47 protein-coding genes and 1 pseudogene (1 of these 48 running past the window's edge) are annotated in these 57,671 nt (G+C 59.3%); 12 read left to right on the forward strand and 36 right to left on the reverse strand.

Annotated elements, in window-relative coordinates; translation table 11 throughout:
- Both PUT78_RS18030 and PUT78_RS18035 read right to left on the reverse strand, forming a co-directional pair.
- Positions 1–199 (reverse strand): annotated as a pseudogene (locus PUT78_RS18030) (IS6 family transposase); the annotation flags it as partial.
- 140 nt (positions 200–339) lie between these two features.
- On the reverse strand, positions 340–1,965 hold the full coding sequence (locus tag PUT78_RS18035; protein WP_274353664.1) for an alpha-amylase family glycosyl hydrolase: 1,626 nt from the start codon (positions 1,963–1,965) through the stop codon (positions 340–342).
- Between the two features lie 103 nt (positions 1,966–2,068).
- Here PUT78_RS18035 and PUT78_RS18040 point away from each other — a divergent pair, with 103 nt between their 5' ends.
- The gene (locus PUT78_RS18040) at positions 2,069–3,100 is read left to right on the forward strand and encodes a LacI family DNA-binding transcriptional regulator (RefSeq protein WP_274353665.1); all 1,032 of its coding nucleotides are present in this window, start codon (positions 2,069–2,071) and stop codon (positions 3,098–3,100) included.
- Between the two features lie 112 nt (positions 3,101–3,212).
- Positions 3,213–4,580 carry an ABC transporter substrate-binding protein gene (locus PUT78_RS18045; protein WP_420793523.1) on the forward strand — a complete coding sequence of 456 codons (1,368 nt, stop codon included), beginning with the start codon at positions 3,213–3,215 and terminating at the stop codon, positions 4,578–4,580.
- 183 nt (positions 4,581–4,763) lie between these two features.
- On the opposite strand, the gene PUT78_RS18050 is transcribed toward PUT78_RS18045, so the two are convergent.
- Complete coding sequence (locus tag PUT78_RS18050; protein WP_274353667.1) at positions 4,764–5,171, reverse strand: hypothetical protein; 408 nt, start codon at positions 5,169–5,171, stop codon at positions 4,764–4,766.
- Between the two features lie 127 nt (positions 5,172–5,298).
- Here PUT78_RS18050 and PUT78_RS18055 point away from each other — a divergent pair, with 127 nt between their 5' ends.
- Positions 5,299–6,252: a LysR family transcriptional regulator gene (locus PUT78_RS18055; protein ID WP_274353668.1), complete on the forward strand. Its 954-nt coding sequence runs from the start codon at positions 5,299–5,301 to the stop codon at positions 6,250–6,252.
- A gap of 109 nt (positions 6,253–6,361) precedes the next feature.
- Here PUT78_RS18055 and PUT78_RS18060 read toward each other — a convergent pair whose 3' ends face one another.
- The 4 genes from PUT78_RS18060 to PUT78_RS18075 all read right to left on the reverse strand — a co-directional run bounded on the left by PUT78_RS18060 (position 6,362) and on the right by PUT78_RS18075 (position 10,552).
- On the reverse strand, positions 6,362–6,586 hold the full coding sequence (locus tag PUT78_RS18060; RefSeq protein ID WP_274353669.1) for a hypothetical protein: 225 nt from the start codon (positions 6,584–6,586) through the stop codon (positions 6,362–6,364).
- 38 nt (positions 6,587–6,624) lie between these two features.
- Positions 6,625–8,061, reverse strand: coding sequence for an NAD-dependent succinate-semialdehyde dehydrogenase (locus PUT78_RS18065; RefSeq protein WP_274353670.1), 1,437 nt, complete (start codon positions 8,059–8,061; stop codon positions 6,625–6,627).
- Positions 8,058–9,113, reverse strand: coding sequence for a tartrate dehydrogenase (locus PUT78_RS18070; protein WP_420793521.1), 1,056 nt, complete (start codon positions 9,111–9,113; stop codon positions 8,058–8,060). The genes PUT78_RS18065 and PUT78_RS18070 overlap by 4 nt, the downstream gene beginning before the upstream one ends.
- Before the next feature lie 113 nt (positions 9,114–9,226).
- A complete protein-coding gene (locus PUT78_RS18075; protein ID WP_274353672.1) occupies positions 9,227–10,552 on the reverse strand; it encodes an NAD(P)/FAD-dependent oxidoreductase in 1,326 nt (441 codons plus the stop codon).
- 168 nt (positions 10,553–10,720) lie between these two features.
- On the opposite strand from PUT78_RS18075, the gene PUT78_RS18080 reads away from it, so the two are divergent.
- Entirely contained in the window at positions 10,721–11,215 is a 495-nt protein-coding gene (locus PUT78_RS18080) for an Lrp/AsnC family transcriptional regulator (RefSeq protein ID WP_274353673.1), read from the forward strand.
- 15 nt (positions 11,216–11,230) lie between these two features.
- On the opposite strand, the gene PUT78_RS18085 is transcribed toward PUT78_RS18080, so the two are convergent.
- The 4 genes from PUT78_RS18085 to argE all read right to left on the reverse strand — a co-directional run bounded on the left by PUT78_RS18085 (position 11,231) and on the right by argE (position 15,621).
- Positions 11,231–12,139: a 2-hydroxyacid dehydrogenase gene (locus PUT78_RS18085; RefSeq protein ID WP_274353674.1), complete on the reverse strand. Its 909-nt coding sequence runs from the start codon at positions 12,137–12,139 to the stop codon at positions 11,231–11,233.
- Positions 12,139–13,527, reverse strand: coding sequence for an aminotransferase class III-fold pyridoxal phosphate-dependent enzyme (locus tag PUT78_RS18090; protein WP_274353675.1), 1,389 nt, complete (start codon positions 13,525–13,527; stop codon positions 12,139–12,141). Before PUT78_RS18090 ends, PUT78_RS18085 begins: the two co-directional genes overlap by 1 nt.
- Positions 13,528–13,543: 16 nt before the next feature.
- On the reverse strand, positions 13,544–14,374 hold the full coding sequence (locus PUT78_RS18095) for a GNAT family N-acetyltransferase (RefSeq protein WP_274353676.1): 831 nt from the start codon (positions 14,372–14,374) through the stop codon (positions 13,544–13,546).
- Between the two features lie 122 nt (positions 14,375–14,496).
- Positions 14,497–15,621, reverse strand: coding sequence for an acetylornithine deacetylase (gene argE / locus PUT78_RS18100; protein WP_274353677.1), 1,125 nt, complete (start codon positions 15,619–15,621; stop codon positions 14,497–14,499).
- A 203-nt stretch (positions 15,622–15,824) separates the two neighbouring features.
- Here argE and PUT78_RS18105 point away from each other — a divergent pair, with 203 nt between their 5' ends.
- Positions 15,825–16,490: a haloacid dehalogenase type II gene (locus PUT78_RS18105; RefSeq protein WP_274353678.1), complete on the forward strand. Its 666-nt coding sequence runs from the start codon at positions 15,825–15,827 to the stop codon at positions 16,488–16,490.
- A gap of 3 nt (positions 16,491–16,493) precedes the next feature.
- Complete coding sequence (locus tag PUT78_RS18110; protein WP_274353679.1) at positions 16,494–17,783, forward strand: NAD(P)/FAD-dependent oxidoreductase; 1,290 nt, start codon at positions 16,494–16,496, stop codon at positions 17,781–17,783.
- Between the two features lie 200 nt (positions 17,784–17,983).
- Here the strand turns inward: PUT78_RS18110 and PUT78_RS18115 are convergent, their stop codons facing one another.
- The 17 genes from PUT78_RS18115 to PUT78_RS18195 all read right to left on the reverse strand — a co-directional run bounded on the left by PUT78_RS18115 (position 17,984) and on the right by PUT78_RS18195 (position 44,313).
- Positions 17,984–18,931, reverse strand: coding sequence for a GNAT family N-acetyltransferase (locus tag PUT78_RS18115; RefSeq protein WP_274353680.1), 948 nt, complete (start codon positions 18,929–18,931; stop codon positions 17,984–17,986).
- A gap of 327 nt (positions 18,932–19,258) precedes the next feature.
- A protein-coding gene (locus tag PUT78_RS18120; protein ID WP_274353681.1) for an IS630 family transposase occupies positions 19,259–20,202 on the reverse strand; the annotation gives its coding sequence in 2 pieces (ribosomal slippage) (positions 19,259–19,864 and positions 19,867–20,202; 942 coding nt in all).
- A gap of 91 nt (positions 20,203–20,293) precedes the next feature.
- Entirely contained in the window at positions 20,294–21,607 is a 1,314-nt protein-coding gene (locus tag PUT78_RS18125) for an NAD(P)/FAD-dependent oxidoreductase (protein ID WP_274353682.1), read from the reverse strand.
- Between the two features lie 9 nt (positions 21,608–21,616).
- On the reverse strand, positions 21,617–22,498 hold the full coding sequence (locus PUT78_RS18130) for an ABC transporter permease (protein ID WP_274353683.1): 882 nt from the start codon (positions 22,496–22,498) through the stop codon (positions 21,617–21,619).
- 28 nt (positions 22,499–22,526) lie between these two features.
- Positions 22,527–23,477, reverse strand: a complete 951-nt coding sequence (locus PUT78_RS18135; protein ID WP_274353684.1) for an ABC transporter permease — start codon at positions 23,475–23,477, stop codon at positions 22,527–22,529.
- Between the two features lie 81 nt (positions 23,478–23,558).
- A complete protein-coding gene (locus tag PUT78_RS18140; protein ID WP_274353685.1) occupies positions 23,559–25,223 on the reverse strand; it encodes a peptide ABC transporter substrate-binding protein in 1,665 nt (554 codons plus the stop codon).
- Positions 25,224–25,262: 39 nt separating this feature from the next.
- On the reverse strand, positions 25,263–26,927 hold the full coding sequence (locus PUT78_RS18145) for an ABC transporter ATP-binding protein (RefSeq protein ID WP_274353686.1): 1,665 nt from the start codon (positions 26,925–26,927) through the stop codon (positions 25,263–25,265).
- A 261-nt stretch (positions 26,928–27,188) separates the two neighbouring features.
- Positions 27,189–27,545 (reverse strand): cupin domain-containing protein, encoded by a 357-nt coding sequence (locus PUT78_RS18150; protein ID WP_274353687.1) that lies wholly within the window; start codon positions 27,543–27,545, stop codon positions 27,189–27,191.
- A gap of 149 nt (positions 27,546–27,694) precedes the next feature.
- Positions 27,695–29,158 carry an aldehyde dehydrogenase family protein gene (locus PUT78_RS18155; RefSeq protein ID WP_274353688.1) on the reverse strand — a complete coding sequence of 488 codons (1,464 nt, stop codon included), beginning with the start codon at positions 29,156–29,158 and terminating at the stop codon, positions 27,695–27,697.
- Between the two features lie 88 nt (positions 29,159–29,246).
- Entirely contained in the window at positions 29,247–31,469 is a 2,223-nt protein-coding gene (locus PUT78_RS18160) for an FAD-dependent oxidoreductase (RefSeq protein ID WP_274353689.1), read from the reverse strand.
- Between the two features lie 331 nt (positions 31,470–31,800).
- The gene (locus PUT78_RS18165) at positions 31,801–33,138 is read right to left on the reverse strand and encodes a UDP-N-acetylmuramoyl-tripeptide--D-alanyl-D-alanine ligase (protein WP_337994703.1); all 1,338 of its coding nucleotides are present in this window, start codon (positions 33,136–33,138) and stop codon (positions 31,801–31,803) included.
- Between the two features lie 65 nt (positions 33,139–33,203).
- The gene (locus PUT78_RS18170; protein WP_274353690.1) at positions 33,204–34,871 is read right to left on the reverse strand and encodes a glycoside hydrolase family protein; all 1,668 of its coding nucleotides are present in this window, start codon (positions 34,869–34,871) and stop codon (positions 33,204–33,206) included.
- A 36-nt stretch (positions 34,872–34,907) separates the two neighbouring features.
- Positions 34,908–36,089 carry a beta-barrel domain-containing protein gene (locus PUT78_RS18175; RefSeq protein ID WP_274353691.1) on the reverse strand — a complete coding sequence of 394 codons (1,182 nt, stop codon included), beginning with the start codon at positions 36,087–36,089 and terminating at the stop codon, positions 34,908–34,910.
- Positions 36,086–38,245, reverse strand: a complete 2,160-nt coding sequence (locus PUT78_RS18180; RefSeq protein ID WP_274353692.1) for a type I secretion system permease/ATPase — start codon at positions 38,243–38,245, stop codon at positions 36,086–36,088. The genes PUT78_RS18175 and PUT78_RS18180 overlap by 4 nt, the downstream gene beginning before the upstream one ends.
- A complete protein-coding gene (locus PUT78_RS24005) occupies positions 38,242–39,063 on the reverse strand; it encodes a TolC family protein (RefSeq protein ID WP_476453970.1) in 822 nt (273 codons plus the stop codon). The genes PUT78_RS18180 and PUT78_RS24005 overlap by 4 nt, the downstream gene beginning before the upstream one ends.
- 569 nt (positions 39,064–39,632) lie before the next feature.
- Positions 39,633–42,302: a BapA/Bap/LapF family prefix-like domain-containing protein gene (locus PUT78_RS18190; RefSeq protein ID WP_274353694.1), complete on the reverse strand. Its 2,670-nt coding sequence runs from the start codon at positions 42,300–42,302 to the stop codon at positions 39,633–39,635.
- Positions 42,303–42,765: 463 nt separating this feature from the next.
- Entirely contained in the window at positions 42,766–44,313 is a 1,548-nt protein-coding gene (locus PUT78_RS18195) for a bifunctional helix-turn-helix transcriptional regulator/alpha/beta hydrolase (protein WP_274353695.1), read from the reverse strand.
- A gap of 75 nt (positions 44,314–44,388) precedes the next feature.
- On the opposite strand from PUT78_RS18195, the gene PUT78_RS18200 reads away from it, so the two are divergent.
- Positions 44,389–47,265: a PAN domain-containing protein gene (locus PUT78_RS18200; protein WP_274353696.1), complete on the forward strand. Its 2,877-nt coding sequence runs from the start codon at positions 44,389–44,391 to the stop codon at positions 47,263–47,265.
- 2 nt (positions 47,266–47,267) lie between these two features.
- Positions 47,268–47,690 carry a hypothetical protein gene (locus PUT78_RS18205; protein ID WP_274353697.1) on the forward strand — a complete coding sequence of 141 codons (423 nt, stop codon included), beginning with the start codon at positions 47,268–47,270 and terminating at the stop codon, positions 47,688–47,690.
- A 321-nt stretch (positions 47,691–48,011) separates the two neighbouring features.
- Here PUT78_RS18205 and PUT78_RS18210 read toward each other — a convergent pair whose 3' ends face one another.
- On the reverse strand, positions 48,012–48,719 hold the full coding sequence (locus tag PUT78_RS18210) for a helix-turn-helix transcriptional regulator (protein WP_337994702.1): 708 nt from the start codon (positions 48,717–48,719) through the stop codon (positions 48,012–48,014).
- A gap of 89 nt (positions 48,720–48,808) precedes the next feature.
- Here PUT78_RS18210 and PUT78_RS18215 point away from each other — a divergent pair, with 89 nt between their 5' ends.
- Positions 48,809–49,375, forward strand: a complete 567-nt coding sequence (locus PUT78_RS18215; protein ID WP_274353699.1) for a glutathione S-transferase family protein — start codon at positions 48,809–48,811, stop codon at positions 49,373–49,375.
- 213 nt (positions 49,376–49,588) lie between these two features.
- Here the strand turns inward: PUT78_RS18215 and PUT78_RS23860 are convergent, their stop codons facing one another.
- From PUT78_RS23860 to dctP, 6 genes are all read right to left on the reverse strand, one after another.
- Complete coding sequence (locus PUT78_RS23860; RefSeq protein WP_420793522.1) at positions 49,589–49,888, reverse strand: ATP-binding protein; 300 nt, start codon at positions 49,886–49,888, stop codon at positions 49,589–49,591.
- Between the two features lie 101 nt (positions 49,889–49,989).
- The gene (locus PUT78_RS18230; protein WP_274353700.1) at positions 49,990–51,504 is read right to left on the reverse strand and encodes a malonate--CoA ligase; all 1,515 of its coding nucleotides are present in this window, start codon (positions 51,502–51,504) and stop codon (positions 49,990–49,992) included.
- Between the two features lie 44 nt (positions 51,505–51,548).
- The gene (locus tag PUT78_RS18235; protein WP_274353701.1) at positions 51,549–52,832 is read right to left on the reverse strand and encodes a malonyl-CoA decarboxylase; all 1,284 of its coding nucleotides are present in this window, start codon (positions 52,830–52,832) and stop codon (positions 51,549–51,551) included.
- A gap of 14 nt (positions 52,833–52,846) precedes the next feature.
- Complete coding sequence (locus tag PUT78_RS18240) at positions 52,847–54,163, reverse strand: TRAP transporter large permease (RefSeq protein ID WP_274353702.1); 1,317 nt, start codon at positions 54,161–54,163, stop codon at positions 52,847–52,849.
- Positions 54,163–54,711, reverse strand: coding sequence for a TRAP transporter small permease subunit (locus PUT78_RS18245; protein WP_274353703.1), 549 nt, complete (start codon positions 54,709–54,711; stop codon positions 54,163–54,165). The genes PUT78_RS18240 and PUT78_RS18245 overlap by 1 nt, the downstream gene beginning before the upstream one ends.
- Before the next feature lie 74 nt (positions 54,712–54,785).
- Positions 54,786–55,778, reverse strand: a complete 993-nt coding sequence (gene dctP / locus PUT78_RS18250) for a TRAP transporter substrate-binding protein DctP (protein WP_274353704.1) — start codon at positions 55,776–55,778, stop codon at positions 54,786–54,788.
- A 186-nt stretch (positions 55,779–55,964) separates the two neighbouring features.
- Between dctP and PUT78_RS18255 the strand changes: the two genes are divergently transcribed.
- Entirely contained in the window at positions 55,965–56,633 is a 669-nt protein-coding gene (locus PUT78_RS18255; protein ID WP_274353705.1) for a GntR family transcriptional regulator, read from the forward strand.
- 134 nt (positions 56,634–56,767) lie between these two features.
- On the opposite strand, the gene PUT78_RS18260 is transcribed toward PUT78_RS18255, so the two are convergent.
- Entirely contained in the window at positions 56,768–57,151 is a 384-nt protein-coding gene (locus PUT78_RS18260) for a winged helix-turn-helix transcriptional regulator (RefSeq protein WP_274353706.1), read from the reverse strand.
- 110 nt (positions 57,152–57,261) lie between these two features.
- Here PUT78_RS18260 and PUT78_RS18265 point away from each other — a divergent pair, with 110 nt between their 5' ends.
- On the forward strand, positions 57,262–57,588 hold the full coding sequence (locus PUT78_RS18265; RefSeq protein ID WP_274353707.1) for an antibiotic biosynthesis monooxygenase family protein: 327 nt from the start codon (positions 57,262–57,264) through the stop codon (positions 57,586–57,588).
- Positions 57,585–57,671 carry the 5' portion of a DsbA family oxidoreductase gene (locus PUT78_RS18270; protein WP_274353708.1) on the forward strand. 540 nt of this gene lie beyond the right edge of the window, so only the first 87 of its 627 coding nucleotides appear in the window; it begins with the start codon at positions 57,585–57,587; its stop codon lies beyond the right edge, outside the window. The genes PUT78_RS18265 and PUT78_RS18270 overlap by 4 nt, the downstream gene beginning before the upstream one ends.

The raw sequence follows: 57,671 nt of genomic DNA on the forward strand, positions 1-57,671 counted from the left end.
ACGCGGCGAAATACACACCAAAGCGATTAACCCGGAGGCGGACGGTTTCGCGGCTGACGATGACGCCCCGCTCCGCCAGAAGATCCTCAACATCTGCCGTGCTGAGGGCAAACCTGTGGTGGGCCCAAACAGCGTAGGCGACAATCTTACGTGGGAAACGAAAGCCTTTCAGGCGCGGCATGGACGGTGGTACCTTCATGCCTCAACATCTACCCAAATCAGCCGTCCCAAACAACTTGGCAATGCCCATATGCCATACATAGCCGAGCTATCGAAGGACTTGCCAGTTATAAGGTGGGCCGGCAAGGCAACTGGCCAGTAGTCGCAATACCCGGACCATCAGACGCTGTCTGGCAATTGCTCGAACAAAATGAACCCATTCCCTTGCAGTTCAATTCCACCTTCCGGGGTTGTTCTGGCCGATTGTGCCAGAACCATTCTCCGGCGGGACATGTCCTCGAACATCGCGCCACTAAGGATCTGAGGCCTAGTATCGAAGTTAAACAGGCAGATCAGGCCATTGCCACGGCACATTGCAAGAACAGAGGGCGAAATCTGCAGAAATTTGGTCTCTGCCGTGTTCAGATGCGGTGTTTCACGCCGGAGACCAACCATCCGGCGATAGAAATTCAGGACGGAATCCTGATCGCGTTCCTGCAGGTCGCGTGCAAGGGTCAGATGTACGGGTTTCACGGGCAGCCATGTCTGCGCGGATGTTGAAAAACCGCCATGTGGGGTAGAAGCGGTCCACGGCATGGGGGTCCGGCAGCCATCGCGGCCCGGATTGTCAGGCCAGAAGGTCAGCCCTTCCGGGTCGGCAAGTTCGCTATAGTCCAGTTCGGCCTGTGGCAAGCCGAGTTCCTCGCCCTGATAAATGCAAACGGAACCGGGCAGGCACAATAACAGGGCCGCAGTCATGCGCGCAAAATCTGCTTCCTGCGCGGCGTGTTCAGACCAGCGTGACACATGGCGCATGAAATCATGGCTGTTGAACGCCCAGCACGGCCAGCCGCCACGGGGGTCATCCATGATCGCGCGTATCTCGCGCTCAAACAGGTCGGGGCTGAATGCCCGCGTCATCAGCGCTGTGTTATAGGCCATGTGCAAACGCTTGCCAGATGTGTACTGAATAAGCACCTCCGCCGGATGATGGGCCTCGCCGATTTCGCCGATAAAGGCGCGATTGTCATATTCATCCAGCACGCTGCGCAGCCGTTCCAAGAAGATCAGTGCTTCGGGCTGGTTCTTGCTGTGGATAGGGTATTGCATATCATAGGTTCGGAAATCCGGCCCGGTCTTATGGCGGATGTCAACGGGGTTGTCGCGCAGCGCCGGATCGTGAAATGCATGGTTGATCGCGTCCAGCCGGAACCCGTCAACCCCGCGATCCAGCCAGAAGCGCAGAACCGAAATGATCCAGTCCTGCACCTGCGTATTGTACAGGTTCAGGTCCGGCTGTTCCTTCAGGAAGTTATGAAAATAATACTGCTTGCGGCGCACATCCCATTCCCAGGCGAGGCCACCGAAGATGGCTTGCCAGTTATTGGGGGGCATGCCATCCGGTCTGGGATCGGCCCAGACATACCAATCGGCTTTGGAGTTGTCGCGCGACGACCGGCTTTCAACGAAGAACGGATGCTGGTCTGAACTGTGCGAATAGACCTGATCAAGGATGACCTTCAGCCCCAGTTCATGCGCCCGCGCCACCAGCGCGTCGAAATCCGCAAGCGTGCCAAAACGCGGGTCGATGTCGCAGTAGTCGGCCACATCATACCCCATATCCGCCATGGGCGACGTGAAGATGGGCGATATCCAGATTGCATCCACGCCAAGCGCGGCCACGTGACCCAGCCTGCGCGTGATTCCGCGCAGATCGCCAATTCCGTCGCCATTGTCGTCCTGAAACGAACGCGGGTAGATCTGATAGATTACAGCGTGTCGCCACCAATCTTCTGAGAGTGTCATTGATGCGCCTCCGAAAGCATTACCGAAACGTTTCGGGCTGTGATAACAGATTGGAAATCCGCTGTCCAATCCTATATGGCTGACGAATGGAAAAGGGACAGACATGGCAACCCTGCGCGATCTGAGCAAACATCTGGGTATCTCGGTCACACAGGTGAGCCGCGCGCTGAATGGGCATGATGATGTCAGCGCGGCCACGAAGCAGCGTGTCGCAGAAGCTGCACGCGAACTTGGCTATAGCGCCAACCGCTCTGCGCGGATGCTGAAATCCGGGCGTTCGGGCATTGTGGCGATGGTTATCGATACTGCGGCTGAACGCGATGTGCCGGATGTGTTGATGGCGGGTGTTATCGGCCTTTCCACTGTTTTCGCGCGCCGTGATACCCAGTTGATCGTGCATGCAATGCCCGAAGGGGCTGACCCTGTGGACACCTATGCCAAGCTCGCGCGCAGCGGATTGATAGAGGGGTTTATTGTCGTCAATCCGCAATCCGCGGCGGATCCGCGGATCGCGTTTCTGACGGATGAAGGCGTACCTTTTGCCGTTCATGGGCGCGACCGGACAGCGCCGGATTATCCTTTTGTGGACATCGACAATCATGCGGTTGGTAATATGCTGACAACCCATCTGATGACGCTCGGGCACCGCCGGATCGCACTTGTGGACGGGCCAGCCGAAGCCGCCTTCAGCGCAGCAAGGTTGCGCGGCTACAGGGCCGCGCTGGAAACCGGCGGACTGCCATTCGATCCGCAACTTGTGCATCAGGTTCCGATGACAGAACTTGTCGGCAGTCAGATTATGGCCGCCTTGCTTGATACCTCGGTCCGGCCCACCGCCGTCATCGCGGGCAACACAATGCTGGCTGCCGGGATCTACGCCACGATTTCCGCGCACGGCCTGCACGTTGGCACCGATATCTCTGTTATCGCCCATGACGATGGTCTGCCGCGTCATCCCTCAGCGGATTTCGTGCCTGCCCTGACTGTTACGGAATCTGCGATTGCCGATGCGTTTGAGCCCCTTGCAGATGTTCTGCTTGCGCGAATTTCTGACCGGCGTGCCCCTACCCAATCCAGAATGCTGGCCGTCCGGCTGGTGCAGCGCAATTCGGTGCAGCCCCCCTCTCAGCGTTAGTTTCAGTTGAATTGGTTTGACCGAATCGCTCATTTATGGCATTAGCCGAAACGTTTCGGTTGTTGTGACAGGATATCTTGGCTGCATGAGGAGGATGAACACCATGACCCAGATGACACCGCCTGCCCGCAGGTTCCGTACACCCGCGCTATGCCTGATCGCGCTGTTGCCGTGCAGCGCGGGCAATGCATCAGATATTTTGTTCACGCAGGGCGAAGGGCCGTTCACCTGGGATAGTTACACCGCCTTCAGCGAAGCGCATGACTATTCCGGCCAGACCCTGCGCATCGCCGGATCCTCGACAGGCGAAGACAAAACCAAGCTCGACAACATGATCGCCTATTTCAACGCGGCGACCGGGGCGAATGTCGCATTGTCGGGGTCTGACAGTTTCGAGCAGGATATCGTAATCGGGTTCCAGGCCAATTCCGCACCCGACATCGCCATGTTCCCCCAGCCCGGCCTTGCACGCGACATGGCCGCAGCGGGCAATCTGCAGGCATTGCCCGACGAAACGGCGGATTGGTATCGTGAAACTTTTGCGGCGGGTGAAAGCTGGGCCGATCTTGCAACCTTCACCGGCCCGGATGGTGAAGCGGCGGTCTATGGCATCTTTTTCGGTACTGATGTGAAATCGCTGGTCTGGTATGTGCCCGAAAATTTCGAAGAGAACGGCTATGATATTCCTCAGAGCATGGAAGAGTTGCGCGACCTTACGCAACAGATTGCCGACGACGGTCTGACGCCATGGTGCATCGGGTTGGGCTCCGGTGCGGCAACAGGCTGGCCCGGCACAGACTGGATCGAAGATTTTATGCTGCGGCTGCACCCGGTAGAGGTTTATGACAACTGGGTCAGCAATGACATGCCCTTCGATGATCCGCGCGTGATTGAAGCGTTCGCGGAATTCGGCTGGTTTGTTCTCAATAACGCTTTTGTGGATGGCGGTCCGTCTGGCGTGGCCTCCGTCGATTTCCGCGACAGCCCGGACGGGTTATTCAGTTTCCCGCCCGATTGCCTGATGCACAAACAGGCATCCTTCATTCCCAGTTTCTTTCCTGCCGGGGTGCAGGTGGGAGAAGATGTTGATTTCTTCTATTTCCCTGCATATGAAAGCCGCGATCTGGGCAAGCCGATCATGGGGTCAGGCGGTCTGGTATCTGCGACCAACAACCGCGACGTGACGCTGGGCTTTCTGGAATTCCTGAAAACGCCCTTCGCGCATGAAGTGGCCATCGCGCAGGAACAATTCCTGACAGCGCATATGGGTGCCAATCCGGACGCCTATGCCTCGGCCACGCAGCGCGCGCTGGGGGAAATCCTGATCAGCGCCACGACATTCCGCTTCGACGGTTCTGACCTGATGCCCGGCGAAATCGGCACATCGGCTTTCTGGACCGGCATGGTTGATTTCGTAACCGGCACCCCTGCGGAAACTGTCACCAGCACTATTGAGGCACGCTGGAACCAGATCCGCTAACCCCGGAAACACCACTGGCTGGCGCTGAGGATGCAGCGCCAGCGGAAGACACAGAACGACCGTCAGGCCAGTTGCCTGATCCCGCAAATGATTTTCTGCCCGGGCCGCGCGACAAACCTTTCATCGTCCGGTAAACGCATCAGACCGCAGGATACAGACGACCCGAAATCGGTTAAACATGCGTTAATGCGCGGCAAGCACATGGGCATCGGCAAAGTAGAGGTGAATCTGGTAAAGGGGTTCCTGAAACGGCCCTACGCCATCAGCTTTGTATTCCATGTCAATCCGGGTAACCGCCGGGGTCTCCATCCCGGGAGAGATGTCAGTCCAATCCGTACCGGCTGCCAGATCGCTGGCCAGAAACATGTATTCAACACAAACCACCCGGTCATCGATCACGCAATAAATCGGTCCCAGTGGCAGGTTTGCAGGTTCTGCCCAATGCGCGCCCATATGTGGCACATGCGGGCTGATTGCGACCGCATTCGGCGCGACATCGGACAGAAGTGGCAGATGCGACAGGTCATCAGCTACGGCAGGCGCAGCAAGAGCAACGCAGGCGGCAGACAGCAAAACAATGCGCGGTTTCATCGGGGTGTCCTCCTTTCAGGTTGGTGACGTGAACTTGCAGTCCGGGCACACACAAGAGGTGCTGCGAATAAGTGTGCCCCAAGACAGATGATTTGTTAAATCGATTGATCGAATATAGAATATCCATATGACAAATATCTCGGGTTTCGATCTGAACCTGCTGCGTGTTCTTGACGCCTTGCTGCGCGAAGGTTCGACTGTGGGCGCGGGGCGCAAACTTGGCCTTTCCCAACCGGCGGTTTCAGCGGCGCTGGGACGGTTGCGCCATGCATTGGGAGATCCGCTTTTCGTCCGGCAGGGACAGGGGCTTGTTCCAACCAGTTATGCGACCGCGCTTGAAGGGCCACTGAAAGAGGTTCTTCAAGATCTTGAAAGGGTTCTTGCAGGCGCGCACCGCTTCGATCCGGCCCGGGCGAAACTTGATTTCCGCATATCCGGGACAGATTTTTTCGCCACCATGCTGATGCCGGAACTTGGCGCGCGCTTACAAAGCGAAGCACCCGGGGTGCGGTTGCAGCTTGTCGATCTGGTTCCCGACCATTACGCCGAAGCCCTCGAACGCCAGAATGTCGCCCTCGCCTTGCTGCCGGAACATCCTTTTCCCGCCTGGATTGCGCATGAACCGCTGTTCCGGGCGGAGTTTACCGTGATCGCGCGCCATGACCATCCTGCACTGGCGACAGCAGGTATAGCGCCGGGCGACAGCATCCCGATTGATCTGTTCTGCGCGCTTGGTCATGTGCTCTGCTCGCCCGATGGCAGGTTTCAGGGCCTTGGCGACGCCGCGCTTGAACGCGAAGGGCGCGCGCGTCGGGTGGTGATGTCAGTGCCGGTGTTCGAGGGGGTATTGCAGGTTGTCGCGACGAGCGATTTCATCGCCCTCTTTCCGCGCGACCTTGCTGAACATCGCGCGCAAAGCGCAGGAATCAGCCTCTATTCCCCGCCGGTAACGATAATTCCGCCACAGATCTGCATGATCTGGCACCTGCGCCATACAGCTGATCCGGCACATGTCTGGCTGCGCGGCATCGTGCGTGACATCCTTGCACCACTTGGCAGATACAGCACCCGCGCGCCCTGAACAAAACAGGTCGCGCAAAACGGGGAACCGGTATACGCGACCCTTCGGTGCCAGCCGTTGGCCCGGCAGCAATATACCGAACCAATCCCCGGATTTCAGGCAGCGTGAGTCACGGATTTTCCCGTTGGTGAAGGCGAAGTTGCGTGATGACCGGGCCAAGGCGGTCGGCCCGAACAATGTCTGGGCCTGTCGCCGCGGCGTCACCCGCGACTTCGCGCGCCCTGCCAAACTGACAGACAAGCAATTCATCGAAGGGTTCAATGCGGAAGGTCAGAACGCGCGCCGCCATTGTCGCCGCAATCAATGGCGCGACAATGACGAGTTCCTGCCACATGTGTTGGCCACGCTTCAGCAACTGGTGATCCGCGTGCGTCACAGCCCGCCGAAATGTAGCGCCTTGGTTTCAAGGTATTCCTCTATCCCCTCCTGCGCGCCCTCGCGCCCCAGCCCCGAGGCCTTGACCCCGCCGAAGGGCGCAACCTCATTGCTCAGAACCCCGGTGTTAAGCCCGACCATGCCGAATTCCAGCGCCTCGCCGAAACGAAATGCACGCACCATGTTGGTTGTGTAGAAATAGGCGGCGAGGCCAAAGGGCGTGCCATTGGCCAGCGCCAGCGCCTCGGCTTCCGTTTCAAACCGGAAGATCGGCGCAACCGGGCCGAAGGTTTCCTCTGATGCAAGGCACATCGCGGTCGTCGCGCCCGCCAGCACCACCGGATCGGCGTATTGTTCCGGCAAATTGCGTGCGCGGGTCACGCGGGTTGCGCCTAGCGCCTGCGCATCCGTGACATGCGCAGTGATCTTCTCGATGGCGGCGGCATTGATCATAGGGCCTATATCGACATCAGGTTCCGTTCCCGCGCCCACCTTCAGCGCATCGACTCGCGCCGCAAGTGCTGCCACGAAAGCGTCATGGATGCCTGATTGCACCATGATGCGGTTGGCGCAAACGCAGGTCTGCCCGCCATTGCGGAATTTCGACTGCATGGCCCCCTCTACCGCTGCGTCCAGATCGGCATCGTCGAAAACCACGAAAGGTGCATTGCCACCCAGCTCAAGGCTCAGCCGCTTCAGCGTAGGCGCGCATTGTTGCGCCAGCAGCGCGCCGACACGGGTCGAACCGGTGAAGGACAGCTTGCGCACCACCGGGCTTTCGGTCAGCGCGGCGCCGATCGCTTCGGGCTTGCCGGTCAGAACGTTCAGAACACCGGCCGGAATGCCCGCACGCTCCGCTAGGACGGCCAGCGCAAGCGCGGAATAGGGCGTGAAATCCGACGGTTTTATAACCATGGTACACCCTGCCGCCAGCCCCGGCGCCACCTTGCGCGTGATCATCGCGATGGGAAAGTTCCACGGCGTAATGATCGCGCAGACACCCACCGGTTCCTTCATCGCGAAGATCTTTTTGCCTGCCACGGGTGAGGGGATAATCTTGCCATTGATGCGGCGGGCCTCTTCGGCGAACCAGCGCACGAAACTTGCACCATAGGTCACTTCAGTCCGCGCTTCCGACAGGGGTTTGCCCTGCTCGGCAGTCATGATCTGCGCCAGATCCTCTGCATGCTCCAGCATCAGGTGATACCAGCGCATCAGCAGATCAGCACGTTCGGCATGGGTGCGCGCACGCCAGTCACGCATCGCGCACTCTGCGGCATCGATGGCATCGCGGGTCTCTGTCGCTGTGCAGTCGGGCAGTTTGCCCAGAATTTCACCTGTGGCCGGGTTGGTTACGGCCATATCAGGGCGCGCCAGCCAGACACCATCGATCAGGGCGGCGTTGCGGAAAAGATCGGGGTCTTGCAGGTTCATGCGTGGTCCTCCAATGCGGCGAGGATCGCCGCTGTGATCGTGTCAGTGGAATCGCGGCCCGGTACAGTGCCGATGTGCTGCGCTGTAGCGACCGAGATTGCGGCAAGGATTTCGTTTGCGGCGCGGGCCTGCCCCAGATGCTCAAGCATCAGCGCAGCGGACCAGATCGCGGCAATCGGATTGGCAATGCGCTTGCCCGCAATATCGGGGGCGGAACCATGCACCGGTTCAAACATCGACGGACCGCTGCCATCAGGGCAGATATTGGCCGATGCCGCAAAGCCCAGCCCGCCTTGAATAGCCGCGCCCAGATCGGTCAGGATATCGCCGAAAAGGTTCGAGGCCACCACCACATCGAGGCTTTCGGGCGCCATCACCATCTTTGCGGCCATGGCGTCAACATGCATCATGCTTACTGACACATCCGGGTAGTCGGCGGCCACCTCGCGCGTCAATTCGTCCCAGAAGACCATCGAGTATTTCTGCGCATTCGATTTCGTCACCGAAGTCACATGTCCACGTCGCGCCCGCGCCTGATCGAAGGCAAACCGCAGGATGCGCTCAACCCCCGCACGGGTGAAGATCGCGGTTTCCACGGCCACTTCATTGTCCCTGCCCTGATGCACACGACCCCCTGCGCCGGAATACTCGCCCTCGGTATTCTCGCGGATGCACAGGATATCGAACCCGGTTGACCGCAGCGGCCCCTCCACCCCGGGCAACAGACGATGGGGGCGGATATTGGCATACTGGTTGAACGCCTTGCGGATCGGCAGCAGCAAACCGTGCAGCGACACTGAATCCGGCACTGTCTCGGGCCAGCCGACCGCACCAAGATAGATCGCGTCGAACCCGCGCAGTGTCTCGATCCCGTCAGCGGGCATCATCTCGCCGGTGCGCAGGTAATGCGCGCAGGACCAGTCCAGGCGAGTCGCCTGAACATCGAAGCTGTGTTTGCGCGCGGCTGCCTGTACGACAGCCATTGCCGCGTCGCTTACATCTACCCCGATCCCGTCGCCCGGGATCAGGGCCAGTCTGTACGTGGTCATCATTCTCTCCGTTCTGGTCTGGAATCGGCGGCATTTCCGTTGCATCGGCTTGCCGCCCCCCTGGTTTGATCTTGCGCGATTTCCCGGTCCTTGCACTGCTCAGACCGGGCTGCGCGTTAGAAGTCGGCCACCTTGCCCCACTGGCTGCGTCCGAAACGCGACAGCCTGTATTGTGCGGTCTCGGTAATGGGTGCGCGGCCCAGCACCATATCGGCCACCAGATGGCCCACACCTGGCCCGATGCCAAAGCCATGCCCCGAAAGCCCCGCCGCCAGTACAAGGCCCGGAATCCCGATTTCAGCATCGATCACCGGCACGCCGTCCGGGGTGCTGTCAATATAGCCCGCCCATGTGTCCTGCACCGGGACGTCGCGCAGTGCGGGCAGCAGGGCGCGGGCACGCGCCAGCGTCTGCGCGATCACTTGTGCCGAGGGGCGGGGATCAAGGATGCGCGTCCGTTCCATCGGGGTGGGACGGTCCAGCGCCCAACGGCGGCGCGTCTCAAAACCGGCGGCCCAGCCTTGTGCCCCACCCGGTCGAAGAAGGCGCCAGCGCCGCGCAAACATCGGCAGAAAGTCCCGTATTCCCGTCAGCGCGCCGGGCGTCAGGTCCAGGCTGGCCTTACCGGATATCGCCAGCATATAGCCCCCGTCGCCGCGGCGGGTGACAGATACAGGCGCAGTGTGCAGCGCGTCCGGCAGACCCGTTGCACCCGGTGCCAGTGACAGGACAGAGCTGCGCGCCGATGCCTGCGGAAACCGGATGCCCAGCTGATACACAAAGCTGCTCGCCCAGGCCCCGCCAGCCATCACGACGACGGGCGTTCGGATAACCCCGGCCTCGGTCACAACGCCACAGACGCGACCGGCGGCCAGTTCAACACCACGCGCCGCGCAGTTCTGCACCACATGGCTACCATGTTTCATTACCGCTTTTGCGATCAGGGGCGCGGCGCGCACCGGATCGGCCATGCCGTCCGTGGGCGACCAGACGCCGCCCTTCCAGCGCTGCCCCGTCGCAGCGCCGCGCTGATTGGCCTCTGCCGCGCTTAGCATGCGGGTATCCACACCAGCGCCCCGCGCGAAACGCCCCCATTTCGCCCAGCCTTCGATCTCTGCCTCGTCATTCGAAAGATAAAGCAGCCCGCAGCGTGAAAACCCCAGCGTATCGCCAATATCCGCGCCCATCTCTTCCCATAGTGCAAGGCTTCGTGTGGAAAGCGGCAATTCGCGCGCGTCGCGGTTTTGCTGTCGGCACCAGCCCCAGTTCCGGCTGGATTGCTCTGCGCCCACGGCACCCTTTTCGACCAGCACCACCTTCTGCCCGGCGCGCGCCAGCCAATAAGCCACAGAAACCCCGACGATACCTGCGCCGATCACAACGCAATCGGCTTCAGCGGGCAATGTATCCGGGGTGGCGATTGCAAGACACGGCGCAGTCATGGGGTTACCTTTATTCGTTTCGCCGATGCTATATGCACCAACGCGGCGGAATGTTCCGCAATAGAGGATGGAAACAGCATTTCCTGTTGAAACTCGATGCTAAATGAAATGGTGTGAAGCTGCCGCCATTGCGGCCTGAAACGCCCAGCATCGGCGCGAGGAAAGACCATGACGCCTGGATATAAACTTGACCGGATCGACATAAGGATCCTCGCGGTTCTTCAGCGCAATGGCCGCATTACCAATGTGGAACTGGCTGAAGAAGTCAATCTTTCCCCCTCGCCGTGTCTGATGCGGGTGAAGAAGCTTCAGCAGGCGGGCTATATAACGGGCTATTCCGCCCAGATTGACCTTGCGCGCCTTGGCCCCACACTGACAGTATTTACCGAATTCACGCTGAAGAACCACCGCCAGATCGATTTCGCCCGGTTCCAGGAAGCGCTGGCGCAGATTGACAGCTGTGTGGAATGCCACCTTGTTTCCGGTGGATATGATTATCTGGTCAAATTCGTCACCGCCGGGATCGATGACTATCAGTCGATCATGGAAGGGCTGGTCGACCGGAATCTGGGCATCGACAAGTATTTCAGCTTCGTGGTGCTGAAATCGCCCTTCACCAAGCAGCATATCCCGTTGTCACGGCTATTTGAGGATCACGACTGAGGGCACGGTACGCCCTCAGTACCCTTTCGCCTGATCTACCAGCCCCGGCAGGGGCGCGCCGCTGCGCAACGCCTGCACTACCGCCAGCGCATGGCGCGCGCCCTCGGTCGCGTCGGTCTGGGCCGCGACATGAGGCGTGATGATGACGCGCGGGTCGCGCCAGAGCCAGTGATCCCGGGGCAGTGGTTCGGGGTCGGTCACATCAAGCATCGCAGCGGAAAGCTGCCCCCCCTCCAGTGCCGCGCGCAAAGCCTGCATATCAAGATGCGCGCCACGCCCTGCATGGATCAGCCCTGCGCCCCGGGGCAGCGCGGCGAAAGTGCGCGCGCCCAGGATTCCGCGTGTTGCATCAGTAAGCGGTAGCAGGCAGATCAGCAGATCACTGCGCGCAAAAAACGCACCGGTCTGTTCGGCGGTGAAAAGCGGCACCGCCCCCCCCTGACCCGAGCGGGACAGTCCCGCCACGTCGAAGCCAAGCGCCGACAGACTGTCCGCGACCAGCCCGCCGATCCGCCCCATGCCCAGAATGCCCACGCGCCGCGCGGAAGCCAGCCGCACCGGATGTCCCTGCCACAGGCCCCCGCGCCCCTGATCCAGATATTTCGGCATGTCGCGATGCAGCATCAGCGTGGCCATCACGACCCAGTCGCGCACCATCGCCTCGATCCCCGGTGCCAGTGTCCGGGCCAGCGCCACGCCCTGTGGCATCGGAGGCAGATGGTCCACCCCCGCACCCACCGAAAGGACCACGCGCAAATTCGGATAGCGGGTCAGGTCCGCAGGCGGTGTCCAGCAGGCAATCGCCGTTACCTCCAGCGGGTCGTTGACCGCGTCTTCGCCCGCAATAAGCGTCACGCCAGCCTCGTTGAATATCGTCTTCCAGACAGGCAGGCGCGCAGATGTGGACAGATACAACAGGGCCATCAGCGCAGCACCTCGCGGATTTCGGGATCCTCCAACGTCAGATCCAGCACCTTGCGGGTGCGCTCCACAATCGCGTCGATTTCCGGGGCCGTGCAGCAAAGCGGTGGGGCATAGCCGAATACCCCTTGCGCAAAGGCCCGGACCACCAGCCCCTGATCCCAGGCGCGGTCAAAAAGCCGTGTCGCCGCGTTCAGTTCCGCAGGCAGCGGGGTTTTCTCGGCCTTATCGGTGACCAGTTCGACCGCAGCCAGCATACCGCGGCCGCGCACGTCACCGACCAACGGATGATCGCAAAGCGTGGCGAGTCCGGCCTGAAGCCGCGCACCCATAGCGCGCCCATTCTCCAGAAGACCACTCTCGTAAAGCGACAAAACCTCCAGTGCCACTGCCGCGCAGACCGGATGCGCCGAATAGGTAAAGCCATGCCCGACCGCCTTCGCGCCCGCGCCCTCGGCGATCACCTCATATACGTGATCGGACATCAGCACTGCGCCCATCGGCAGGTAGCCAGAGGTCAACCCCTTGGCCACCGTCATCAGGTCGGGCACGATGCCGTCATCCTCGCAGGCGAAAAGCGGGCCGGTGCGGCCAAAGCCGGTGATCACCTCATCCGCCACAAACAGGATGCTCAGATCGCGGCATGCCTCGCGCATTGCCTTGATCCAGCCCGGTGGTGGCACCAGCACCCCTCCAGAGCCCTGAATCGGCTCCACATAGAAGGCCGCGACCCGCTCTGCGCCGATTTCGGCCACCTTGGCGCGCAGCTCTGCAACCGATGTGGAAATAACCGATTGCGGATCATCGGCATGCGGGTTGCGGTAAAGATCATGCGAGGCGATCTTGTGCTGCCAGCTATAGGGCACGCCGAAGCCGTCATGAAAAAGCGGCAGCGCCGTCAACCCCGCGCCCATGCTGGTCGACCCATGATAGCCCGACGCAACGGAGATGAACTGGTCGCGCTGCGGTTGGCCACGAGCATGCCAGTAATAGCGGATAAAACGGATTGTACTGTCCACCGCATCCGAGCCACCCAAGGTGAAATAAACATGGTTCAGATCACCCGGCGCACGTTCGGCAAGGGCTGCGGCCAGACGAACCGGTGCTTCAGCGCCAAGGTCGAAATAGCCCGTGGCATAGGGCAGCGCGCGCATCTGACGTGCCGCCGCCTCAATCACGCTTTCATGCCCATAGCCTGCATTCACGCACCATAGCCCGGCAAACCCGTCAATCAGCTGTCGGCCTTCGGAATCGGTGACAGTCGCGCCACTGGCCGACGTAAGGATGCGCACTCCGCGCGCCTCATGGCCCCGGAAGGACGAGACCGGATGGATAAGATGCCGCCGGTCCAGTTCAACCAGGGAGTTCGAAAGGGGGGGCTTGGTCAACATAGATGCGCTCCGATCATCAGCCCAGGGCTTGCGAGACAAGGGCGTGGGTTTGATAGTTGGATGCAGGGCGCTGCCGTGGTGAATGCACCATCGCCGTACAACCCACCACCATGCTCAGGCCAAGCGATTCGACATAAGGAGCCAGCCCATGTGATTCGAACACATCTATACGCAGGAACTGCCCGGCCATCCGCGTGGCACCCGCTGCGAAAAGCGACCGTGCCGCGGTCGCATCCCGTGCCACCACAGGCCCCAGCACATGACCCCGGCCAAAGGAGCGGAGCAAGGCGAAACCGCCGTCGGTGCTGAGCGTCACGCCATTGGACGCGATCCGCGCAAGAAGTGCTGCGCGCTCCATCCCGCTGGCGTCACTGTCCATCCCGGCCAGAATGCCGGTATCGACAGCACCGGCATGCACAACCTGCTTGGGACGCGCTGCAGTTGCCACGCCCTGAAGTTGCACGATCTGATCATAATCCCGGAAACCAAGCTTGCGATAAAGTGGCTTGCCCTCTTCAGTGGCGGCAAGGCGCATTTCGCGATCCCCGGCCAATTCGATGACGCGCTGCATCATCTGCCGTCCCAAGCCCCGCCCGCGCATGGCCGCATCGACGATGATCAGGTTCAGCGTGGCCACAGGTCCGTGCAGTGAACACAGCGCCGTGCCGAGCACACGCCCATCCCCGACCGCTGCAACCCCTTGCGACACGGACAGCGACAATGCCCAGTCCTCGTGCCGGTGCGGCCAGCCTTCGGCCTGCGACAGGGCCAGCGCGCCGGGCATATGCTGTTCGGTGAAGGGCACAATTTCGACAGTGGTCGGGGCGGGGATATCAAGTCGGGTCATTGCTGGGTTCTCTATGGCTTTTCATAATAACTAGACCAGACGAAGCAGCAGTTTCCGCTAGATCACGTATCGCGGCGGCAGTTTGCGGCCGCCTCCGGACAGACGGGCCGCAGAAAATGCCGTCACCCACGCTGGCTTTCGCCAAGCCGCCGGATCAGCACGCAGGTGGCCTGCAACTCGTCGCGGGTCAGGTATTCCTCGGGTTTGTGGGCGCGGCCAATCTCGCCCGGACCACAGATCACCGCGGCAATACCGGCGGCCTGAAAAAGCCCGGCTTCTGTACCGTAACTTACCGCCCCAAGCGGCGTTTTCCCGGCCAGCCGGGCAATCATCCCGGCCAGCGGATGATCAGGGTCAAGCGCCAGCGCAGGATAGCTTGCCAGATGCTCGACCCCGACCCCGGCAGCCCTGGCAGCGTCAATGACAGGTGCCAGAACCGCTGTTGGATCGACACCGGCAATGGCGCGCGCCTCTATCTCTGCCATGGCGGATTCGGGGATGATGTTAAGCGCCTGTCCACCTGACATCCTGCCAATCTGCAGGCTGGACCAGGGTGGTTCAAACCGCGCATCCTGTGCATCGGTGCGCAATACCTCTGCCTGCGCCACGGTGGCGGACAGCACAGGAACCATCGCATGAATAGCATTCGCCCCCAGATCAGGGCGCGATGAATGCCCGGCCACCCCCTGGGCCACAAGCCGGATGGCCGCCTTGCCCTTATGCGCCAGCACAGGTGTCAGGTTCGACGGCTCGCCGATGATCGCCCCTTCGGGGGGTGCGCACAGACCCGGCAACGCGGCAAGAAGATGCGGCACGCCCCGACAGCCAGCCTCCTCATCATAAGAGAGTGCCAGATGTATCGGTGCCTGCAAATCCATCCGTACAAGTTCCGGCACCATGGCAAGGGCCGCTGCAACAAAGCCCTTCATATCGCAGGCCCCGCGCCCAATCAGCCGTCCGGCCACGTCGCGCAGGATGAAAGGATCACCCTGCCAGCCCGGCTCGCCCGCTGGCACCACATCCAGATGACCAGAAAGCACATAGCCCGGCCTGTCTGCGGGGCCGATACTTGCAAACAGGTTCGCACGGTCGCCTTCCGGGCCTGGCAACACATGGGCATGCACGCCATGCCCCGCCAGCCAGTCCCGGACAAACCCCACGATCGGGGCATTTGGACGCCCGACCACACTGTCGAAACCGACAAGCCGCGCCAGCATTGCTTCCGGGGTCAGAAATTCGGTGGTCATGGGGTGTCTTTCCTCTGGCGTATCCTGCCATGACCATGCCCGATACACGCGGATGTATGTCACCCTTGTTTCGGCGTCTGTCGGCAGGCTGTGCCGCAGACGTGCACAGAATCGCAATTTCCTGCGTTTGATCCGGCGAACGCAGCAAGCTCTGTCGTGCAACAGCGCCGATTATGGGACATCACCACAAACCGGAGATTGCAATGACCTTCCGCCCCAAATTCGTCAGCTTCGACTGCCACGGCACCATGATCTATTTCGACATGGCCGGCGCGGCCCGCGACCATTTCGGCGCGCAGCTTTCGCCAGAGCAGATGGATGCCTTCATCCGTGATTTCTCGGCCTATCGGCTGGACGAGGTGATGCAGGACTGGAAACCCTATTCCGAGGTCGTCCACAACGCGCTGGAACGCACCTGCAAACGCAATGGCCTGGCCTTCGATCCGGCTGTCGCCGAAGATATCTATAACCGCGTGCCGACCTGGGGACCGAACCCCGATGTGCCCGAAGGGTTGGCCAGGGTCGCCAAAGAAATCCCGCTGGTCGCGCTGACAAATTCGATGAACGCCCAGATCCCGCATAATATCGCGAAGCTTGGCGCGCCCATCACCCATGTCCTGACCGCCGAAAGCGCGGGGGCCTATAAGCCACATATGCGGGCTTTTGAGTATATGTTCGACACGCTGAACGCTGGACCCGAGGATTTTCTGCATGTCTCCTCCTCCTTCCGCTATGACCTGATGACCGCGCATGATCTTGGCATCACCCATAAAGTCTGGGTCAATCGGGGTCATGAACCGGCGAACCCGTATTACGGCTATACCGAAGTGGCCGATATCTCGGGCCTGCCTGGCGTGCTGGGGCTGTGAGTGATGAAATACCTGTCCTACTGGCATGACACGGCGCCCGCATTCGGCAGCGGGCAGGACGGTCCGGTCGCGGGCCGTTTCGACGTGGCAGTGATCGGCGCGGGCTTCACCGGCCTGAATGCCGCGCGCGAACTGGCACGACAGGGCGTGAGAGTCGCGGTGCTGGACGCCGCCCATGTCGGTGCCGGTGGGTCGGGGCGCAATGGCGGGCATCTGAACAATGGCATCGCCCATGGCTATGCCGATGCCAAGGCGCATCTGGGCGCGGAGCGTGCGCAGACACTCTACCGCGCCTATGACCGCTCCATTGATCTGATCCAGGAGATCATCGCAGAGGAAGATATCGCCTGCGATTTCCGTCGTGCGGGCAAGCTGAAACTGGCGTCGAAACTGTCGCATGTGGCGGCGCTCAGGGCCAATCAGGAACTGATCGCGCGCGAGGTTGATCCGGCCACAAGCTGGCTGGAACGCGCGGATCTGGCTGATGAGGTGGGCTCTGCGGAATTCCATGGCGCGGCGCTCTTTGAAAAATCCGCAATGATGCATATGGGCCGCTATCTGACTGGGCTTGCAGGGGCGGCCCATCGTCATGGCGCCACCATATGGGAAAACGCGCCGGTCACAGGCCGGACAAGGACACGTGACGGCTGGGCGCTTGATACGCCGCGCGGGCAGCTTCACGCGGATACGGTAATTGCTGCAACCGGGGCGTATTCAGCGCAGGTGCCGAATGCGCCACTGGGCTATTTCCGCCAGCGCATCATCCCGGTGGCTTCCTTCATCATTGCCACGCGCCCGCTTGACCGGGAAGAGGTCGCCGCCACAATGCCCGGCAACCGGACCTGCGTGACCTCTCTCAATCTTGGCAACTACTTCCGCCTCGCACCGGATAACCGACTGATATTTGGCGGACGGGCGCGCTTTTCTGCGGTTTCGGACCAGCGGTCTGACGCGAAATCCGGCGATATCCTGCGCGCGGCATTGGCAGGGATTTTCCCACATCTGGCCGATGTTGATATAGAATATTGCTGGGGCGGGCTGGTCGGCATGACGCGCGACCGCTTTCCCCGCGCGGGCGAAGCGGACGGGATGATCTATGCCATGGGATACTCCGGCCACGGCGCGCAGCTCTCCACCCTGCTGGGGCAGGTACTGGCCGACCTTGCGATGGGCCGCAGGCATACCAACCCCCTGGAGGGGCTAGACTGGCCCGCCGTTCCGGCGCTGAATGGCAAGCCGTGGTTCCTGCCACTGGCCGGTATGTGGTTCAGGCTGAAGGATCGGCTGTCCTGAGCACAGCGACGCTGTCAGCAAACCTGTTTCCCGTTTGCAAGGCGTGTTCTGTCACTTGATCACGTCAGATTCAGGCGAAAGTGCTGATCACCTGTCAGCCTGAAGAGAACGCCCAAAGACGTGGAATCAAGGACGGCGCCCCCCTTCAGGCCACAAAACAATCCGTCAAAGGTGCTCTTTGCACCTGATGCGATTGCAGCCTAGCCCAGCGAATGCGCCGCAAGCCCGTAGGTCTGCAGTCCTTCGCTTGCGCGACGGTGCGGACCGACCCGCATTTCGGTCACCGTGTCGAACAATGGCGTTCCCGCAGCATTCATGAACCCGGTCAACAGCTGGCCACTGCATGGTGTGTCCAACCGCAGAAACCCGCCCTGTGCCTGACGCATCAGCTGTGCAGCAATCTGCATCGCCATCTCCTCTGATTCAGCGACCAGCGGGCCGATAACATGCCCCTTGCCGAACCGGCGCATCAGCCCGAAGCCGCAGGGCCGCCCGCTGCGCGTCGCGATCAAACCGCTTGATACGCATGTCAGCGCGTGGATGACTGTGCGACGGTCCGCCCCGAAAGCCTGTGCGTCCATATCCGCAATGGCCGCGGTATCGTCCGCCGTGACAGGGGTCAATTCCATACCTGGCAAGGCATCAAGCTTCGGTACGGCCCCCACGACCCCCTGATGCTGAAAAACAGTCGCAACATCGACAAAACCAGCATTCTTATAAAGCCGATAGCCAGACCGCGTAGCGTTCAGCCGCAGGTCGCGCCCGTCACAATCACGCATGATCCGCCGGAGCAACCAACGCCCACCCCCCTGCGCCTGCAAACGCGGTGGCGTTACCATCATGCCGAGCGTCGCAAAATCATTGCCCATAGGAAAATGCATGGCAGCGCCAACAGGGCGGCCAATCTCATCAAGCGCGATGTAGCCTTGTCCATGATCTATAAGAAATTCCAGATCATTCACGCGATGCGGCCAGAAAACGCTGACCGTAAGTTCGTGCAAATGGGCGCGCAACTGAAGGGAGACCGGTACAATCTGCGCCTGATAGTTGTCTATCCGAAGGGTATCTTCCCCTTCTTCCATCGGCGATATTGCAGGGTTATGGCCTTGCAGCAAATCACCACCCTGACGACCGGCACGATTGTGCATCTGCATCTCTCCCGTTGATCCAGCCCAGTTCTGTTCCGATCTGACCTGTCTGCCCTTTTCCCTGATAGTAGCGTAACTTGCGCGGCAGGTTCACCTGAATCCGCTACGGGATCAGAACAAAATGCCCCTGACATACGACTACAGCGATGGTCACAACTATGGATAATCCTGTCGTAGATTCAACCTTCTGGATGGTCCGGTCTTTATGTGGATTCGCGCGCGGTGCACCCGGGGCGGCAGTTGCAGGCCCATATAATCAGGCTGTTCCACCTGCGCCTTGGTCAACAGTAATATGCTCACGGCTGAACCGGCTAGAGCATTTCAGGTTTACACGGAAGCATAGCCTGCGTTCCTGAGATAGTTGGCGCACTCGTCGGGAGTGAAGCGGTTGAGGATCGTTCCGACGGAGCGCCAGAGCGTGTCGCGCGAGCGGGGAGCGGCGGTGCGTATCCAGTGTTTGAGTTTGGCGAAGGCCTGTTCGATGGGGTTCAGGTCTGGGCTGTATGGCGGCAAGAACAGAAGGTGGGCACTGGCGGCGTGGATCGCTTGCCGCACAGCCTGACTTTTGTGACTCCCGAGATTGTCCATCACGACCACATCGCCAGCGCGCAGGGTCGGAACCAGAATGCGTTCAACATAGGTCCGGAAAATTTCGCCATTTACGGGGCCATCAAAGACCCAAGGCGCATCAATCCGGTCATGGCGCAGGGCGGCGATGAAGGTCGAGGTGTTCCAATGCCCGAAGGGAGCCGCGCCGGGCAAGCGTTCGCCTTTGGGTGCCCAGCCCCGCAGTGGGGCCATGTTTGTCTTTACCCAGGTCTCATCGATGAAGACCAGCCGCGTCGGATCAATGCGCCCCTGATGGCGTTGCCACCTGTCGCGGCGGCGCTTCACGTCCGGGCGCTCGCGCTCGTCGGCGACCATTGTCTTTTTTTGAAGCTGAACCCGCAGCCGCGCAGGAAGCGCCAGACGGTGTCGTGGCTCACCGTGATCCCGCGCCCGGCCAGCATCTCTTGCAGCAGCGCGAGCGTGATATGCGGACAGGCCCGCACCTGATCCAGAAGCCAGTCACGGTGCGGTTCAAGAATGGGGCGCCGATAGCCGCCCATCTGCGCCGGGCTTACCGATCCGGTCTGCGCCACACGCCGCGTCCATTTCACCACGCTTGACGGCGCAACCCCGAACCGCGCGGCAACACTACGGCAACTCGTCCCCGACTGCATCGCTGCGACAACACGTTCCCGAAGGTCGTCTGAATACGGTTTCGTCATCCATGCTGGCCTCCTTCACCAGTATGGATTCTGAATCATATCATGCACAACTTGCGAATCCCCTTTCGATTCAGAAAAAGGCTGAGACGCTCTAGCGCCGCGCGCGCCAGAACGCGAAGCGGTCCTGAAGGCCAAAGCCCCTGATTAGCGCCGGGATGAACCAGGGGGTTCCATTGTAGAAAGGGACCGCCGCAGGTGGGCGGAAATCGAAAACAGTGCGCCCATGCGATTTGTCGCCCATCAGACGCAGCGCGGCATTCCGGCCCAGCCAGGGCGCCCAGACCACGCCCGAGCCGCAAAAGCCGCTGGCATAGACCACGCCGTCGCGCTCGAACAGGCGGGGCAGCATATCGCGGTTCATCGCCACATTTCCGAACCAGCTATGTGCCAGCCGGACATCCTTCAGCTCGGGGAACAGTTCCACCAGCCCGTCACGAAGGCGCAGTGTGGGCGCGACCGGGTCGCCCACCCAACTGCTGTCACGTCCGCCCAGAAGGACGCGCGTGCCGTCTGGCGTCGGGCGGTAGTAGAAGCCCAGCTGCCGGTTCTCGCCCATCATCATGCCCTTCGGCATCAGCCGCGCCATCAGATCGGGCGCCAGTTCTTCCGTCACAATGATCCGGCTGCGTACCGGCACCAGACGGCGGCGCAAAAAGGGCGCCGCGCTGTCTGTATAACCGTTGGTGCAGACCAGAACCTGCTGCGCCGTGATCTTTCCTGCCGCCGAGGTCACCTCAAACCGCGCGCCATCACGCGCGATTGTGCTGACAGGGGTATGCGAATGCACCGCAACGCCTGCGGCCAGCGCCACGCGCAGCAATCCGGCATGAAATTTCGCCGGATGCAGCCCGCCGATATCCTTGCGCACCACACCGCCGCGATAGAAATCCGTGCCGATATAGTCGCGCTGCTCTGCATGGGGGACAGCGTAGGACTCAACGCCCAGCCGCCTGGCCAGCCCTTCGGCACTGCGGGCCATGTCGTCATACTGATCATAGCCCAGTGCGCCGCGAAACAACCCGGTCAGCTTGAAATCGCAGTTGATCCCTTCGTCTTGCAGAAAGTCATACAGGAATTCGCGCGCGCGCTTGCCCTCGGCCTCTATCTCCAATGCGGTCTTTTCACTGAACTTGCGCGTCAGCGTCGCGAAGCTTGGGCGGATACCGCCCGAGGTGATACCGCCATTCCGCGAAGACGCCCCCTCGCCGGGGTTCATTGCATCAAATACCGCGACCGAACGTCCTGCCCGGACCAGTGTCAGCGCGGCCGACAACCCCGCATAACCCGCGCCCAGGATCGCCACATCGACGCTTGACGCAAGGGACTGGTCAGGCGCTGGTCCTACCGGCGCTGCTTCCCACCAGTAGGGTGTTGTTTTCTCGGCTGAACGTGGCTGCGTGTTCACTGGTGCCTCTCAGAGGTTGTCATTGCGAACGTCAAGCGCATCGCGCAGACCGTCGCCGATGAAGTTGAAACTGGTCACGGCAATGGTGATGGCCGCACCGGGGATGATTGCCAGCCAGGGCGCGCTGCCCAGATATTGCTGCGCCCCGTTCAGCATGTTGCCCCAGCTGGGCAGCGGCGGCTGGATACCGTAACCAAGGAAGCTGATATAGGCTTCCAGCAGGATCGCGCGGGCGACAGTCAGGGTTGCCGCAACGATGATCGGCCCCATAGCATTGGGCAGGATTTCACGGAACATGATATGCGCCTGCCCCAGCCCCAGCATACGCCCTGCAAGAACGAATTCACGCTCTTTCAACGAACGTACTTCTGCCTCGACAATGCGCGCCACCTCCATCCAGCCGGTCAGGGCGATGATGATCGTGATCATAATCGGGCTGGGTTTCAGCGCCACCGCCAGCGCCAGCAGCAGAAAGATTGTCGGAAAGGACAGGAACCCATCCACCGTGCGCATCAGCAGCGCATTGAGCCAGCCGCCGCTGTAACCGGCGATCACACCAATCACAGCGCCCAGAAGCGTGGCCAGCAGCATCGCGAAGAAGCCCACCATCAGCGAAATCCGCCCTGCCATGAGCAACCGCGCCGCGATATCGCGCCCCAGCGGATCGGTGCCAAGATAGTAATTCCCGGTGAAGGGCGGGGAAAACCGTGCCCGAAGGTCCACGTAAAGTGAATCGTTTGGCAACAGATAGGGTCCGACGACACAGGCGAATGTCAGCAGGGTGATCATCATCAACCCCAGCAGCGCCAGCTTGTTGCCGAAAAACCGGCGCACGACGCGGCTCTGCCACCAGCGCGTGGGGGGGATGTGGGTTGCCGTTAGCGTGGTCATGGTGATGCCTCTCTCTCTGGGTCTGCGATCAGGCCAGACGAATGCGCGGGTCGACCAACGCCACTACGACATCGGCAATGAAATTGGCGGAAATGGTAAGAATGGCAGAGAACATCAACAGGCCCATTACCACAGGATAGTCGCTGTAACCCAGACTATCGAGGAACAACCGCCCCATGCCCGGCCAGGTGAAGACTGTTTCCGTCACCAGCGCGCCGGTAAGCAGCGAAGGCAGTTGCACCCCTGCCAGCGTGATCATCGGCAAAAGCGCGTTGCCCACGACATGTTTCATGATCACGCGCCGTTCGCGCACGCCCTTGGCGCGGGCTGTCTTGACGAACTCCTGGCTGATCGCATCCAGCGTGGCCGTGCGCATGAAGCGGCTCCAGATCGCGATATGCACCAGCGCCAGCACCACCGAAGGCATGATCAGGTGGTGCAGATAGTTCAGCAACGACCCATCGCCGATGGTGTACATGTTCCCTGCCGGAAGCCAGCCCAGCCGCAGCGAAAAGAAATAGATACCGATCAGCCCGAACCAGAAGGTGGGGATGGACAGCGCGATCATGGCGGCCACCGTTGCGACATAATCAAAGACCGAGTAGCGATGCGTCGCACCGCGAATGCCAATCCATGTGCCGATGGACACCGCGATTACCGTTGCCGAACCCATCAGCAGCAAAGTCGCAGGCACATGCCGTGAAATCACGGTCAGAACCGGGTTTCCGTCACGGAATGATGTGCCCCAGTCGCCCTGAAGCAACCGCCACGCCCAGTCGAAATATTGCACCCAGTGCGGCCGGTCCAACCCCATCTGCGCGGCAATCCGGGTGCGGTCGTCCTGGTTCATGCCGGGGTCAAGCGCGTATTGCGCCAAAGGCCCGCCCGGAATCAGGTTGAGCACCACAAAACCCAGGATCGAAACAATCACCAGCAATATGATACTCTGCGAAAAACGTCTGAGCAGGAATGCAACCATGTTTCCCTCCTTGCGGGACGGTGTGAAGCGGCAGGTCTGTGCTGCCCGCGCGCATCAGGCGCGGGCAGCATACTGTCTGGATCAGGACCAGTACCAACCTGCGGCGTGCCAGGTCTCGCTTCGGGTATTGGTGTTGGGCACGAAACCCTCGATTCCAGCCTTGCGCCCATAAACCTGAGTATAGGCAAAAAGCGGCAGGAAAGGCAGGTCGCTGCGGATGATCTCCTGAATGCGCAGGTAGATTTCACGCCGCTTGTCAGGGTCGAAGGTACGCGCACCTTCTTCCAGCAGGGCATCAACCTCGGTGTTGGAATATTGCCCGGTATTTGACCCCCGCCCGCCTTGTGCCGCAATGGCTGCGGTGTGGAAGCGGTTGCTTACATCCGGGTCAGCAGCGATCAGGAATGTGATGCCCACCATTGCCGTATCGAATTCCGATTGGCCCCAGAAATCCCCCCACATCACAGCGGCAGGCAGGTTTTCGATATTCATCTGCACGCCGATCTCGGCAAAGGTTTGCTGAACGAACTGCTGTGCCTGCTCGCGCAGATGGGCCCCAGTTGTGGTGGAGTTGTTGAACGACAACCGCACCCCGTCCTTGGCGCGAATGCCGTCCGGACCGGGCAGCCAGCCCGCCTCATCCAGAATTTCGCGCGCTTTATCCAGGTTGAACTCATGCGTGGGCAGACCATCATGATAGTAGAAGGACTGCTGCGGCATGAAGGTTTCTGTCGGTTTCGGCAGGCCGTAGTAAAGCACGTCGATGATGGAACCGCGGTCCAGCGCCAGATAGAGCGCCTGCCGCACAGCAGGGTCCTGGAATTGCGGGCGTTCCATATTCAGATAGATCGATTCAACCGAAGGGGTCGACACCAGGTCCACCACCCGGTCGGGCAGGGCGTTGGCCGCCTCATAGTTGTCCTGGGTGATGTAGGACCGGCCAACGATATCGATGTCACCACTCTGAAACTGGGTGAAAAGCACGGTCATATCAGGGATGTAGCGGAAGATCAGTTCTTCGATATATGGCCCTTCGCCAAAATAGTCGGGGTTGGCCTGCAAAACCAGATTGTCGCCAGCTGTGCGCCGCCCCCAGCGGAAGGCACCTGTGCCAACGGGCGCACGGTTGAAGGCCGCCTCATTGGGGTTGCTCTCATTGCTCAGGATATGGGCAGGAACAATGAAGGTCTCTGTCAGGAAGGACAAATAGGGTGCGAAGGGTTCTTCCATCCGCCACGTAACTTCTGTGGGCGAAACAATTTCGATATCGCGGACAAGGTTGTGACCCGTCGTGCGCCAAGAACGGAAGTCGGGATTGACAATCAGCTCCAGCGTGAACTTCACATCATCTGCCGTGAAAGGTTCGCCATCATGCCAGCGCACATCGTCGCGCAGACGGACGCGCCATTCCAGCCCATCTTCCGAAATGCCGCCGTTTTCCAGACTGGGCACCTCGCTTGCCAGATTGGGCACGATAGCGCCATTCTCATTGATACGGAAAAGCGCGTCGAAGATCGAAAAATGGACGTTATCATCCACCTCGATATGCGGCATCAGCGGGTTGAAGACAGTGGGCTCCTGCGACACGCCCACCATGATCCGCCCTGCGGGCGCGTCGGGCGGGGTCTGACCGAAGGCGGGTTTGCCCAGCAGGTTGGGCGCAAGCAGTGCCGCCGCCCCAGCGCCCATCAGGCCCAGGGCATTGCGGCGCGACATGTCCGGAAGTTTAAACGGTTTCTTTGTCATCTGGTCGTCTCCCATGTTGAGGTTTTTGTATTTATGCGGTCAGGGTCCGGCCATTTCCGGTTGAAGCGATTGCACGCTTTCCCCCGGAATGGCGGCCACCAGCTCGCGCGTGTAGGCCGAGCGCGGGTTGGTGAATATCTGCGAAGGTGGTCCCTGTTCGACGATCCGGCCCTTCTGCATGACCGCAATATCGTCACAGATCTGGCTGGCAACGCGCAGATCATGGGTAATGAAAATCATCGAAACGCCAGTCTCACGCTGGATCCGGTCCAGCAGTTCCAGAATCTGGGCCTGAATCGAGACATCAAGCGCTGAAACGGCTTCATCCGCGATCAGCAGTTGTGGTTTGCACATCAATGCCCGGGCGATACCGATACGCTGTCGCTGCCCACCAGAGAATTCATGCGGATACCGGTCATATGCGCCCGGATCGAGGCCAACCTTCTTGAGGAGCGCGCGCGCCTCTTCTCTGGCCTGTCTGGCGGGCATGCCGTGGGCCATCGGCCCCACGGTCAGGATATACCCGATCGTCATACGCGGATTGAGCGAGGCAAAAGGATCCTGAAAGATCATCTGAATCTTTGGCCGAAGCTTGCGAAACTCGCTCTCTGACTGGGTGACAATGTCCTGACCCTCGAACAGGATCTGCCCGGAATCAACTGCCATCAACTTGATCAGCAAACGGCCCAGCGATGATTTGCCCGACCCGCTTTCGCCAACCACACCCAAAGTAGTCCCCGGGGCCAGTTCAAAAGAAACGTCCTGCACGGCAGGCACGACGCGGCGGGTGCGGAACAAAAGACTTCCGCTGGTATATGTCTTGACCAGATTCCTGACCTTCAGCAGCGGCGCTGAATGCGCCGTTTGAAGGGATCTGCGGTCATCGCCCCGCAGATGCGGAACAGCTGCGATCAGGCGTTGCGTATAGGGGTGGTCGGGGGATTTCAGCACCTTTTCCGCACTGCCCTGTTCGACGACGCTACCTTTCTCCATCACGACCACACTGTCAGCGATCTCGGCCACAACGCCAAAGTCATGGGTGATGAACATCACGCTCATGCCCTTGCGGCGCTGGATGTCACGGATCAGCTTCAGGATTTGCGCCTGCGTCGTCACATCCAGTGCGGTGGTGGGTTCATCTGCAATCAGGATCGTGGGTTCCAGCGCTAGTGCCATGGCAATCATGACCCGCTGCCGCTGCCCACCTGACAGGCGAAAAGGATACTGGTGGTACATCAGTTCCGGCTCTGGCAGACCAACCTCTGTCAACAGCTCCATAGCGCGTTCCCTGCGCGATACCTGTGTTCCGAAACCATGCGCTGTCATAGCTTCGTCGATCTGGGCACCCACAGTCATCAGCGGGTTGAGCGCCGAAAGCGGATCCTGAAATATCATCGAGACGACACGGCCGCGCAAACTGCGCAGGGCTTCGGCGTCCATGCCGACAATCTCGCGGTTTTCCAGGGTGATCGACCCGGCGCTGATTTTCATTGCTTTGGGCAAAAGCCCCATCATGGTGTTTGCTGTCACCGATTTTCCGGAACCGGATTCGCCGACCACACAAAGGATCTGTCCACGGTGCAGATCGAATGAAACGCCTTCTATCGCATATCCCCGTTCCATCCCCTTTGGCAGCGCAACCGTAAGGTCGCGAATAGCAAGGGCGATTTCGGGAAAATCCTTGTTTCCGGGTTCGGTATTCATAGTTGCTGCTCCAGCCTGGGCGCGATACCGGGAATGGGGGGCATCGGGTTTACCTCTGCGTCCATTGTGGTTCGCCTCCTTTCAAGAGAAATGAGCCAAGGGCTCGGGCCGCCATTTTCTGAAGCTTGACCCGCCCAGTGCAGGACAATCGTAGATTCTTTGCGCTTCGACGGCAGGATCGTCTGTTGTTCGGCCCAGTTCGGGCATTTCCTTCTGCGCCATGGGCAATGCGCCAATCCGGCACGCCGGGCTGCCGACCGATTATTCGTAAACACAGACATATATTTTCCGCACGGTTTCAATTGTCCGCCAGACACCCACAAAGCCCGGCTTCATGACAAAGCTGTCCCCGGCGCGAAAGGTCCGGGTCTCGCCGCCGCTCTCTTCTATCTCGATCAGACCGGAAAGGATGTGGCAGAACTCAAAGGTCGTACCCTTGATCGAGTGGCTCTCGCCCGGGGTAGCCTCCCACACGCCCGTCAGGATTTTCCCGGATTCAGTTGAATCCTGCGCCCAGGTCTTGAAGGCCGGCGACCCTGAAATCAGCCTGTCGGGCTGGGGCAACGACTCTTTTGGGGCAAAGCCGGGGTCTGTGTCGATAGTGATCAGATTAGACATGGAAGCTCCTGTTGCGCGTGGCCCTCATCTTGTGCAGTCAGTCTGACCCGCGCTTCAAAGTGTTGCGTGCCGAATTCCGCGATCTGGCAGTGGATGATGGCGATGTCACCCGAAGCTGCGGTGGATTCTGCCGGGATGCCAACCCGCCATCAGGCGGATGTAAAGAAACCGAGGATTGACTTGACCTCGAAATACTCAAGCAGTCCCTCGCGCCCGTATTCGCGCCCGTTTCCGGATGTCTTGTAGCCACCAAAAGGCGCATGCGGGTCCCAGGCCGGGTAATTCAGATGCACCTGCCCGGCGCGGATCTGCGATGCGACGTTGCGCACCATCTCCATCTCGCGGCCCTGCACATGGGCACCAAGGCCATAGATCGTGTCATTCGCGATGGCGATGGCCTGTTGCACCGTATCATAGGGAATGATGCACAGGACCGGGCCAAATATCTCTTCCTGAGCGATGCGCATATCCGGGCGCACCTGCGAGAAAACTGTCGGGCGCGCATAGAGACCGGTTTCAAACCCCGCGGGCCGGTCTGGTCCGCCAACGATCAACTGCGCGCCTTCGGATATGCCCACTTTAATCATGGTCTGAATGCGATCAAACTGCGCGCGATTGGCGATGGCACCATGGGTTGTAGCCAGGTCCAGCGGATCACCGACGACAATCTCGCGCGCCGCGCGCGCGGCGATGGCCTCAACCTCGGGCAGCAGGCTACGCGGTACAATCATGCGGGTCGGGGCGCTGCAGGACTGGCCAAGATTACGCATGGCCGCAGCGACGCCCAACGACACGGCCCGCCCCAGATCGGCATCGGGCAGAATGACATTCGGCGACTTGCCACCCAGTTCCTGCGTGACGCGCTTGACGGTATCTGCCGCGGCCTTGGCCACGGCAACCCCCGCGCGGGTTGATCCTGTGATAGAGACCATGTCCACTGCCGGATGCGATGACAGCGCGGCCCCAACCCCCGGACCGTCACCCTGCACAAGGTTGAACACCCCGGCGGGGAAGCCTGCCTTCTCCATCAGTTCGGCAAATAACAGCGCGCTCAGCGGTGCCAGTTCACTGGGTTTCAGTACCACACAGCACCCGGCGGCAAGGGCCGGGGCGACCTTGGCGGTGATCTGATACAGGGGCCAATTCCACGGGGTAATCAACGCACAAACGCCGATCGGCTCGTGGCTGATGGCAGTCGTGCCGCGTTGCTCGACAAAATTGAAATCGGCAAGAACCTCTCGCGCGGTCCTGACATGGGCAATTGCCAGTGGCACCTGCGACGTTTTTGCATATCCCATGGCGGCGCCCATCTCCAGACTCAGGCAATGCGCCAGCAGGTCCGTGCTCTCCTCCATCAGGGTCTCAAGGCGCGCCAGAAGCGTCACGCGCTCTTGGGTCGTGCTCTGCCTCCAGCCTGGAAAAGCATCGGCCGCCGCAGTCACGGCGGCGTCCACATCCTGTGCGTTGCCCAGCGGAATGCGGCACAGCACCTGTTCCCTAGCCGGGTTCACGACATCTGCGAATGTCGTGCCTTGTGGTGCAACCCAGCGGCAATTGATGAAAAACCGGTTCAGATTGTCATTGCGCGTCAGGTGGTCAACAGGGGATGTCATGATGTCTGGCCTTTCTTGGTCGGAACTGGTCGCGGCTTCGCAATGGGATAGCTGGCGCGGGGCAGAAGGCGGGCGTGGCGCGGCACCCCTAACCCTTCCGGAGTGGCAGCCTGACAAATATCTGCCCGCCCCTTTCAGTCGCGGGATGCACCATCAGCGCCCCGCACCCGTCGGGCGCGTGATGTGGCCTGCCATCGCGCAGATCAAACTCTGCGAAATGCAGTGGGCAGACCAGTCGCCCCTCATCTACAAAACCTTCTGACAAGGACGCGACGGCATGCGGGCATTGATCATCGGTGACATATATCTGCCCGCCCTGCCGCGTTGCACATAACGCCCCGCGCGCGGGATGCTCGATGCGCTGTATCTCGCCCTCGACCAGTTGCGCAGCGGGACACAGCAGGTGTTCGGCGCGCAGCGTTTCAACGGCAGCAAGCTGGGCGGCAGGCGCGCGGTCGCGCGTATCGAAGCGGCGCGCAAACCGATGAATGGCCGCGGGTGTGTCGATACCGATCGCAAAATCGCCGAAGTCCCAGAACTGGCCCGATTGCGCCACCACCGGCGCATCCGGATCCGGTCCGCCGACGATCTGCACACGTCGGCCGAACTGCTCTGACCAGAAGCGCAGCGGTTCTTGCGGGGGAACCGGCAGGCCCAGAATACGCCGCGCTGCGCGTTCAGCCTGCTGATCAGCATTCTGCCAGCTTTCGATCCGCCCGGCTGGCTGGCGGGATACATCACCTATGGCATAGACACCATCATGCGCGGTTTTCCCGTCCCTATCGGTCAGAATACCATTCTCACAGGCAATCCCTGCGCGCCGGGCAAGACCGTCATTGGCCACCATACCAGTGGCCACAAGCAGATGATCGCCCGTCAGTTCCGTGCCCCCGATCTGGCAAATCACGCCGGATTCAGTTTCCTGAAAGCCGGGACTGACCCCGAAACAAAGCGTCACGCCATGCGCGCGATGCAAGGCGGCCAGCGCATCCGAAACAGCCTTGGGCAGAACACGCGGCGCCAATGTGGCGGAACGCGCGAATAGCGACACCTGCGCCCCGGCCATACATGCAGCCGCAGCAATTTCCATCCCGATCCAGCCACCACCCAGAACGAACAGCCGCGCCCCCGGACGCAACACGCCAGCCAGACGTTCGGCATCATCGCGGGTGCGCAGTTCATGGACCCTGCCATATCCGCGGTTCAGCCCCGGCACGCGGCGGGCCGCACCGCCCGTCGCCAGAATCAGCGTGCCGAAATCCGTAACGCCACCATCCGCCGTTTCTACCTGTCGCGCCGTCAGGTCTATCGCCTCGACCGGGGTGGCCAGATCCAGCGCGATGCCCGCCTGCGCCACCTGTTGCGCACTCAACAGTGGCGGTACGTCTGCATCTGCATCCAGAACTTGCTTGGACAATGGCGGACGTTCATAGGGCAGATGGCGTTCAGCCGCATATATCCGGATCGCACCGGCATAGCCCAGCCTGCGCAATGCACGCGCCGCCGTCATACCGGCCTGCCCGCCACCGACAATCACCACAGGCGCAGTGCCCCGCCCGTCTGCCGTCGCATCCAGCGGCGCCGCGACCTGCAGCGGTCCTTCGTCGATCACCTCGCAATAGATGCCGAAATTCCGTTCGAACCTGTGCACCAGCGTCCGCAGGACGTCCGGATCCTCGGGCAACGCGCCGACCGGCAAGGTCGTGAACCCACAACGTCCGCAAGGCACCGTGCCGCGCAACCGCAGCCCGCCGAGTCTGAATTCCCGCCCCAACAACCCGTATTCGGGTACATCACCGGGCAGGTCCGGCAGATCAACCAGCAAATTGGGCCGGAAGCGGCGCACATCAATCGCGCTTTCGGGAATCAGACTGCGCAGCGCAGCCATCGCCTGCAGACTAAGCAGATGCAGCGGCGCAACTTTGTAGCGTGGTTCAGCAGATTCCCCATAAGCGCGCAGATCAACCGGCCTGCCCAGAACCTGCGCCACTTCTGCGCCCATCTTCGGGTCATCGGCGGGTGCCCAGACCACACCATCGGCTGACAGCTCAAGACCGGCTGCGCCTATTCGCGCAGAAAGCTGCGGGGCGGTGTTCCAGCGCGCATCGCGCGCCGGATAGATATGCGCCCCGCTCTCGCGGTCGAAGAACCCGAAATTGCGATCTCCGCGCAGACCGCCGGGGTCAAGGATCGCTTGATCAAGCTGTTCTCCGCCCAGCGAACTGACGGGATAGCGCCATATTTCAACCAACCGTCCCCGGATCATCGCGTCCACCCCATCCCGCAGCAAAGGTCCTGCGCTGTTCCACATCCGGCACAATCCCCAGCAAGCTTGTTGAGTCCGCGCGCCGGATATACGTCAGGCTATAGCAACAGACCCGCAGTGACCTGCCGAAAATCCACAGATCGCAGAAGGATGATGCTTTGATACGGTGGCCCGGCGGCACAATATGATACGGTATCAGATCGGATCTATTTCAACTTGGGTGATGGGACGCCGGTTTTGGCTCAGACAAATGAAGGGGCGTTGTACGACAACACCCATTCCTGCTGCCGGATATGCCTCGGGTTAAAGCTGAAACGCTTTGATGAACATCCGCCGGTAAGTTTCCGCGCTACCATTTGACTGCGGGATCAAACGCCTACCGATACCGTTCCATGAACCGGAAAAGGCCAGTGCTGTTTGATCCTTTTACCATGATCAGGTCCCCCGGATCGATCATTGCACTGAATTTCTGACGCAGCTCTGCCAGCCCGATACATGCGAAACGTGTGTCCTGCGATACGGTATCGAACACGGGCATGAATTCGTCACCCAGAAGCCAAACCTGATCAATCGCCTGATTCCGCAAATCCATCAAAAGCTTCCTGTGATGCTCTTCCCCCTCCTCGCCAAGCTCCGCCATTTGTCCAAGAATCGCGATGCGACGACCGGTGCATGGCATCATAGCCAACTCATCAAGCGCGGCGCGCATTGATGCCGGATTAGCATTATATGAATGATCCAGAATATGCGCTGCGCCGTTTGCGCCGGGGTATGTCAGCGTCTGGCCGCGTCCGGGCAACGGGGCAAAGCTATTTAACTGTTCCATCAGAACTGCGACAGGCTGATGCAAGGCTCTCAATGCACCGGCAATGGCCATCGCATTCTGCACCGCATACTCGCCATGACCAACCAATGGCACGACACAGCGGTCACCCTGAACATCCAGCGATATGGAATTTTCGCATGCCGATATCTCGATTGGCCGGATATCGACCCCGGGGCCTGTCCCGTACAGCAACACTTGCAGCCCGCGCGACGCTGCCACCTGCTGTACCAGTTCACTCTGTTCCATATCGGCATTGATGACAGCGACGCCATCTGCGGGCATTGACGAAAATATCTGTGCCTTTCGTCTTGCGATTGTCTGGACATCTTTATGATAAATCAGATGCGCGGGGTGAATGTTTGTAAAGACAGCAACATCCGGCTGCGCAATTTTACTGTTTGACAACATCTGCCCAATTGCCATTTCCAGAACGCAATATGAAACTGTCTCTGGTACGCAGCATAGATTCCAGGAAATCCCTCGTGCCATATTGGCACCAAAGCGTGTGGCATACACACTTCCTGCACCCTGCAAGCAGTGTGCGATCATCGCTGTGACGCTGGTCTTGCCTGCACTTCCCGTCACACCGACAACGCGCGCCCGAATTCTCCGGCGTGCGTCTGCCGCCAATGCAAACAATGCCTCTTGTTGGCTTGGAACCATCAGAACTGACTGCGCATCAGAGAAATCGCCGCTCGCGGCGTCGATGATTGCCATTGACGGGTTGGGTGCCTCACTTTTCAGAACCTGCGGCGGGATTCCGAAGTCACCTTTCGCCATCCGTAGAAAAACCATTTCACCGGGGCGGTATGTGGGTGCGTAAACTGATACGCCGCTCACAACCAAATCCGGATCTGGTGCAACACGCCATTCCGCACCCTTGATCATCCCCTTGATATCTTCAGCGCGCCATTTCAATGATCTGCCCCTTGTATGAGAACACCTGCGACGGCCTACTTGCCGACCATAGATGCAAATGCTTCACGATCGTCGAGATAGTCCCGATACGCGATAAGCCCCGAAAGATAGTGTTCGACATCATCGATGCGCACCCGAAATCCGTGGTGTCTGATGAAGAAGCTGCCCATGATCCGTTCAGGATTGCGGAAATGCATCGCGACTTCAGGAAAGAAAACACCATTCGCCAGATATTGCGCGCGCGCTTCCATGGCGTTGACGAAGGAAGGCAGATTAAGCCCTTCAAGACAGGGGCGCAAAGCAGGATCTTCCAAAGCTTGCCGGATCAGAAGCCGCGTTGCGCAGCATAGTTCAAGCAGTGTCGGGAATGTCGTGATCCTGCCCGCGATAAAACCCAGATAATCCTTCACATTACGCACTGCAAACCGGACATATTCCGGATCCGGGTCGTGTCGCAAAAGCTCGGCCATGCAGTATGCAAGCCAGTGATCGTTATATTGCCAATAGTCTTTCTCTATGAACTGCGCGACTGCCTGACGCACCGCTTCCAGCCAACGCGCGTCACCCGTGATTTCATGAAGGCGCACCAGCGCGAATGCTGCCTCGCCATCGTAATAGACTGTCCGTCTTTGTTGCTTTAGTTCCAAGCTGTCAGCGTGCAGCACATGATTGAAACTTCCGTCGGCGCGTTTCATCGACAGTATACCCTCGCCCAGGCGTTCAGCGAGTGGAATATATTGTCTGTCACCGGTCGTTTGTGCATGTTTGCAGATTGCAAGAATTGCGACCGCATTGCCCCCAAGTTTTATTTCATTCGCAAGGTCAACAAGATAGGCAGGACCAGTTGGCCCAAGTGGCTGAATAATCCGCTTGGTTGCAAGATGATGCAACGAGCGTTCAATCGATGCGCGCAGGGTTTCAGTGCGAAGCAGGCCATAGGCCTCGGACAGGGCGTAGGTGCTGCTGGCATGACGCAGAGTATTGTAGTGATCAATCGGGCGATCAAAGCAGGGAAACCAGCCATAGTTGAAGGTGCCATCAGTATTCACTTCATTTGCCAGATAGCGCGCGCCGTCACGGATCACGCTTTCAAGCTGCGGCGGTTCATTCATGTTGAAGGTTCTGCGTCCGGCATTCGGCCCTGTGGGCAGGAGTCGGGTTACGACGTCATCATTCTTCTCTCTGAACAGGCCTTCGGACGTGAACAAATAAATCATGTCGGAAGGTGCAGGCATCTGCACAGCTTCGGCAAACCGCCGCTTCCAATAAACTTTCAAATTGTTCAGGTTCACCTCGCAATGTGGGACTTTGGCACCGCGATAAAGCAAGGCATTCGCATTGATTTCGGCCTCTGTCAGCGCCCGGTTGAACGCGGCATCGAAGGACAGGCCCTTGCGACTGTAATTCCGCTTCACTACCTGAAGGGCCTTGACGTAGTCACCGTAGGGCATGGCGCGCACGGATGCGACCCAGTCCAGCCGCAGAAACTTTGCAGACCGCTGGGGCTTCAGATGCGCGCGCGTAAGCTGGTGCTTCAAGTCCTGAAAATCATTTGCTGTTATTGTGGTGACCCGCGCGCGTTCCTGGCCATTCGATGATGATAGAAACACCACATATCGAGGATAGGGCGCCGGCAGGACAGTTATGCGCTCTTCCAGTTCCTCCAGAATCTTTCTGAAAGATGTGTTAGTCGTTGTGTCCATTCCGACTGTCCTGCAATTCCATGGGTGGGTTGTGCATTATCGCTCGCGCAATGCCTCTGCCGCGCGGTTCAGTGGTTTGATCAGATATTGCAGCACCGTTTTGGAACCGGTGTGAATATCAACCGCGGTCACCATTCCCGGTGTGACGGGAAAAGACTGGCCCGCACTGTTGACCAGCTCAAAGCGCTCGCTGCGGACAAATACCCGATAATACAGTCGCTGTGGGTCACTCTCATCCCGGATTGATGCGGGCGAAATCGACATGACTTCACCTTCCAATGACCCATAGACCGCATGATCATAGGCCGTCACCTTGACCGTCGCGCGTAGTCCGGGGCGGATGAACGCAATGTCGCGCGGCTGGACACGCGCCTCGACCAGCAGTTCATCATCAAGTGGCACGATGGTCATCAACTGCCCGTTTGGCGGCACCGCCCCGCCGACTGTTGTAATGGCAATGTCCTTCACGATGCCGCGCACGGGCGAGCGCAGCGTCACACGCCGGAGCTGATCAAGCCGCCCCCGGAGTTCGGCCTGAAGCGCCTCTGCTTCGGCGCGCGCTACACTCAGGCCTTCGCGCGCAACGACATAATAGTCATGTCGGACGTCATCTTCGCGTATATTGAGGTCCACGATCTGACGATTGAGCCGCACCAGTTCCATCCGCGAGGATGCACCAAGTTCGGAAAGGCGGGTCATCGTCGCCAGTTCCTCCTGCAACAATACGCGCGATTCCTCGATCAGTTCGATGGCGGACAGGAAGCTCTGGCGGCGCGCTTCATAAAGCGCTGTTTCCAACACGATCAGTTCCTCTGGAATTTCTTGATCCGCTGGAAAACTCAATGGTCGATCAGACACTTCGGCTGCCAAACGCTCTATCCGGGCAAGGCGAGCAAAGAGTTTGGCCCTTGTTTCATCAACCGAAGCTTCAAGCCGCGCCGGATCCAGTCGGACCAGAACCTCATTTGCCTCTACCACCTGATCCGCACGCACATGCAATTCACTGACAAGCCCGCCTTCAAGGGACTGGATCACTTGTTCGTTCTGAAACGGAATAACAACGCCATCCGCAGTGGTGACTTCATCAAGGGTTGCGAAATAGGCCCACAAGAACCCTGCTGCAAAAAGAAAAGCGACAAGCCATATAATCCGCCTCTGGTGCCGTTCGTCAGGCTCATCGCCATGAAGCAAATTCTCCTGGTCGCTGATCAGCGTCATTTTCTGGCCCCACGCATTTTTGCCAGCACCTCTTCGCGTGGACCGTCAAGAATGATCTGGCCCTTGTCCAGAACGATCAGCCGGTCAACAAGTTGAAGAATCCGGTGCCTGTGCGTGGCCACTATCAACGTGCGCCCGATTGCCACTTTCCGCAATTCGTCGATAAAACCTTTCTCGGTTGTATCATCCATTGACGATGTAGGCTCGTCCAGCAGCAGGACGGAGGGGCGCCTCAACATCAGTCTTGCCAACAGGATCGACTGTTTTTGTCCACCGGAAAGCCCGGTCCCGCCTTCCAATACCTGATAATCCCAACCGTTTTCAAAACAACTCAGAAATGCCGCACCGCCCGCCACGTCCAGCGCCGCGAGAAGCTCTTTTTCAGTTGCATTCGGGTTTCCCAACATCAGGTTGTCGCGCAAGGTTCCATAGAACAGCCGCGCATTTTGCGACAGATAGGAGATATCACGCCGCAAATCAGCCGGATCGATTGCATCAATTGGCAACGAGTCTACGCGGATTTGCCCCGATTCCGGGAACAGCTGGCCTGACAAGGCTTGCAACAAAGTTGATTTCCCGGCACCGTTCCGGCCAACCAGACCGATCCGCTCTCCGGCCTTGATATGCAGTCGCTTTACGGACAAGGCAGAGGACGTGGCCGCCTGATACTTCAGGGCAACATCTTCGAAAACGTAGCTGCCACTTAATCTTGCGCAACTGACGCGGGTTTCCTCGGAAGGGTGGTCAATGGGCATCTGCATGATCTTCTTCAGCCCTTGCGCCCCGATACGGGCTTGCTGCCATCGCGACAGAACTGCGGAAACCTGACTCATCGGGGCAATCATGCGGGACCCGAGGATGGAAGCCCCGACCAGCGTACCGGTCGTGATTTCGCCGTTCATCACCATCGGGGCACCTATGGCGACGGTTACAGCATAGACACTTTGCTGAACAACCTGTGTCCACGACGTCAGCCCCCCTATCAGACGGCGCTCCGATGACTGGGCGCCGGCTGTCGATACAGAGGTCTGCTGCCAGATATGTTCAAACCGATCCTCTGCCTGCAGTGCCTTGATATCCTCGATGCCCTGTATTGTTTCGACAAGGATCGCGTTGCGCAGCGCTGCCTCGCGTTGGGCAGATTGCGCCGCTTTCTTCAGCTTGGACTGCATCAATAGTCCCGGCAGAACAATTGCAACCAACGCGCAGATCGGAATAAGGACCAGGGATCCAGCGATCACCCAGAAAATCCCGCAGAACAATATGAAGAATGGCAGATCCATTATAACACCGACCGATGTAGACGTCATTGCGTCGCGCATCGTATCAATGTCGCGAATCTGCGCGATGAAGCTGCCGGTCGATTTGGGTTTATGATCATTGCGCACACGCAGCGCACGCCCGAACACTGTCTCGGAAAGGCGCAGCCCTGCCTTGCGGCCCAGAACATCCAGCAGCACAATTCGAGAATGCTTTAAGAAGAATTCAAAAGAATACGCCAGTATCACGCCGATGAACAGCACAGCCAGTGTCGGATAAGACTGCGCCGGAATGACGCGGTCATAGACCTGTATCGAGAAGATGATACCCGCAAGGCCAAGAGAATTGATCATGAAAGATGCAATAATCACGGTCCAATAGGGCGTCAGTGACGGAAACAGCGTTTTGCGCAGCCAATTGTCACTGACAGGTGCGATATACGTGTCAACGCGGGTATCCGACAGGTTCCGCAAGGGCCGCACCAGAAAGAAGCGGCTGTCGGTGGAAATGATCTCACTTGCGGGCTTCTCGTTCCGATGGAACTGGTCACCCTCAAACCGCGAGAAACTTACGATCCCGGCCCTTGATATGCTATCTATGACCAGAACGTCGTTAAATTCGGTTATCACAAGAATTGGCGGATGCAGTGCATCAAACTTTGTGAGTTCCGGCCTGGCGGGGTGCAGGCTTAGGCCCATGCGTTCAGCAATGCTGTTCAGACCGATTGTACTGCCCCGGTTGTCGTCCCATCTCAGGGCAATCCGGACCGATTCCTGCGAGTAGTTCAGTCCATATCGGCTGGCAACGGACCGCAGCGCTGACAGCACTGTCTGATTGTCAGACGGGGATTTCTCTGAAGCGTCAACACCTGAGGGCTTTACCAGTTCGGGTTTCATTGCCGCAACGCCAATCCAAAGAGCAACTTGTCCTCTATCCCGACAAACCGTCGAAGCTGGCCTCTTACCGACATACAGTTAATCGCTGACATGCGTATGTCCAGGCGCGCCAGTTCTGTATCAAGAAGTGTCTGATGGTATTCCTCTTCAACACTCAGCACATCGTCAATCGACTTGGTATCAAGTTCAAGAAACTGCTGAAGATAGAGGGCACGGGTGTCATCCAGCATCGCAGATTGCGCTTTAAGCGCTTCGGCAAGAACCCGTTGTGAAGACGCCGTATCTTGAAGTCCTTCTACACTGCGTTGCGCCCTTTGCCGCTCTCCGGTAAGCGCCGCCTCGGCGGCAGCGGCATTGCGCGATGTTGCATCGCGCCTGGCCCGGTTGGCACCACCGCTGAGCATCGACGTATCGACACGCAAGGCCAGACGTGTGTCAGCTGCCTTGGGCAGATTTGAAAACTCATGGCTGGAGCTGGCCTCCACTGACAACGACGGCATCCTTGCGGATTGCGCGTTTTGCGCGTCAAGTTGGGCGACGGCTGCATCGATCTGGGCCTTTTTGACATTGATGACAGTATTAAGTTCCAGCGGCGCTGGCCCACAGTTGAGACGGCTCATGTTGATATCCGAAATGGCCGAACCGATCGCGGTTCCGGCCTCTGCTTCAATCTCTCGCCGCTTGCTCGCGATAGCCAGTTCGGCACGAAGCACAATCGTTTCGGCCGTCTGGACCCGTCGTTGAGCCTCGATCAGGCTTCCGCTGGTCGTTACGCCTTCCTGAATCCGGCTTTCAACGTGATTGCGCAATTCGATCATCCTTGCCAACCTGTCGCGCCCAAGTGCGAGTTGCAGGCGCTGGCTCTCATACTCTGCCAACAATCGAAAAATGTCTGTCAGACTATCGTCAACGGATGTCAGGAAATCCAGATGTGCCTTCTGTGCAAGCAGCACTTGCCGGGCTACCCCGCGTTCCGTGCGTCCAAAGTCATACAGGAGTTGGGAACCGGTGAACCGCAATTGTGGACTTGCCCCACCATTTCCAGCAAGTTCGGACACGACACTGGCTGACACCTGCGGAAAATACAGCGATTGTTTTTCTTCGACATTGGCAAATTCCTGCCTGACGCGTTCTGCGGCCCTGGTCACTCTGGGCTGACTGCGAAGTGCTGAAACGACAATCAGCGGAACTCCTGAAGCGCCTGCCGTCGTAACAGCAATATCCTCTGCCTGCGTTCGGTGCGTATCCTGGCGTTCCAGTTCAGGAGATATTGCGATCAATTCTGACGGGGATTTTTTATCACATCCCACAACAGCAATAAGGGCAAGGAAACCGCAGGCAAGGCCTGCGGTTACCGACATTTTATATGGAGTAACTGCGCTCAATTTTATACCAAGCTGTTACCCAGGAGTCCTTCCTCGAGTTCGTTCAGTGTGTGTGTCACGCCGACCAATGTAACCAACGTCTCGAAATTGCCCTCCCCACCCGGATCGACAGCGATCAGTGTATTGCCGTCAACTTCGGAAACGGAGACAAACAACTCAAGCGTCTCTGGTGTGGCATCGGGTATCAGACCGGAGAGATCCACTGCGTCGCCTTCCTCAAGGTTGAAGTTGAGAATGGTATCATTCCCGCCTCCCTCCTCCAGGAATTCATAGGTCACAACGTCCGGGCCCTCTCCGAACACATACTCCTCTCCGCCATCGCTATCCTCGACACCCGCGACGCTGGAAAACTCCATCGCCATGCCTTCAGCTAGCGGAGTGGCTTCAGCCTCGATGTCGAAATCAAGCGATATCGCAAGAGTCGCGGTGTCAAATGCGCCACCGGGTGCAGTGATTGTGTATTCGAAGCTGTCCACATCGCCATACTCGCCTGTGAAGGTGTCATTGACGACATAGGTGTAGCTGCCGTCGGGATTGATGGTCAGTACCCCGAATGCGCCTACAATTTCGGTCCCACCAGCCTCGATTACAACGCCGTCGACCTCGGAAACAACTGTTCCTGCAGGGGCAGTATCCGCGCCATCACCGCCGTCACCATCGATGACGTTCCCGGAAACAGAACCACTCACTTCGACAGGTGGCCGGAAGTCAATCTCCACATTTGCTGTCGTTTCGACCCCAATTGTCGTGAGGGCACCCAGATCCAGCAACCCGCCATCGTTACCGACAACAATGTGATAGGTTGCGCCACCCGTCAGCGGTGGAAGATCCAATGGAGAGCCTGACCAGCTGCCAAGTAACCCAAGTATTCCAGGGTTGTATTCAAGCCAGTCAGTCGCGGTGAACACCAGCGTAGCTTCACTACTGCCCGCCTCTTGTCGGAAAACATAGAGGTCAAGATCATTATTGCCCGTCAGACTGACCCCGAGCAACTCGTTGCCGCCACCTGTCAGGGTGATATCCCGGATTGTATTTTCCGCGACATCCAAAGTGAAGGCAGTGCTGGACGACAGCACTGAAACCTCGACCGTGCCCCCCAGCGCGCCAAGGCTCAACAGGCTGCCAACCGTGCCGGTTTCTTGTTCAAGATCTGACTGTGTCGGCGTGACCTGCAGTTCAACAGATGCCTGATCATCAACAGCTTCAACATCGGCGTCTGCGTCCGCATCGGCATCGGCATCAGCATCGGCGTCTGCATCAGCGTCCGCATCGGCGTCTGCATCAGCGTCTGCATCAGCATCAGCATCAGCGTCTGCGTCCGCATCGGCATCGGCGTCTGCATCCGCGTCGGCATCAGCATCAGCATCAGCATCAGCGTCTGCATCGGCATCGGCGTCCGCATCTGCGTCCGCATCGGCATCAGCATCAGCGTCTGCATCGGCATCCGCATCCGCGTCAGCATCGGCGTCTGCATCGGCGTCTGCATCAGCATCGGCATCGGCATCGGCATCGGCATCGGCATCCGCATCCGCGTCAGCATCGGCGTCTGCATCTGCATCAGCGTCTGCATCCGCATCAGCATCAGCATCGGCGTCTGCATCAGCATCAGCATCAGCATCTGCGTCTGCATCCGCATCGGCATCTGCGTCCGCATCAGCGTCGGCATCAGCATCAGCATCTGCGTCAGCGTCTGCGTCCGCATCGGCGTCTGCATCCGCGTCGGCATCAGCATCAGCATCAGCGTCTGCATCGGCATCGGCATCGGCATCGGCGTCCGCATCTGCGTCTGCGTCCGCATCGGCATCGGCATCGGCGTCCGCATCGGCGTCTGCATCAGCGTCTGCGTCCGCATCAGCGTCTGCATCTGCATCTGCATCAGCATCGGCATCGGCATCGGCATCGGCATCGGCATCGGCATCCGCATCCGCATCCGCATCCGCATCCGCATCCGCATCCGCATCCGCATCCGCATCCGCATCCGCATCGGCATCCGCATCCGCATCCGCATCCGCATCCGCATCCGCATCGGCGTCTGCATCCGCATCAGCATCGGCATCGGCATCGGCATCGGCATCAGCGTCTGCGTCTGCGTCCGCATCGGCATCTGCATCAGCGTCCGCATCGGCATCGGCATCGGCATCGGCATCGGCATCGGCGTCTGCATCAGCATCAGCATCAGCATCTGCGTCTGCATCCGCATCAGCGTCGGCGTCAGCGTCAGCGTCCGCATCGGCATCGGCATCGGCGTCTGCGTCCGCATCCGAGTCATCACTGCCGCCGCCTGCGAGTCCCGCCGCAGCGCCCAGGCCCCCGAGGACCCCGAGCAGCCCCAGCGCACCGATAGCGCTTCCATCCGCTGCGGAAGCCTCAACCAGGTGAAGAAGCAACGGGTCATCGCCACCCCCCCGAACCTCACTCAATCGAAGGACGGTGCCGTCATCATCAACGAAGAAAACTTCGATATTATCTTCATTAAGAAAATAGTTTTCGATTCGAAACGTTTGACCGTTTGACAAGCCTACAACGAGATCATTCCCAATCCGCGACACTGTCGTGATGGAATCGGCGTCAGCCCGAACGATAACATCGCCCTGACCACGCACTTCTACGTTGAACACGTTGCCTTGTGCGTCAATGGATACTGTTTCGGGGGTTCTGGTCGAAATGCTCATCAGGCCTTATCCTTTGCAAAACACGCTCAAGGTAGCATGCAGATTTAGACTGCACAACTTAAAGTTGCATCCAGTTGGTTTGTTTTTTCATACCAGTTTTGGAGATTCTGAATACGCATCCGCCCGCCTGTTCTGTGACGGAATTGTGCCCCTGGGCGCACACGGTTTTCGGCCTGTATGGCCTGACCTCTGAAGACAACAGTGATGAACCGGGCGACAGGCAATACTGTAGACATGAACAGCACGGCGCCAGTATCAAAATCAGCGGGCTTTCCAGGGGAAAGATGGCAGAAAACGCTCCGCGTCCTTGGATACCGCTGAGGTAATCCCAGCCCGACGAGCGAAAGCGCAAACCGCGCCATTTCCGAAACGACTGGTCGTTGTGTGATGTGTTCGAGCACGACACAGACATCCGGCAAATGGCCCCGACCATCCGGACATGAACCCCGGATATGCGGTGTTTCTACCCAGAACTGCTTCGCTGCTGTAGTGCCTGCCGGAGAGTGTGCGTTGGATGCGTGATTGGAAGCGTATGACCCGCATCCGGGATAATTGTCAGTGTTGCATCGGACAATGCCGCACAAGTGACACGCAATGCGTTTTCAGACACGGTCCGGCTTTTTGTCCCGTGCATAAGCACGACCGGACACCTGATATCGCCCAACCACGAAGACCAGTTCAGATTGGTAAGAAGCATATCCTGCAGGAAGCCTGTCGCCCGCTGCTCTACCGCTGACAGATACAATGCCTCCATGATCGGATAAGCCTCCGGGCTCAGCATGACCGTGCGATCATGTTCACAATCGGCGAATATCAGCTGCGGAATCGCTCTTAGCCCTTCGCGCTCGATCCGTTTCAAACCCAACCCGATCAGCATTTCCATCATCGCAGGAGCCTTTTGCGCGGCAAACGCACTCACCCTATGCAAGGGCGGCATGTCGGCTGTCTGCGCCCATCCCATCATCGGCGGGGTTGCAGGCGCACAAATGATACGGCTCACCCGATCAGGATAGGCCCGCGCAAAGGCAAATGCGAAGACACTGCCCACATCATGCGCGATGATCTGGACACGCTCTATACGTTCGAAGTCGAGGATTGCGCACGCCCGCGTTATCGCAAGAGCGACAGGGTCCGCGCCCGGCGGCAGCTTCGTATCCCCATAGCCAGGTCGCTCCGGTGCAATGACATCAAGCCCGAACATCCGGGCCTCCGTTGCGGTATTGGCGCGCCCGATAATTCCGAACAGCGCGCCATGAAAGAAAAGAACAGGTTCACCTTGGGCTTCACCATAGCGCCAATAAACAAGCGGGCTGTTCGTGGCATCCTGATAGAACTGCCTGCAACGTCGGGGAAGTTCTGTTGTGGTCGTGGATTGCTGTGCCAGCGCAACCGCCACAACAGACAACCGCGCGACAGTCTGTGCTTGCGAATGCACCTGCATCTTGGCCATCAGCGCCTTGATGATCTGGCGCACGGTCCCGATCGCCCGACTGCTTTCTGCTGCGATCTCGTCAGGCGCTTTTCCTTGTAACAGTGCCTCGGCGATATCCGTCTCAGCGGGCGTCAGTTGCCACAGGCCAGCGATTGTACGGTGAAATCCCTTCAGGATGGGCGTGCGGGTTTCTTCAAGCTGCCAGCTTTGCTGGTCGGGCATGCGCGTCGCCACCATGATGCGGTCACAACCAGACAAGTCTATCAGAGTGACGAGTTCGGTATCACCCTGCGCGCGTGCAAGCCGGTCACCCAGACCATCAGGTCTGTCACCTGGCCGCGATAGCCCGAATTCAGCCGCCGCGCCCGCACTGCAATCGATCATGGCGCCATCTGGATAGACCACGACCCAGATACGCTGTGCCACCCCGCGCGGATGCACATCATTCAGCAGCGAGACCGCAAGCTCGATTTCGGATACCAGCGGCGCGTCCGGCCCGCGTTCCGAGAGCCGTGCCGCAATAGACTTGATCAGCGCATCATGCTGGCGCTGGAAATCGGAATTTTTGAACCGCGTCATGTCTATACCATATGGTAGTTGTCGGACTGATCAATACGAGATTTATATGAGTGGGAAACAATCAGCAGCGGCTTCATGATGAACTCATCGCGTCTTTTTTCTCAGCGGCTTGCAGGCTTTCGTGGTGTTGCTGCGATCGTCGTAAGTCTGGCTCTTCCCGGCATCGCACATGCCCAGTCATTTACCGTGCAGCCAATGGCATGTACGCAACTGGTCGAAGCCCTTGCATCCGAAGGGCGTGTCGCGCTTCAGGGCGTCACTTTCGACTTCAACCGCACCACCCTGCGGCCTGACAGTCTGCCCGCGCTGATTGCCGCGCGCGATGCGATTCTGACGCTTGGGGGCGACTGGCGGCTGGAAGGGCATACCGACACAATCGGCAGCCATGACTATAACCAGCGCCTGTCCGAAGCGCGTGCGCAGGCGGTGCGCGACTGGCTGGTCTCTGCAGGTGTCCCCGCTGCGCAAGTTCTGGCGGAAGGATTCAGTTTTGACCGCCCCGTGGCGGATAACAGCACCGATGCAGGGCGCGCACAGAACCGCCGGGTCGAACTGGTGGGCAATGTGACCCCCGACATGCTTGGGTTTGGCGGGCCAGAAGGCGTTGATCCCTGTCCCGACACGCTGATACCCGGCACAATCATGTCAGCCGAAGGTACCCCACCCCCGCCCCCGATCCCTGACTGGAGCGGTGCGGGCGGGCAGGAATGGCTGCCGTTTTCCTTGCTCATGACGACAGGTGACGGCGGGGGGTCGGGCTGGCGGGGGGAACGGCAGGAAATGCCACCGGGTTCACGGCCAGAAACCTGTCAGGCGCTGTGTACGGCCAATTCAGATTGCGCGGCCTTCAGCTTTGAACCAGCGGGATCATATTTTGTCGAAAACGCGCGCTGCGCACTGATCGGATATGGCACGGAATTGACATTGCGTCGGGACAATTCTTTTCTGGATGGCGGCACATTTTTCGTGTCCGGTCTGAAACCTGATGCGCGTTTGCTGACGTCGGAAAGTGAAGCCATTGCGCAGCAGATCATTGCCGATCTGATCGAGATCGCGCGCCTGCGTGAGATCGTGCGTATCACGGCACCTGACACATCTGCGCCCGAGACCTGGATGGATGTCGCGGTGGACGGAGCTGTGCCGGGGGACGCTTATCAGACATATCTGGAAATATCCGTGCCGGATAACTATGATTTCGACTGGCTAAAATCGAAATCGGCGCTGTTTGTGCATGATATGGCGGACGGGCGCAGCGGTCAGATCTGGGTGCCTGAACCGGGCGAATATGTCCTGCGCTACGCGATCAATCATCCCACCGCCGGGCAGCATGTGATTGCCGAGCAATCCTTGGTCGTGGCGGCAACTTCGCAAACGTCGTCGCACGCGTCATCCGGCACCCCGGCCGCAAATCCCGCCCGCAGGGGCACGGTGGAACCGGGTATCGACCGTCCCGGAATGGACATCACCCAAACGCCCATGACCGTTGCTGATCCGCTGATGTGTCAGGCACTTTGCGCGGGCGATCCGTCCTGCCAGTCCTGGACCTATGTCAATCCCGGCCTGCAAGGCGATCAGGCTGTGTGCTGGACGAAATCCGGCGTGCCGGACGGGTTCGCGAACCCGTGCTGCACCTCGGGGGTGATGGACCTGACCGCGGTGCCTGCGTCCGCTGCCCCGACTGATGACGACACTGCCAGCCTGTCCTTTCCCGTGGTGGTGACACCCGGCGAAAGCGTGCCGGTCGCCTATAGCGGCCCGCTGCACAGTGGCGACTGGGTGGATATCATCACGCAGGGCAATGACTCCGACATGTCGGGTGGTTGGTCATGGGCCTATGTCACAGGGGCACCCGTTGCCCTGACCGCCCCTGACGCGGAAGGCGACTATACCCTGCGCTACGTTGCCGAAGACCCGTTGCGCGGCCATGTGGTGGTGGCGCAGGAAACGCTGGTGGTGCGCGCGCCAGTACCACCATCTGCTGATCTTGGGACGCTGTTTCAGCGCTGCGACGCAGCCTCCCTGATGACCTGTGATCTTGTTTTGCCGGATCATGATCTGGCCCTTACCCTTCTGTCAGGATACGGCATGACAGAACCGCTGCAATACGAGACAGCAGCCGGTGTCCGCGCTGAGCGTCCGTCCTTCGAGATCGTGCGGCTGTCAGATGGCCAGGTGCCGCTGCTGGTGAACCCAAGGCAGGCCCAGACCGTTTATTGCCAACCCACGCTTTCGGGTGATGAGATCTGCGTGACACAGGCGTTCAACGACAGCGAAGGGATGCTGGCGGGCGTCATCATCGGATCGCTTGCCAGCCATGCCGCCCTTCCCGAAGCAGATGCGATGGGTGGCAACGAAGAGGTGCTGCTCGCAGCGGGAGACTTGCAGGGCGTGTGGTTCTTCGCGCTGGATACCCCCGGCCAACCGGACGATCAGAGCTATTTCATCGTTGCGGAATTCATGCAGGATGCGGGCCAGCTGGCGATTGGGGGCAACTTTACCACCGCCCCGACCGTTGGCCCGCTTCAAGGGCTGTCGGGTGATGTCACGGGCGTGGTCGCTGGCGATACCCTGAATCTGACCATGATCGGCCCTGACGCGCATACCGGCCTTGTTTTTACCGGCACGGAATACGGGGACGACGCCTATCGGGGCATGGTCTTTCTGGCGCATACCCCCCTGACACCACCAACGGGCGCGATAGTGCGCAAGGTTGCCGGACCCGGCGACGATTGGACCGGCCCCCCGTGGATGACCGGCGCATCAGACGGGATGGAGGCCGCCCTGCAAATGGGCGCAACCACGCTGATGGGCGCGCTTGGCGGGGCAACCGACCGCCCAAGTAGCAAGCCTGCGCAGCCATCGCCGGAAATGGTCGCGCTGGACGGTACGCCGCTGGACGGATTGACCGCGCAGGACGCCCATCAACTTCTTGTCCCTCATCTGGAGGAATGACCATGCGCCATTTGCTTTTCGCCGTCGTCATTTCTGCGCTGCCCACGATCGCGCAGGCCCAGATGGGCGGGGCCGTCTGCCGGACAGGACAGGGGTGCACCTGCTTTGACATCAGCGATGCCGGATTATTCCCGATCCTGCTCGGAGAAAGCGCCGCTGGCGCTGTCAGCTTGTCTGAAAACTTGGTGATTGACCGTTCTGCCAATACCACCTTTCGCACCTCGCGCGATTTGGGCGACATCCACCGGCGCTATGGTGGACGGGACGAATGTCCAATGGATCCGGGGTCGGAGCCGCTGATCCCACTGGACGGGACATGGCTTTGGCGTACGCTGAATGAAATAACAACGGGCTGTCAGACAATCTGGCAAGCCGAACCTGCGAGGACGGCACCTGCGTTGACATGTCACTCAGCCTTGCGATGAACCTTGTCGCGCAAGACAGGATTACCGGCCTTCTTTCCATGCGCAACCGCATCGAGGGCGCCGAGGCCGGAATCCTTGCAAGTTTCGGGATGCAAGATTGCCGCATCCGCGTTCAATACGAAATTCGGCACGTCGGACCTTGATACGCGGTTTTGCGTCCGGGGCCGCCTGAAACCTGCCGCCGACGGCAAACCACGCTGTCGCGCACAACAAAAAATACACCGCAACCCGGTCAGTTCCGCCCCAATCCGCCCAAAAGGGCGAAAGTCCGGCGACGCCAAGGAACGGGGTGTCGATGAAGCCAAGGGACGGTCGCGAACGTCAGGATTGGCGGGGCATTTCCGTGCATATCGGAGGACCTTGTTTTTCTTCCATCCGGCGCGATGTGAAACCGCGCAACAGTTCGACGCGGCGAGGCCGGAAGCTGGTTCCGCCCGGTCGCAGAGATTCAATTCGAGAGACATGGAAGACCCGATAGTCCCGCCGCAATTGGCAGAAGGCCAGCAGCATCAGCGCCTCCGGGCCATAGGACATGCCAAGCGGCCAGACCTCTCGTTCGCTGACTTGGTTTTTCAAATCACAATAGCGCACCCACAGACTGTACTCCTCCCAGCAGGCCTGCCGCAACAGGTCCATGTCGATCGCCACATCGGGGCGCGTGTCAGCCGGGCACCAGGTCCGCATCACTGTGTGCATCGCCTGATGGACCTGACGATTAGGCAAGGTTGCAATAATCCGCGCAACCGCATCGCGGCCAGCGCGCGCCAGCGTCGCATCACCCAGAAAACCAAGACTGCCAATCCCCAGCATCAACGCCTCTATCTCTAGTTGCGAAAAGCTTTGGGGTGGCAGGACCGGGTCTTCCGTCAGAGCGTATCCCACCCCCGCCGCGCCGTCGATCAGCGCCCCCCCGGCCCGAAGCGTAGCGATGTCCCGATAAAGCTGCCGACGGGAGATTTCCGTTTCCTCAGCCAGCCGCGCGGCCGTGACCGGTGCGGGAAGCCGCCGCAGCGCGTTCATAAGACGCATCAGCCGGTCCTGTCGTGCCATCGCAATACTGCCCTGTTCTGTCAGCAGGCCCAGAATATGCTAGGCGCATCGAAACTTAAAGGAAATCCATGATGCCCGTCCTCTACCACGCGCCGCAATCAAGATCCGACACGATCGCAACACTCGTCCGGATGCTGCATGCCGATATCGAAATTCGCGAGGTCATCATCCCGCGCCAAGACGGCTCGGGTGGCCCCGATCCGGATAACCCGCATCCGGAGAAGAAAGTCCCCTATCTGGTCGATGGCAACGAGATGCTGCGCGAACGCGGCGCTATTATCATGTATCTTACTGACGCTTATCCCGACGCCAAGCTAGGCCCTTTGCCCGGCGAGGCGGGGCGGGGCGCTTACCTGTCGTGGCTGTTTTACTATCAGGGTGTGATGGAGCCCGTCATCATTCTGCACTGGGCAGAACTGAGCCACCCCGCGTTCACTGCTTCGCTTCGCGATTTTGACGCGGTAAAAGCGCGTTTAGCCGAGGCGCTGGACACGGGGCCGTTCCTGCTGGGGGACCGGTTCACTGCGGCGGACATGCTGTGCAGCTCACCGTTCCACTGGTTTCCTGATCTGCTTCCCGACGCGCCAGCTATCCGGAACTGGGTCGACCGGTGCGCGGAACGCATGCAACCGTGATGACAGTGCTGCGGCCCCGGGAAACCGGCCCGGGGCCGTCTTTGTGCACTGAAGCGGAGATGGCATTGCCAAGTTGTTTATGTGGAATGTCAATCTGCATTCAAAACTGACCCAGCGTGATCATTTAAAAATGACCCACCTCAGGGGGAGCAAAGCCCACAGGCGAGCGGCCCCCATGTAGCAAGCTCGTCTGTGGGCTTTGCTTTTTCTGGTTCAGGGTTTTGTTCGAGATTTGCTTTGGGCGAAACGGTAGGACGTGTTGCCGGTCTCGATGATGCTGCAGTGGTGGGTGACCCGGTCAAGCAGCGCGATGGTCATCTTGGCATCGCCGAAAACAGAGACCCACTCGCCGAATTCAAGGTTCGTCGTGATGATGACGCCCCGCTCAGCCAAGAGGTCCTCTACATCCGCGGCGCTCAACGCGAACCTATGGTAGGCCCAGACCGCGTAGGCGATGATCTCACGAGGATGGCGAAAGCCCTTCAGGCGCGGCATTGACGGTGGTATTTCCATCGGCACTCATCAATCTGAGTATTCCACATAAACAACTTGGCAATGCCGATTTACCATCTCCGGCCCGCCGGGTTACGCGGAAATCACCGTGCATGTGTTGCTTATTGCGCAGATTCCTTGAAATAGGCGGCATAGTCATTGCGCAATGCCGCTTTTTGGACCTTGCCCATGGTATTGCGCGGAAGTTCGGGCAAAACAATATAGGCTTTGGGTTGTTTGTAGCGCGCCAGTTTGTCTGACAAGCCACTTTCTATCGCGCTGATATCCGGTGTTGCCTTGTCCGGCACCAACACCGCAACCACCGCTTCGCCAAAATCGGGATGCGGCAGGCCGATCACAGCACTTTCCACAACGCCCGGCATGTCATCTAGCACCAGTTCAATCTCCTTGGGGTAAACATTATAGCCACCAGAAATGATGAGGTCTTTCGCCCGGCCCACGATGTTCACATAGCCCTGATCGTCAATCATGCCCAGATCGCCGGTCATGAAATACCCGTCCGCGCGGAATTCGGCGGCGGTTTTTTCCGGCATCTGCCAATAGCCCTGAAACACATTCGGCCCGCGTACCTCTATCATTCCTGTTTCGCCCTGTGGCAGCGCCGCGCCGGATTCCGGGTCTGCGATACGCAACGAGACACCGGGCAAGGGATGCCCGACAGTGCCGGGGCGCCGCGCGCCCTCATATGGGTTCGAGGTCAGCATGTTGGTTTCAGTCATGCCATAGCGTTCCAGGATTGCATGGCCGGTGCGTTCGGACCATTCGCGATGGGTTTCCGCCAGCAGCGGCGCAGAGCCAGAGACGAACAACCGCATATGGTCAACTGTTTCGCGGCACAGCCGGGCATCCCCCAGAAGCCGCGTATAGAAGGTAGGAACGCCCATCATTGTGGTGGCTTGTGGCAGAAACGCGAAAACCTGATCCAGTTCGAATTTCGGCAAAAAAATCATCTGCGCGCGCGACAGCAGCACAACATTGCTGGCAACAAACAGCCCATGCGTGTGGAAAATCGGCAGCGCATGCAACAACACATCCTCAGATGTGAAGCGCCACAGATCGACCAGTGCCTCCGCATTCGACAGCAGGTTGCGCTGACTCAGCATAGCGCCCTTGGAACGCCCCGTTGTCCCCGAGGTATAGAGCAGCGCTGTCAAATCATCGTCGCTGCGCGGCTCTGGCGTGAAGCTCGCGGGCAACGTATCTGCGAGTGCATCAAAACTGCCCCCTTCGCCCAGACTTTCCAGACGCACACCCAGCTTTTCGGCCAAAGGCGTCAGTGCGGAAATCCGCGCAGGGTCAACCAGCAACAGCCGCGCGCCGCAGTCAGTTATGAAATATTCCAGCTCTTCAGGCGTATAAGCCGAATTCAACGGCAGGAACACCGCACCAGACGCAACAGCCGCCCCATAGATGGCCAGCATTTGCGGTGATTTTGACGCTTGCACCGCCACACGTTCGCCCGGCCCGACATCCAGCGCGCGCAAGGCGTTGGCAAAGCGTGCAAGCGTGTCGTGAAAATCCGCGGCACTAAGCTGGTCGCCCCCCGGCAGGGTCATGAAGGGCCTGTCCTGTCCGGCCTGTGGGGCGAACAAGGCGTCATACAGCGGATTGGTCATGGAAGGGGACTCCTTATCTTAGGCCACGCGTGTTGCGGCTTTCGTCATTCCTGTGCTGCACGCGCCAGCTGGCGTACAGTGCGGGTCGCGGCGATCTTGCCTTGGGTGGCGTAGCTCTCGTGATGGCTTTCGACATTATCGAGGTCATAGAGGTAATTCACCATAGCGCCGCAGGATTGCGCCAGGCCCCGCTCTGAAATATCGGCTTCGGCGTGTATTTCGTGAATCAACGCCCCATTATGCAGATGAAACCGCGCCACAGGGTCGCGGGGGCGGTCATGTTTGCCCTTCACCTCCAGCAAGTAGCGCGCGGCAAGGCGGCGCAGGCTGGTCTGCAACGCCTCGCTCATCGGCTGCGGGGCGGCAAGCAAGGCTTTTGCGGCGTCATCGCCCGCACGCTCTTGCTCGCGCAGCCACGCCCCAAGGCCCGGAATGGGCGACAGGGTGACGAACTGGCGCAGATGCGGCAGTTCCTGCTGCAAGAGCGCCACCACCTGTTTGATCAGCGAATTGCCAAAGCTGATGCCCTTCAACCCTGACTGACAATTGGAGATAGAGTAGAAAGTTGCCGTATCCGCCTGTGCCGGGTCCAGCGGTTTGCGGTCATGCGCAAGCAGATGCTGTACCGAACCGGGCACGCCCTTGACCAGCGCAACCTCGACAAAAATCAGCGGCTCGTCGGGCATGGCGGGGTGAAAGAAGGCAAAGCAGCGCCGGTCTTTCGGGTCAACACGCGCGCGCAAGGCTTCCCAGTCACCGATGGCATGTACCGCTTCGTATTCGATGATCTTTTCCAGCAACCGGGCCGGGCTGTCCCATGTCACCTGATGCAGCACCAGAAAGCCACGGTTGAACCATGACTGGAACAGATGCGCAAAATCCAGATCAACGCGGGATAACGCGGGTATCTCGGGCAGAAATGTCAGCAGATCGCGACGCATGCGCACCAGTTCTACAGTGGCACCGGGGGCGTGGTTCAGGCGGCGCAACAATTCCTGCCGCCGGGGTTCGGCCACCCGCAACAGCATCTTCAGATGCTCGGCATCGCGCGCTGTACCGTAGTCATGTGCGGCTCGCGCCACGGCATCAGGGGTGATGTCATGTTCATTGGCAAGATAGGTAAAGAACGCGCGCTTGCCCTGATTGTCCATCCGCGCATAGACCGCAAGAATGTCGCGCGCCAGCCGCATGGTCGAGACTTCGCCTTCCCCCGCGAGAAGGGCTGCGCACATTTCCTCAATCGGTTTGCCGGATGTGACGCGCAGCGGCGCAAAGCGGCGTTCGACAAGTTGGCTTAGCAGATCGCCCAGATACCCTGTCCGTGTCATGGTGCTTATCCCCATCATCGTACTGGCCCCATAATCATATCTGGCAACCATGTGGCGATCCCCGGAAAGACGCACAAGATCACGATGGCCAGAACCATGCAGCCGACATATGGCATCGACCCCTTTAGGATAGTCTTCAGCTTGATATCCGGTGCGATGGAACTGATGACATACAGGTTCAACCCCACGGGCGGCGAAATCAGACCGATTTCCATATTGATCGTCAGGATCACGGCAAACCAGTATGGGTCGAACTCAGCAGCAAGGATGATTGGCAGCAGGATCGGCGCGGCCATCAGGATCACCGCCACCGGCGGCAGGAAGAAGCCTGCGATCAGCAGGAATACGTTGATCGCGCCCATCAGAACCCAACGATTCACATCCAGATCAGATATCCACATCGCAATCGACTGGGTGATGAACAGCGCCGATAACATATAGCTGAACACCCCTGCCGCGCCGATGATAAACAGGATCATCACCGACTCGCGCGTGGAATCGCGCAGCACCACCCAAAGCGATTTCGGCGACCACATGCGATAGATGACAATCGCCATCAACAGGCACAGAAGTGCGCCCACTGCCGCCGTTTCAGACGGCGTGGCGATGCCGCCATACATGGCATAAAGCACACCGATGATCACCAACAGGAAAGGCACGACACGCGGCAGGATTTCCAGCTTTTCGCGCAGGCTGTAGCGCCTGTCCGACATGACCGACAGGCCGGTATTGCGCCATGTTGACCAGACCGACCACGCCATGAACAGGCTGACCAGCATCAGCCCCGGCAACACCCCGGCCAGAAACAGCCGCCCGATAGAGGTTTCGGTAGCGATGCCGTAAACAATCATCGTCACGGATGGCGGGATCAGGATGCCCAGCGTACCCCCCGCAGCGATAGACCCTGCGGCAACTTCTTCGGGGTAGCCGCGCTTGCGCATTTCGGGAATGCCCATCTTGCCGATCGCCGCGCAGGTGGCGGGGCTGGACCCCGACATCGCCGAAAACAACGCGCAGGCCCCAAGGTTGGACATGACCAGCCCCCCCGGAATGCGCGTCAGCCAGCGTTCCAGCGCTTCATACAAATCCGCGCCCGCGCGGGTGGATGAAATGGCCGACCCCATGATGATGAACATCGGGATCGACAGCAGGGCAAAGGAATTCAGTTTGCCGAAGAACTTCTCTGGCATCAGCTCCAGCGCCCACATCCCTTCGAACAGCGCAAGGAATATGCCTGAAACAATCAGAAGACCTGTGGCAACTGAAACACCAGAGAACAGCACGGCAATGGTGACAAAGGCAACAAGAGCGCCCAGTACAAGCGGGTCCATCAGTCAGCCTCCAGTCCGAAGGCCGTGTCACGGCCCATAAGCAAGGCCAGAAGATCGGCCAGCAATTGCAGAATGAAAAGTGCGAACCCTACCGGCATGGCAAGATAGGGTATCCACAAGGGCGGGCCCCAGACGCTTGACGACCGCCAGCCGCGCTGAAATGCGATATGCCAATGCTCGAACGCATAGAATGCCATGATCCCCAGCACCGCAATGCCCGAAAACAGCACGAGGATTGCCAGAAACTTGCGCGGCAGCGGGCGCAGCCACAGCGGCAGCAGATCGACATTCACATGCCCGCGCAGTTTCTGCACATAGGGCAGGCCCAGCATCGTGGCGGCAACCATCAGGTAAATGACGGTTTCGGTCTGCCAGATTGTGGACTGGCGCAGCACGAAGCGCACAAAGATCATCTGACAGGTGATGAACACCGATGAAAGGATCATGGACGCAGCGATCCAGCCGCAGAGGGTGGAAAGGCCCCCGATACCGCGGATGAGCACTCCTGCGCCGCGGCGCCACCCGGCGTCAGCGGTCGTCAAGGCCATTTCAAGCTCCTGATAAACTAAGGGACAGGGCCTGGGGGCGCAGCTTTGGCCGCGCGCCCCGGTTCATGTGCAGGTCACTCGACCTCAAAGGCAAGATCCAGCAATTCCTGACCATTCGGAACCTGCGACAGGAAATCCGCATAGGCCGAATCCATCGCAAGCGCGCGCCACGCCTCGAAATCATCACCTGTCATCTCGGCAATCTCGACGCCGTTCTCGCGGTAAACCTCGACCGAACGGACGTCATCAAGCTTGGCCTGTTCCAGGTACCACGCTTCTGCTTTTGCCGCAGCTTCCAGAAGCACCTCCTGCTGTTCGCTGCTCAGCCCGTCAAAAGTGGATTTGTTCATCAGAAGCGGCTGATACATGAACCACAGGGCCACATCGCTGGCCGGTGTGTAGCAGTCAACCTGTTCATACAGGCGGAACGACACGAAGGACGAAGACGATGTGTTGACCGCATCCAGAACACCGGTCTGCATGCCGTTATAGATTTCCGACGATGCCATGGACGAGATCGACGCGCCAGCTGCTGCCAGCATCTGCTCGAACGCCCGTCCTGCCGCGCGCACATTGCGGCCCGGCATATGCTCGGGGCGTGTAATGCATCCGCCCTTGGCCGCAAAACCGCCAGCAAGATAGCCATGGACAAGCACCATGATGTCGTCTTCGGCCATCAGTTCTTCCAGCCGCTCCATGAAGGGAGAATCGTTCAGCCGCGCGCCATGGTCATGATTGCGCACCAGACCGGGCATCAGCGTCAGGTTGAATTCCGGGCGCTGACCCCCGGCATAGGACAGCGGATAAACCGTCATGTCCAGCTGACCACGGCTAACCGGTGTGTATTGTTCGGTCGCAGAGAAAAGAGAGGCCGAAGGGAAAATCCGTATGGACAGCCCGACATCGGCAGCTTCCAGATCATCAGCGATCATTTGCGCCACCTGATGTCGCAGATCCGCTGTTGACCATTGATGTGACAGGCGCAGTTGTTGGGCATCAGCGCTGCTGGCCCCGAGAATCGCCGTTACTGCAAATGCAGACGCAGCGGCCATTGCAAAAAGTCTCATATCTTCCTCCCAGAAAATGCGCGCATTCCAGAAACATGCACGTCTTGCATTGCTCCTCAACAATGATGAACACAAGAAATGCAATTTTGCATGCGGTGTCAACTAGTTTTGTATACAATATTTGGATTGTGAAATACAAAATGGTCACGTAAACTAGGACAGATCGCGTTAAAGGGGCGAATATGCATGTCGTTGCGCAGAGCAGACAAGATACGTGAAACGCTTGAGCAAATGATCGTCACGGGCGAATTGACCAATGGCGAACGGCTTGATGAAATGGCTTTGTCGGAACGGTTCGGCTGTTCCAGAACACCCCTGAGAGAGGCGTTTCATAACCTTGCCGCATCAGGATTACTGGAACTGGTGCCCCATCGCGGCGCCTTTGTCCGCCACCCCGGCCTGACCGAAATGGTAGAGATGTTCGAAGTCATGGCCGAACTGGAGGCGTTTTGCGGCAGACTGGCCGCGCGGCGTATCTCTCCCCAGGATCTGGCCGCGCTTCATGAGACGGTCATTGCGTGCGAATCCGCTGTAGCAGCAAATGACCATGACCAGTATTACATAGAGAATGAGCGCTTTCATCATCTTCTCTACAGCGCATCCGGCAATGGTTTCCTGAGCGAACAGGCGCGGCACCTTCATCGCAGACTCAAACCTTTTCGCCGGTTGCAACTGCGCGTGCGGGGGCGGCTGGGGCAATCTCTTGCTGAGCATCGCGTTATTCTTGCAGCCCTGGAAAATGGCCGACCGGACGAAGCCGCGCGCGCCTTGCGCAGCCACGTGGCGGTGCAGGGGGGCAAGTTCAACGACCTTATGGCCAGCTACAAGATATCTCATCTGAACGCAGGCGCATAGCTCAGGACGAACCGGATGGGGCTTCCGGCAGTCCGGCGGTCCAGTTTCTGCAAAACGCGGAACTTATGGTTCTGACCACAAGGATTCCGGCGGCATCGCGGGGTAAAACCAGCTTCGCCTGATGCGATTTTCTGTCAGGGTACCCTGCGGTCAAACCGGTCCTGTGCCTGTTCTATGTGAGTCACATGATCGCCAATCCACTTTGAAACACAATCGAGCCTGCCTGCAATCTCGTGACCCATATCTGTCAGCGCGTAGGAAACCTGCGGCGGAATGGTTTCCTCGACATGTCGGCTCACCAGACCATCGCGCATGAGCAGCTTGACGGTCTGCGACAGCATCTTCTCGCTGATCCCTTCGACGCTGTTGCGCAGAACGTAAAACCGCAAGGGTTTGTCAACCAAGGCAATCAGGATCAGAAACCCCCATCGACTTGTTACGTGATTGAAGACTTCGCGCCAGAGGCAACCCGCCTTGAGTGGGCCCTGCGCGCTGCCAGCATTTTTCACATCCACCATGTCAGTCCCTTACCAAAAAGTGCGTTCTTGTCGGAATGTCGGGCTTACCTATAGTTAGCTTATAACCGAAATACACGTGCAAGTCAGCATGCTGCCCGAAAGGATCTGAAATGACCGCGCCCAAAGAATTCTATTCCATCATCGACTACACAGCGCCCGAAATCGAAGATCAGGCAAAAATCGCAGCCACCTTCGCCCAAATCCAGAAAGAATGGGTTGCATCTTATCCCGGATATGTTTCCGCGCGTTTTCTTGCCAGCACAGATGGCGCAATCGTGCGGGCAATTGTTGAGTGGGAATCCGAAGACGCCTTCAATTCCTTCGAGAAAGAGTCCGACTCAAAAGGCAGAATAGCCGCGCTGGAGGCCGCATTCCGGGAACTTTCCACACAAGGTTCACGCCAGACGTTCACCTCAATCTGCGAGGTATTGCCATGAGTATTGAAGTCTATTCCGATTTTGTCTGCCCCTGGTGCTATATCGGACACCGGCGGTTGCAAAACGCGCTTGCGGCGCTTCCG

This window comes from Roseinatronobacter alkalisoli, assembly GCF_028745735.1.
GTDB lineage: Bacteria > Pseudomonadota > Alphaproteobacteria > Rhodobacterales > Rhodobacteraceae > Roseinatronobacter > Roseinatronobacter alkalisoli.

What these genes read in the sequence shown, in the direction of transcription:
- PUT78_RS18045 (WP_420793523.1), top strand. Translation starts at nt 3,213, where the DNA reads ATGACACCGCCTGCCCGCAGGTTCCGTACACCCGCGCTATGCCTGATC.
- PUT78_RS18180 (WP_274353692.1), bottom strand. Translation starts at nt 38,245, where the DNA reads ATGAAACCCGAACTGGTAAAGCCCTCAGGTGTTGACGCTTCAGAGAAA.
- PUT78_RS18200 (WP_274353696.1), top strand. Translation starts at nt 44,389, where the DNA reads ATGATGAACTCATCGCGTCTTTTTTCTCAGCGGCTTGCAGGCTTTCGT.
- PUT78_RS18240 (WP_274353702.1), bottom strand. Translation starts at nt 54,163, where the DNA reads ATGGACCCGCTTGTACTGGGCGCTCTTGTTGCCTTTGTCACCATTGCC.
- argE (WP_274353677.1), bottom strand. Translation starts at nt 15,621, where the DNA reads ATGACCACCGAATTTCTGACCCCGGAAGCAATGCTGGCGCGGCTTGTC.
- PUT78_RS18170 (WP_274353690.1), bottom strand. Translation starts at nt 34,871, where the DNA reads ATGGACACAACGACTAACACATCTTTCAGAAAGATTCTGGAGGAACTG.
- PUT78_RS18155 (WP_274353688.1), bottom strand. Translation starts at nt 29,158, where the DNA reads ATGACATCCCCTGTTGACCACCTGACGCGCAATGACAATCTGAACCGG.
- PUT78_RS18075 (WP_274353672.1), bottom strand. Translation starts at nt 10,552, where the DNA reads ATGACTGCGCCGTGTCTTGCAATCGCCACCCCGGATACATTGCCCGCT.
- PUT78_RS18145 (WP_274353686.1), bottom strand. Translation starts at nt 26,927, where the DNA reads ATGAATACCGAACCCGGAAACAAGGATTTTCCCGAAATCGCCCTTGCT.
- PUT78_RS18255 (WP_274353705.1), top strand. Translation starts at nt 55,965, where the DNA reads ATGTCGTTGCGCAGAGCAGACAAGATACGTGAAACGCTTGAGCAAATG.
- PUT78_RS18110 (WP_274353679.1), top strand. Translation starts at nt 16,494, where the DNA reads ATGAAATACCTGTCCTACTGGCATGACACGGCGCCCGCATTCGGCAGC.
- PUT78_RS23860 (WP_420793522.1), bottom strand. Translation starts at nt 49,888, where the DNA reads ATGGAAATACCACCGTCAATGCCGCGCCTGAAGGGCTTTCGCCATCCT.
- PUT78_RS18230 (WP_274353700.1), bottom strand. Translation starts at nt 51,504, where the DNA reads ATGACCAATCCGCTGTATGACGCCTTGTTCGCCCCACAGGCCGGACAG.
- PUT78_RS18035 (WP_274353664.1), bottom strand. Translation starts at nt 1,965, where the DNA reads ATGACACTCTCAGAAGATTGGTGGCGACACGCTGTAATCTATCAGATC.
- PUT78_RS18175 (WP_274353691.1), bottom strand. Translation starts at nt 36,089, where the DNA reads ATGACGCTGATCAGCGACCAGGAGAATTTGCTTCATGGCGATGAGCCT.
- PUT78_RS18115 (WP_274353680.1), bottom strand. Translation starts at nt 18,931, where the DNA reads ATGCACAATCGTGCCGGTCGTCAGGGTGGTGATTTGCTGCAAGGCCAT.
- PUT78_RS18135 (WP_274353684.1), bottom strand. Translation starts at nt 23,477, where the DNA reads ATGGTTGCATTCCTGCTCAGACGTTTTTCGCAGAGTATCATATTGCTG.
- PUT78_RS18090 (WP_274353675.1), bottom strand. Translation starts at nt 13,527, where the DNA reads ATGTTGACCAAGCCCCCCCTTTCGAACTCCCTGGTTGAACTGGACCGG.
- PUT78_RS18055 (WP_274353668.1), top strand. Translation starts at nt 5,299, where the DNA reads ATGACAAATATCTCGGGTTTCGATCTGAACCTGCTGCGTGTTCTTGAC.
- PUT78_RS18105 (WP_274353678.1), top strand. Translation starts at nt 15,825, where the DNA reads ATGACCTTCCGCCCCAAATTCGTCAGCTTCGACTGCCACGGCACCATG.
- PUT78_RS18260 (WP_274353706.1), bottom strand. Translation starts at nt 57,151, where the DNA reads ATGGTGGATGTGAAAAATGCTGGCAGCGCGCAGGGCCCACTCAAGGCG.
- PUT78_RS18060 (WP_274353669.1), bottom strand. Translation starts at nt 6,586, where the DNA reads ATGTGGCAGGAACTCGTCATTGTCGCGCCATTGATTGCGGCGACAATG.
- PUT78_RS18160 (WP_274353689.1), bottom strand. Translation starts at nt 31,469, where the DNA reads ATGTGGAACAGCGCAGGACCTTTGCTGCGGGATGGGGTGGACGCGATG.
- PUT78_RS18245 (WP_274353703.1), bottom strand. Translation starts at nt 54,711, where the DNA reads ATGGCCTTGACGACCGCTGACGCCGGGTGGCGCCGCGGCGCAGGAGTG.
- PUT78_RS18165 (WP_337994703.1), bottom strand. Translation starts at nt 33,138, where the DNA reads ATGATCAAGGGTGCGGAATGGCGTGTTGCACCAGATCCGGATTTGGTT.
- PUT78_RS18195 (WP_274353695.1), bottom strand. Translation starts at nt 44,313, where the DNA reads ATGACGCGGTTCAAAAATTCCGATTTCCAGCGCCAGCATGATGCGCTG.
- PUT78_RS18050 (WP_274353667.1), bottom strand. Translation starts at nt 5,171, where the DNA reads ATGAAACCGCGCATTGTTTTGCTGTCTGCCGCCTGCGTTGCTCTTGCT.
- PUT78_RS18080 (WP_274353673.1), top strand. Translation starts at nt 10,721, where the DNA reads ATGACGCCTGGATATAAACTTGACCGGATCGACATAAGGATCCTCGCG.
- PUT78_RS18190 (WP_274353694.1), bottom strand. Translation starts at nt 42,302, where the DNA reads ATGAGCATTTCGACCAGAACCCCCGAAACAGTATCCATTGACGCACAA.
- PUT78_RS18235 (WP_274353701.1), bottom strand. Translation starts at nt 52,832, where the DNA reads ATGACACGGACAGGGTATCTGGGCGATCTGCTAAGCCAACTTGTCGAA.
- PUT78_RS24005 (WP_476453970.1), bottom strand. Translation starts at nt 39,063, where the DNA reads ATGATCGAATTGCGCAATCACGTTGAAAGCCGGATTCAGGAAGGCGTA.
- PUT78_RS18065 (WP_274353670.1), bottom strand. Translation starts at nt 8,061, where the DNA reads ATGAACCTGCAAGACCCCGATCTTTTCCGCAACGCCGCCCTGATCGAT.
- PUT78_RS18140 (WP_274353685.1), bottom strand. Translation starts at nt 25,223, where the DNA reads ATGACAAAGAAACCGTTTAAACTTCCGGACATGTCGCGCCGCAATGCC.
- PUT78_RS18265 (WP_274353707.1), top strand. Translation starts at nt 57,262, where the DNA reads ATGACCGCGCCCAAAGAATTCTATTCCATCATCGACTACACAGCGCCC.
- PUT78_RS18150 (WP_274353687.1), bottom strand. Translation starts at nt 27,545, where the DNA reads ATGTCTAATCTGATCACTATCGACACAGACCCCGGCTTTGCCCCAAAA.
- PUT78_RS18040 (WP_274353665.1), top strand. Translation starts at nt 2,069, where the DNA reads ATGGCAACCCTGCGCGATCTGAGCAAACATCTGGGTATCTCGGTCACA.
- PUT78_RS18215 (WP_274353699.1), top strand. Translation starts at nt 48,809, where the DNA reads ATGATGCCCGTCCTCTACCACGCGCCGCAATCAAGATCCGACACGATC.
- PUT78_RS18085 (WP_274353674.1), bottom strand. Translation starts at nt 12,139, where the DNA reads ATGGCCCTGTTGTATCTGTCCACATCTGCGCGCCTGCCTGTCTGGAAG.
- PUT78_RS18210 (WP_337994702.1), bottom strand. Translation starts at nt 48,719, where the DNA reads ATGCGTCTTATGAACGCGCTGCGGCGGCTTCCCGCACCGGTCACGGCC.
- PUT78_RS18205 (WP_274353697.1), top strand. Translation starts at nt 47,268, where the DNA reads ATGCGCCATTTGCTTTTCGCCGTCGTCATTTCTGCGCTGCCCACGATC.
- PUT78_RS18095 (WP_274353676.1), bottom strand. Translation starts at nt 14,374, where the DNA reads ATGACCCGACTTGATATCCCCGCCCCGACCACTGTCGAAATTGTGCCC.
- PUT78_RS18070 (WP_420793521.1), bottom strand. Translation starts at nt 9,113, where the DNA reads ATGATGACCACGTACAGACTGGCCCTGATCCCGGGCGACGGGATCGGG.
- PUT78_RS18130 (WP_274353683.1), bottom strand. Translation starts at nt 22,498, where the DNA reads ATGACCACGCTAACGGCAACCCACATCCCCCCCACGCGCTGGTGGCAG.
- dctP (WP_274353704.1), bottom strand. Translation starts at nt 55,778, where the DNA reads ATGAGACTTTTTGCAATGGCCGCTGCGTCTGCATTTGCAGTAACGGCG.